At 61.4% G+C, this 56,439-nt stretch carries 56 protein-coding genes (1 of these 56 only partly in view); 32 read left to right on the top strand and 24 right to left on the bottom strand.

Translation table 11 applies throughout. The features are described 5' to 3' along the window. The 10 genes from JQF37_RS19280 to pilG form a co-directional block, all read right to left on the bottom strand. Window positions 1-73: the 5' end (the start) of a biotin-independent malonate decarboxylase subunit beta gene (locus JQF37_RS19280; protein ID WP_130206635.1), read on the bottom strand. The gene continues 779 nt to the left of window position 1, outside the view; the window shows 73 of its 852 coding nt (coding positions 1-73); its start codon is at window positions 71-73; the stop codon falls past the left edge of the window. Next, window positions 66-365 carry a malonate decarboxylase subunit delta gene (locus tag JQF37_RS19275; RefSeq protein WP_130206637.1) on the bottom strand — a complete coding sequence of 100 codons (300 nt, stop codon included), beginning with the start codon at window positions 363-365 and terminating at the stop codon, window positions 66-68. Before JQF37_RS19275 ends, JQF37_RS19280 begins: the two co-directional genes overlap by 8 nt. Then, on the bottom strand, window positions 365-1,240 hold the full coding sequence (locus tag JQF37_RS19270; protein ID WP_130206639.1) for a triphosphoribosyl-dephospho-CoA synthase: 876 nt from the start codon (window positions 1,238-1,240) through the stop codon (window positions 365-367). The genes JQF37_RS19275 and JQF37_RS19270 overlap by 1 nt, the downstream gene beginning before the upstream one ends. After that, window positions 1,240-2,910, bottom strand: coding sequence for a malonate decarboxylase subunit alpha (gene mdcA, locus JQF37_RS19265; RefSeq protein WP_130206641.1), 1,671 nt, complete (start codon window positions 2,908-2,910; stop codon window positions 1,240-1,242). The genes JQF37_RS19270 and mdcA overlap by 1 nt, the downstream gene beginning before the upstream one ends. Before the next feature lie 398 nt (window positions 2,911-3,308). Further along, window positions 3,309-3,776, bottom strand: a complete 468-nt coding sequence (locus tag JQF37_RS19260) for a chemotaxis protein CheW (RefSeq protein WP_130206643.1) — start codon at window positions 3,774-3,776, stop codon at window positions 3,309-3,311. Further along, complete coding sequence (locus tag JQF37_RS19255) at window positions 3,769-9,777, bottom strand: Hpt domain-containing protein (RefSeq protein ID WP_130206645.1); 6,009 nt, start codon at window positions 9,775-9,777, stop codon at window positions 3,769-3,771. The genes JQF37_RS19260 and JQF37_RS19255 overlap by 8 nt, the downstream gene beginning before the upstream one ends. A 49-nt stretch (window positions 9,778-9,826) precedes the next feature. After that, a complete protein-coding gene (locus tag JQF37_RS19250) occupies window positions 9,827-11,887 on the bottom strand; it encodes a methyl-accepting chemotaxis protein (protein ID WP_130206647.1) in 2,061 nt (686 codons plus the stop codon). A 137-nt stretch (window positions 11,888-12,024) separates the two neighbouring features. Then, window positions 12,025-12,564 carry a chemotaxis protein CheW gene (locus JQF37_RS19245; protein WP_130206651.1) on the bottom strand — a complete coding sequence of 180 codons (540 nt, stop codon included), beginning with the start codon at window positions 12,562-12,564 and terminating at the stop codon, window positions 12,025-12,027. Window positions 12,565-12,574: 10 nt separating this feature from the next. Continuing rightward, window positions 12,575-12,940, bottom strand: a complete 366-nt coding sequence (pilH, locus tag JQF37_RS19240; protein WP_047539122.1) for a twitching motility response regulator PilH — start codon at window positions 12,938-12,940, stop codon at window positions 12,575-12,577. A 57-nt stretch (window positions 12,941-12,997) separates the two neighbouring features. Then, window positions 12,998-13,402 (bottom strand): twitching motility response regulator PilG, encoded by a 405-nt coding sequence (gene pilG, locus JQF37_RS19235; protein ID WP_090326068.1) that lies wholly within the window; start codon window positions 13,400-13,402, stop codon window positions 12,998-13,000. 284 nt (window positions 13,403-13,686) lie between these two features. On the opposite strand from pilG, the gene gshB reads away from it, so the two are divergent. The 7 genes from gshB to JQF37_RS19200 all read left to right on the top strand — a co-directional run bounded on the left by gshB (window position 13,687) and on the right by JQF37_RS19200 (window position 19,761). Next, window positions 13,687-14,658 carry a glutathione synthase gene (gene gshB, locus JQF37_RS19230; protein WP_130206653.1) on the top strand — a complete coding sequence of 324 codons (972 nt, stop codon included), beginning with the start codon at window positions 13,687-13,689 and terminating at the stop codon, window positions 14,656-14,658. Between the two features lie 96 nt (window positions 14,659-14,754). After that, a complete protein-coding gene (locus tag JQF37_RS19225; protein WP_130206655.1) occupies window positions 14,755-15,654 on the top strand; it encodes an energy transducer TonB in 900 nt (299 codons plus the stop codon). 199 nt (window positions 15,655-15,853) lie between these two features. Further along, window positions 15,854-16,426 (top strand): YqgE/AlgH family protein, encoded by a 573-nt coding sequence (locus JQF37_RS19220; protein WP_130206657.1) that lies wholly within the window; start codon window positions 15,854-15,856, stop codon window positions 16,424-16,426. After that, complete coding sequence (ruvX, locus tag JQF37_RS19215) at window positions 16,426-16,863, top strand: Holliday junction resolvase RuvX (protein ID WP_130206659.1); 438 nt, start codon at window positions 16,426-16,428, stop codon at window positions 16,861-16,863. The genes JQF37_RS19220 and ruvX overlap by 1 nt, the downstream gene beginning before the upstream one ends. Before the next feature lie 94 nt (window positions 16,864-16,957). Then, window positions 16,958-17,461, top strand: coding sequence for a bifunctional pyr operon transcriptional regulator/uracil phosphoribosyltransferase PyrR (gene pyrR, locus JQF37_RS19210; RefSeq protein ID WP_047534509.1), 504 nt, complete (start codon window positions 16,958-16,960; stop codon window positions 17,459-17,461). A gap of 27 nt (window positions 17,462-17,488) precedes the next feature. After that, window positions 17,489-18,493 (top strand): aspartate carbamoyltransferase catalytic subunit, encoded by a 1,005-nt coding sequence (locus JQF37_RS19205; protein WP_047534513.1) that lies wholly within the window; start codon window positions 17,489-17,491, stop codon window positions 18,491-18,493. Further along, entirely contained in the window at window positions 18,490-19,761 is a 1,272-nt protein-coding gene (locus JQF37_RS19200; RefSeq protein WP_130206661.1) for a dihydroorotase, read from the top strand. Before JQF37_RS19205 ends, JQF37_RS19200 begins: the two co-directional genes overlap by 4 nt. A 95-nt stretch (window positions 19,762-19,856) precedes the next feature. Here JQF37_RS19200 and JQF37_RS19195 read toward each other — a convergent pair whose 3' ends face one another. Next, window positions 19,857-20,288 carry a TM2 domain-containing protein gene (locus JQF37_RS19195; RefSeq protein ID WP_130206663.1) on the bottom strand — a complete coding sequence of 144 codons (432 nt, stop codon included), beginning with the start codon at window positions 20,286-20,288 and terminating at the stop codon, window positions 19,857-19,859. Window positions 20,289-20,538: 250 nt separating this feature from the next. On the opposite strand from JQF37_RS19195, the gene JQF37_RS19190 reads away from it, so the two are divergent. Continuing rightward, window positions 20,539-21,159 carry a C40 family peptidase gene (locus JQF37_RS19190; RefSeq protein WP_130206665.1) on the top strand — a complete coding sequence of 207 codons (621 nt, stop codon included), beginning with the start codon at window positions 20,539-20,541 and terminating at the stop codon, window positions 21,157-21,159. A gap of 130 nt (window positions 21,160-21,289) precedes the next feature. Here the strand turns inward: JQF37_RS19190 and JQF37_RS19185 are convergent, their stop codons facing one another. Further along, a complete protein-coding gene (locus JQF37_RS19185; protein ID WP_130206667.1) occupies window positions 21,290-22,324 on the bottom strand; it encodes a type IV pilus twitching motility protein PilT in 1,035 nt (344 codons plus the stop codon). 57 nt (window positions 22,325-22,381) lie between these two features. Here JQF37_RS19185 and JQF37_RS19180 point away from each other — a divergent pair, with 57 nt between their 5' ends. From JQF37_RS19180 to JQF37_RS19140, 9 genes are all read left to right on the top strand, one after another. Then, the gene (locus JQF37_RS19180; protein WP_103402805.1) at window positions 22,382-23,068 is read left to right on the top strand and encodes a YggS family pyridoxal phosphate-dependent enzyme; all 687 of its coding nucleotides are present in this window, start codon (window positions 22,382-22,384) and stop codon (window positions 23,066-23,068) included. Window positions 23,069-23,102: 34 nt separating this feature from the next. Then, window positions 23,103-23,921, top strand: a complete 819-nt coding sequence (proC, locus tag JQF37_RS19175; protein ID WP_204149753.1) for a pyrroline-5-carboxylate reductase — start codon at window positions 23,103-23,105, stop codon at window positions 23,919-23,921. 24 nt (window positions 23,922-23,945) lie between these two features. Next, window positions 23,946-24,533, top strand: coding sequence for a YggT family protein (locus JQF37_RS19170; RefSeq protein WP_130206671.1), 588 nt, complete (start codon window positions 23,946-23,948; stop codon window positions 24,531-24,533). A gap of 206 nt (window positions 24,534-24,739) precedes the next feature. Beyond that, window positions 24,740-25,879, top strand: a complete 1,140-nt coding sequence (locus JQF37_RS19165) for a homoserine O-acetyltransferase (protein WP_130206673.1) — start codon at window positions 24,740-24,742, stop codon at window positions 25,877-25,879. 7 nt (window positions 25,880-25,886) lie between these two features. Next, window positions 25,887-26,507, top strand: coding sequence for a methionine biosynthesis protein MetW (gene metW / locus JQF37_RS19160; RefSeq protein ID WP_047534534.1), 621 nt, complete (start codon window positions 25,887-25,889; stop codon window positions 26,505-26,507). A gap of 26 nt (window positions 26,508-26,533) precedes the next feature. Continuing rightward, window positions 26,534-26,968 carry a DUF4426 domain-containing protein gene (locus JQF37_RS19155; protein WP_130206675.1) on the top strand — a complete coding sequence of 145 codons (435 nt, stop codon included), beginning with the start codon at window positions 26,534-26,536 and terminating at the stop codon, window positions 26,966-26,968. Continuing rightward, window positions 26,965-27,561, top strand: coding sequence for an RdgB/HAM1 family non-canonical purine NTP pyrophosphatase (gene rdgB / locus JQF37_RS19150; RefSeq protein ID WP_130206677.1), 597 nt, complete (start codon window positions 26,965-26,967; stop codon window positions 27,559-27,561). The genes JQF37_RS19155 and rdgB overlap by 4 nt, the downstream gene beginning before the upstream one ends. Continuing rightward, window positions 27,558-28,763 carry a radical SAM family heme chaperone HemW gene (hemW, locus tag JQF37_RS19145; protein ID WP_130206679.1) on the top strand — a complete coding sequence of 402 codons (1,206 nt, stop codon included), beginning with the start codon at window positions 27,558-27,560 and terminating at the stop codon, window positions 28,761-28,763. The genes rdgB and hemW overlap by 4 nt, the downstream gene beginning before the upstream one ends. Before the next feature lie 9 nt (window positions 28,764-28,772). After that, window positions 28,773-29,096 carry a DUF3392 domain-containing protein gene (locus JQF37_RS19140; RefSeq protein ID WP_130206681.1) on the top strand — a complete coding sequence of 108 codons (324 nt, stop codon included), beginning with the start codon at window positions 28,773-28,775 and terminating at the stop codon, window positions 29,094-29,096. A gap of 117 nt (window positions 29,097-29,213) precedes the next feature. On the opposite strand, the gene trmB is transcribed toward JQF37_RS19140, so the two are convergent. The 4 genes from trmB to JQF37_RS19120 all read right to left on the bottom strand — a co-directional run bounded on the left by trmB (window position 29,214) and on the right by JQF37_RS19120 (window position 31,456). Further along, a complete protein-coding gene (trmB, locus tag JQF37_RS19135) occupies window positions 29,214-29,939 on the bottom strand; it encodes a tRNA (guanosine(46)-N7)-methyltransferase TrmB (RefSeq protein ID WP_090326115.1) in 726 nt (241 codons plus the stop codon). A 9-nt stretch (window positions 29,940-29,948) separates the two neighbouring features. Beyond that, window positions 29,949-30,743, bottom strand: coding sequence for a thiazole synthase (locus JQF37_RS19130; RefSeq protein ID WP_103402814.1), 795 nt, complete (start codon window positions 30,741-30,743; stop codon window positions 29,949-29,951). 60 nt (window positions 30,744-30,803) lie between these two features. Next, a complete protein-coding gene (gene thiS, locus JQF37_RS19125) occupies window positions 30,804-31,004 on the bottom strand; it encodes a sulfur carrier protein ThiS (protein WP_007953386.1) in 201 nt (66 codons plus the stop codon). Between the two features lie 71 nt (window positions 31,005-31,075). Continuing rightward, window positions 31,076-31,456: a DUF423 domain-containing protein gene (locus JQF37_RS19120; RefSeq protein WP_047534549.1), complete on the bottom strand. Its 381-nt coding sequence runs from the start codon at window positions 31,454-31,456 to the stop codon at window positions 31,076-31,078. A gap of 74 nt (window positions 31,457-31,530) precedes the next feature. On the opposite strand from JQF37_RS19120, the gene mtgA reads away from it, so the two are divergent. Next, window positions 31,531-32,253: a monofunctional biosynthetic peptidoglycan transglycosylase gene (gene mtgA, locus JQF37_RS19115; protein ID WP_047534552.1), complete on the top strand. Its 723-nt coding sequence runs from the start codon at window positions 31,531-31,533 to the stop codon at window positions 32,251-32,253. Window positions 32,254-32,431: 178 nt separating this feature from the next. On the opposite strand, the gene rpoH is transcribed toward mtgA, so the two are convergent. The 4 genes from rpoH to ftsY all read right to left on the bottom strand — a co-directional run bounded on the left by rpoH (window position 32,432) and on the right by ftsY (window position 36,484). Further along, window positions 32,432-33,286 (bottom strand): RNA polymerase sigma factor RpoH, encoded by an 855-nt coding sequence (gene rpoH / locus JQF37_RS19110; protein ID WP_047534555.1) that lies wholly within the window; start codon window positions 33,284-33,286, stop codon window positions 32,432-32,434. 113 nt (window positions 33,287-33,399) lie between these two features. Beyond that, on the bottom strand, window positions 33,400-34,422 hold the full coding sequence (ftsX, locus tag JQF37_RS19105) for a permease-like cell division protein FtsX (RefSeq protein WP_047534558.1): 1,023 nt from the start codon (window positions 34,420-34,422) through the stop codon (window positions 33,400-33,402). Continuing rightward, entirely contained in the window at window positions 34,419-35,090 is a 672-nt protein-coding gene (gene ftsE / locus JQF37_RS19100; protein WP_003229148.1) for a cell division ATP-binding protein FtsE, read from the bottom strand. Before ftsE ends, ftsX begins: the two co-directional genes overlap by 4 nt. Then, on the bottom strand, window positions 35,087-36,484 hold the full coding sequence (gene ftsY, locus JQF37_RS19095) for a signal recognition particle-docking protein FtsY (RefSeq protein ID WP_130206683.1): 1,398 nt from the start codon (window positions 36,482-36,484) through the stop codon (window positions 35,087-35,089). The genes ftsE and ftsY overlap by 4 nt, the downstream gene beginning before the upstream one ends. A 344-nt stretch (window positions 36,485-36,828) precedes the next feature. Here ftsY and JQF37_RS19090 point away from each other — a divergent pair, with 344 nt between their 5' ends. From JQF37_RS19090 to JQF37_RS19070, 5 genes are all read left to right on the top strand, one after another. Continuing rightward, on the top strand, window positions 36,829-38,184 hold the full coding sequence (locus JQF37_RS19090) for a pitrilysin family protein (RefSeq protein ID WP_130206685.1): 1,356 nt from the start codon (window positions 36,829-36,831) through the stop codon (window positions 38,182-38,184). Further along, window positions 38,177-39,667, top strand: coding sequence for a pitrilysin family protein (locus JQF37_RS19085; protein WP_130206687.1), 1,491 nt, complete (start codon window positions 38,177-38,179; stop codon window positions 39,665-39,667). Before JQF37_RS19090 ends, JQF37_RS19085 begins: the two co-directional genes overlap by 8 nt. Then, complete coding sequence (rsmD, locus tag JQF37_RS19080; protein ID WP_130206689.1) at window positions 39,667-40,281, top strand: 16S rRNA (guanine(966)-N(2))-methyltransferase RsmD; 615 nt, start codon at window positions 39,667-39,669, stop codon at window positions 40,279-40,281. The genes JQF37_RS19085 and rsmD overlap by 1 nt, the downstream gene beginning before the upstream one ends. A 63-nt stretch (window positions 40,282-40,344) precedes the next feature. Further along, on the top strand, window positions 40,345-41,343 hold the full coding sequence (locus tag JQF37_RS19075; RefSeq protein ID WP_130206692.1) for a hydrolase: 999 nt from the start codon (window positions 40,345-40,347) through the stop codon (window positions 41,341-41,343). 3 nt (window positions 41,344-41,346) lie between these two features. Then, window positions 41,347-42,177, top strand: a complete 831-nt coding sequence (locus JQF37_RS19070) for an AraC family transcriptional regulator (protein WP_130206694.1) — start codon at window positions 41,347-41,349, stop codon at window positions 42,175-42,177. A 60-nt stretch (window positions 42,178-42,237) separates the two neighbouring features. On the opposite strand, the gene JQF37_RS19065 is transcribed toward JQF37_RS19070, so the two are convergent. Both JQF37_RS19065 and JQF37_RS19060 read right to left on the bottom strand, forming a co-directional pair. After that, window positions 42,238-43,092, bottom strand: a complete 855-nt coding sequence (locus tag JQF37_RS19065; protein WP_130206696.1) for a sulfurtransferase — start codon at window positions 43,090-43,092, stop codon at window positions 42,238-42,240. A gap of 50 nt (window positions 43,093-43,142) precedes the next feature. Beyond that, on the bottom strand, window positions 43,143-43,811 hold the full coding sequence (locus JQF37_RS19060) for a TetR/AcrR family transcriptional regulator (protein ID WP_047534581.1): 669 nt from the start codon (window positions 43,809-43,811) through the stop codon (window positions 43,143-43,145). Window positions 43,812-43,957: 146 nt separating this feature from the next. Here JQF37_RS19060 and JQF37_RS19055 point away from each other — a divergent pair, with 146 nt between their 5' ends. From JQF37_RS19055 to JQF37_RS19035, 5 genes are all read left to right on the top strand, one after another. After that, window positions 43,958-45,388 (top strand): coniferyl aldehyde dehydrogenase, encoded by a 1,431-nt coding sequence (locus tag JQF37_RS19055; protein WP_130206698.1) that lies wholly within the window; start codon window positions 43,958-43,960, stop codon window positions 45,386-45,388. Window positions 45,389-45,416: 28 nt separating this feature from the next. Continuing rightward, window positions 45,417-45,962 carry a twin-arginine translocation pathway signal protein gene (locus JQF37_RS19050; protein WP_130206700.1) on the top strand — a complete coding sequence of 182 codons (546 nt, stop codon included), beginning with the start codon at window positions 45,417-45,419 and terminating at the stop codon, window positions 45,960-45,962. 120 nt (window positions 45,963-46,082) lie between these two features. Then, window positions 46,083-47,678 carry a GMC family oxidoreductase gene (locus JQF37_RS19045; RefSeq protein WP_130206702.1) on the top strand — a complete coding sequence of 532 codons (1,596 nt, stop codon included), beginning with the start codon at window positions 46,083-46,085 and terminating at the stop codon, window positions 47,676-47,678. 115 nt (window positions 47,679-47,793) lie between these two features. Beyond that, window positions 47,794-48,273, top strand: a complete 480-nt coding sequence (gene coaD / locus JQF37_RS19040; protein WP_007939322.1) for a pantetheine-phosphate adenylyltransferase — start codon at window positions 47,794-47,796, stop codon at window positions 48,271-48,273. A 206-nt stretch (window positions 48,274-48,479) separates the two neighbouring features. Then, entirely contained in the window at window positions 48,480-48,731 is a 252-nt protein-coding gene (locus JQF37_RS19035) for a YfhL family 4Fe-4S dicluster ferredoxin (protein ID WP_003176712.1), read from the top strand. 195 nt (window positions 48,732-48,926) lie between these two features. Here the strand turns inward: JQF37_RS19035 and mutM are convergent, their stop codons facing one another. Continuing rightward, window positions 48,927-49,739: a bifunctional DNA-formamidopyrimidine glycosylase/DNA-(apurinic or apyrimidinic site) lyase gene (gene mutM, locus JQF37_RS19030; RefSeq protein WP_130206706.1), complete on the bottom strand. Its 813-nt coding sequence runs from the start codon at window positions 49,737-49,739 to the stop codon at window positions 48,927-48,929. Window positions 49,740-49,783: 44 nt separating this feature from the next. After that, window positions 49,784-50,599 carry an HDOD domain-containing protein gene (locus tag JQF37_RS19025; protein WP_189340380.1) on the bottom strand — a complete coding sequence of 272 codons (816 nt, stop codon included), beginning with the start codon at window positions 50,597-50,599 and terminating at the stop codon, window positions 49,784-49,786. 226 nt (window positions 50,600-50,825) lie between these two features. Between JQF37_RS19025 and JQF37_RS19020 the strand changes: the two genes are divergently transcribed. The 4 genes from JQF37_RS19020 (at window position 50,826) to ilvD (ending at window position 56,206) form a co-directional block, all read left to right on the top strand. After that, entirely contained in the window at window positions 50,826-52,022 is a 1,197-nt protein-coding gene (locus JQF37_RS19020) for a class I SAM-dependent rRNA methyltransferase (RefSeq protein ID WP_090326160.1), read from the top strand. Window positions 52,023-52,222: 200 nt separating this feature from the next. Beyond that, window positions 52,223-52,681, top strand: coding sequence for a transposase (locus JQF37_RS19015; protein ID WP_130206710.1), 459 nt, complete (start codon window positions 52,223-52,225; stop codon window positions 52,679-52,681). A gap of 221 nt (window positions 52,682-52,902) precedes the next feature. Continuing rightward, window positions 52,903-54,105 carry an MFS transporter gene (locus JQF37_RS19010; protein WP_130206712.1) on the top strand — a complete coding sequence of 401 codons (1,203 nt, stop codon included), beginning with the start codon at window positions 52,903-52,905 and terminating at the stop codon, window positions 54,103-54,105. 259 nt (window positions 54,106-54,364) lie between these two features. Then, window positions 54,365-56,206: a dihydroxy-acid dehydratase gene (gene ilvD / locus JQF37_RS19005; RefSeq protein WP_130206713.1), complete on the top strand. Its 1,842-nt coding sequence runs from the start codon at window positions 54,365-54,367 to the stop codon at window positions 56,204-56,206. The last annotated feature ends 233 nt before the right edge of the window (window positions 56,207-56,439 follow it).

The raw sequence follows: 56,439 nt of genomic DNA, 5'->3' as shown, positions 1-56,439 counted from the left end.
AGGCTTTCGCCCGTTGGCGGGCGCCGAGTTCGACGAAGCTGTGCTTGTGCAGCAGATCTGCGCTGTCAGTCATGGCCGATCTCCTCGAAGCCCTGCTCCAGGCGCAAACGCACCACGCCGGGGGTGGCGCCGAAATCGTGAATGTCGATGTCCATCGCCGGAGGGGTCTGCCCGTCGAACATCCGTGCAAACAGGTGCCGCCAGCGTTGTTCGCTGCCATTGACCGAGGTCTGCACGGTGATGGTCAGCTTGCCGGCCTGACCCGGCTCGATCAGCACTTCCAGATCGCCCGAGCCGACACAGCCCACCAGTGTGCGGCCGCGTGGCGGCTGCCCGGCGGGGAATTCAAAGGATAAGGTTTCCATCAAAAAGCTCCCTGATTAATGCCGTCGCGGGATTCGATGCGGTCGATGAACAGGCAGGCTGCGAGCAGATCGGCAGCACCACCGGGCGAGGCATTCAGCGCGATTAATTGTTGGTCCAGCTCGTGCAAGCGACGGCGACCGGCGAGGCTGGCACTGCCGCCCGCGTCGAGCACCGCCTGGGCGCCACACTGCATGGTGTGCAGGCCTTGTTCGCCCGCGCGGTAGAGCACGCAGGTGTCGGCCAGTCGGGTCATGATCGCCAGCAGTGCATCGAGCCGGGCGTTCTGTTCGCCATGGCCGGCGGCGCGGCTGCGCTTGAGTTGCGGCAGTGCGCGTTGGGTGACGGCCGGGAAGCCCAACTGCGCTTCTTCCCGGGCACCGCGAGCGCCGTAGCGCTGGGCGACCTGGGCACCATGGCTCAAAGGCCTTGGCGCATGGCGGTCGTCGAGCAAGGCCAGGCGTGCGGCGCGCAAAGCGATGGAACCTGCGGCAGTGGATTCAGGCTCCAGCGCGGCAGCCGCGACCAACAGGCCCAACGCCCAGATGGCCCCGCGATGGGTATTCACGCCGTGGGTGGTGGCGAGCATCGCTTGCTCACCTTCTCGGCCGATCAGCCCGATGACCTCACGCAGGGGCAAACCGATCTCGCCGATCTCGATGGCGACTTCAGCCATTTCCTTGAATGCCGGCCACAATGCCAGTGCCGAGGCGTGCATCAGCCCCAGGTGCAAATCGGTATGGGCGCCGCTGCCGCGTCGGTCCACCAGCGCCGGTTTCGGCGACAGGTCCGCTTCGTCGATCAGCGCGTCCACCGCCAGGTCCGCCAGCCGGTCAGCCAGGGTCAGGGTTTTCGCTTGCAGGTTGAATGCGTGCATTACCAGCTCCTGAATTTGGCGGGCGGGTTGTAGAGACCACCGGACCACTCGACCAGATCGGCCACGCTTTTGGCGGCGAGCAATTCGCGGGTGGCGTCGGTGCGGCGGATACCCAGGTCTTCGGGCAAGGCGATCAGCCCTTCACGGCGCATGCGCGCCGTGTCTTTGGGGTTATGACGCAGGCCGATAGCGGTCACCCCGGCGACGGCGGCAATCATCGCCCGGCGCTCTTCCAGCGAGCGCGCCTTGTACAGGTAGGCGATGCCTTCTTCGGTGAGCAGATGGGTGACGTCGTCGCCGTAGATCATGATCGGCGCCAATGGCATGCCGCTTTTCTTCGCCACGTCGATCGCATCGAGGGTTTCGACGAAGGTCGGCTTGCCGCCCTCCTGGAAGGTCTCGACCATCTGCACCACGAGTTTTTTGCCGCGTTCGAGCATCGGTTCAGGCGCGTCGCTGTGGCGCATGTCGAGCCAGGCCGGCGTACCGTGGCGCCGACCACGCGGATCGTGGCCCATGTTCGGCGCCCCACCGAAACCGGCCAGGCGTCCACGGGTCACGGTTGAAGAATGGCCGTCGCCATCGACTTGCAGGGTGGCGCCGATAAACAGGTCCACCGCGTATTGCCCGGCGAGCTGGCTGAACATGCGGTTGGAGCGCATGGAACCGTCACGCCCGGTGAAGAACACGTCAGGCCGGGCGGCGATGTAGTTTTCCATGCCCAGTTCGGTGCCGAAGCAATGCACGCTTTCGACCCAACCGCTTTCAATCGCCGGGATCAGCGTCGGGTGCGGATTGAGTGTCCAGTTGCGGCAGATCTTGCCCTTCAATCCAAGGGATTCGCCGTAGGTCGGCAGGATCAGCTCGATGGCGGCAGTGTTGAAACCGATGCCGTGATTGAGCGACTGAACGTTGTGTTTTTCGTAGATGCCGCGAATCGCCATCATTGCCATCAGCACGTGCACAGGCTTGATGTGCCGGGGGTCGCGGGTGAACAGCGGTTCGATGTAGAACGGCTTGTCGGCCACCACCACGAAGTCGACCCAGGACGCGGGAATGTCGACGCGGGGCAACTCGCTGACGTCGTCCACCAACTGGTTGACCTGGACGATGACGATGCCGTCGCTGAACGCGGCCGGCTCGATCAGGGCCGGGGTGTCTTCGGTACTTGCCCCGGTGTAGATGTTGCCGGCGCGGTCGGCCATGAACCCGGCCGAGAGCACGACATTGGGAATCAGGTCCACCACCAGCCGCGCATAGAGTTCGATGTAGGTGTGGATCGCGCCGATTTCCAGCAGGCCGTCTTCGAGCAACTGGCTGATGCGCAAGCTTTGCGCGCCGGCGAAGGCGAAGTCGAGTTTGCTGGCGATGCCGCGTTCGAACAGGTCCAGATGCTCGGCGCGCCCGACGCTGGGCATGATCATGTGCAAATCATGCAGCTTGCCGGGATCGGCCTTGACCAAGGAGCGAGAGAGAAAATCCGCCTGCTTCTGGTTGTTGCCCTCCAGCACCACACGGTCGCCGGGCAGAATCAACGCCTCCAGCGCCGCCACGATCTTGTCGGTGGGCAACACCACACCGTCGGCAAGACCCCGCACCAGTTCGAGACGCCGCTGCTTTTCGCTGCGCCGCCGCGTCCATCGCGAGTCGGGGGATATTGTTGTTGTCATGACCACTCCACGGGTTCGCTGTCGTGGGGTCACCTTAGGAGCGTTGGGTGGGGGGTATCAATCAAGCAGCGTGGTGGATTGTTACGGTCAGGTTAATGGTCCAGGAGCGTTGCGTTCTCAGGGCTGACGACTTCGCGGGCAAGCCCGCTCCCACAGGTATCGTGGTTGCCAGCGATGTTGGGCAATACACGGACACTGTGGGAGCCGGCTTGCCGGCGATGGGGCCGTCAAAACGTTTCGAGGCGTACTGCGCCGTTGTTGGTCCGGGTGGCGCAGAAAGCGCTTCGGCCTTCAGTCCACCGCTACGTAACAGGTTTTCCAGATTCTCGTTGCTGCCCATCCTTGGACTCCAAAAGGGTTTCCACATCAGCAACCAATAAGTCCCAGAAAGGGAACCTTCAAACCAACCCCGCCCCCACCAACAACTCTTCCAACGCCAGCAAATCCGGAACCCTGGCCACTTGATCACCCACTTGCACCGCTGCTTTTTCCAGCGAGCACAGCGGCACGTCGACATAGCTCAATTGACTGTCGAGCTTGTACGAGCGGGGAATGCCCTGGACCAGCATGGCGATGAATTTCAGCTCGGGGCGGCCGCCGAGGGCGTTGAGGATGACGATTCGTGCGCGCTCACCGATGATGATTTTACTGCCGCACGCCGACTCGAAACTGAGCAGCGGGATTTGCCGGTTGCGCCACGGTACTCGCCCCAGATACCAGGGCGGCGTGTCGAGGTCGAATGCCGCGGGCTGGTAGTCGATCAGTTCGGCGACCGCGACGTTGGGCAGGATCAGGTTGCGGTCGGCCAGTGGCAGCAAGAGGCCGGTGAGGTGGCTGGTGCGCTGGTCGATCAGCCGCTCAAGCATGGGTTTTGCTCCATAGGGCGATGCTTTCGAGCAGTACCGACTCCTGGTACGGCTTGCCGAGGTAGTCGTTGACGCCGATGGCCATGGCGCGGTCGCGGTGTTTCTGCCCGGTGCGCGAGGTGATCATGATGATCGGCAGGTGCTTCAAACGCTCGTCGCTGCGCACCAGCGTTGCCACTTCGAAACCGTCCATGCGCGGCATTTCGATGTCGAGCAGCAATACGTCGGGCATGTGTTCTTCAAGCAGCAGCATGGCGTCGACCCCGTCCTTGGCCGTCAGCACGTTCATGCCGTGGCGTTCGAGCAAGCGGCTGGTGACCTTGCGCACGGTGACCGAGTCATCGACCACCATGATCAGCAACGGCCGTTGCGGCTCGCTCTCGGTATCGGGATTCGCCGGACGCTGTGGCACATGGGCTTGCAGGGCGCGGATCGGCGCCAGCAAATCCAGGATCAGCACCACCCGGCCATCCCCCAGGATCGTCGCGCCGGACACGCCCTTCACGGCCGCGAACTGCGGGCCGAGGCTCTTGACCACGATCTCGCGAGTGCCGGCCATGGCATCGACCAGCACCGCGATGTGCCGTTCGTTGCACTGCACCAGCAGCACCGGCAGCGGCAGGTTCTGGCCCAGCAGTTTTGGCCGTGGACTGGTTTTCAGCAGTTCGCCCAGGTAGCACAGTTCATAGCGCTGCCCGGCGTATTCATAGGTCGGCGGGTCGAGGCGGAAATGCCCTTCGAGCTCGTTGGGCAGCACACGGACGATGCCATCGATGGTGTTCAGCGGGATCGCGTACTGATCCTCGCCACATTGCACCATCAGCGCGCGGTTGACCGACACCGTGAACGGCAGGCGAATGCGGAAGTGCACGCCCTGCCCCCGTACGGAATCGATGCTCATGCTGCCGCCCAGTTGCCGGACTTCTTCATGCACGACATCCATGCCGACGCCCCGCCCGGAAATCTGGGTGATTTTCTCGGCCGTGGAGAACCCTGGCTGGAGGATGAATTGCAGCACGTCGCGGTCGCTGATCTCGCTGTTCGGGTCGAGCAAACCGCGCTTGATCGCCTTGCGCCGCACCGCCTCCAGGGGCACGCCGGCACCGTCGTCGCGAATATCGAAAATGATGTCGCCGCCCTCGCGCAACAGATCGAGGGTGATCCGTCCCTGTGCCGGTTTACCCGCCGCTATTCGCGCCTCGGCAGATTCCAGGCCATGGTCCACGGCGTTGCGCAGCATGTGCTCAAGCGGCGCGGCCATGCGTTCGAGCACGTTGCGATCCATCTCGCCTTCAGCATTTTCGACGATGAACTCGACGTCCTTGCCCAACTCTTCGGACACCTGACGAACGATGCGCTTCAAGCGCGGCAGCATCCGCTCGAACGGCACCATGCGCGTATGCATCAGGCCTTCCTGCAGTTCGGTGTTGATGCGGCCTTGCTGTTGCAGCAGGTTTTCCGCGTCCTGGTTGCGCCGGTCGAGGGTTTCCTTGAGGTCGAGCAGGTCGGAGGCCGATTCGAACAGCGCCCGCGACAGTTGCTGCAATTGCGAGTGACGGTCCATCTCCAGCGGATCGAATTCCTCGTAACCCAGCCGTTCGGCGTCGACTTGCTGGCGACTGAGGATCCGGCCCTGGGTTTCGATATCGAGTCGACGCAGTTGATCGCGCATCCGCTCGATGGTGGTTTCCATCTCGTTCAGGGTGATTTGCGCATCGCTGACCTGCTGCTCGATGCGGCCGCGAAAGATCGATGTCTCGCCGGCCAGGTTGACCAGGTCATCGAGCAGTTCCGCCGAAACCTTGACCATGTCGGCCCCGGCATCGGGCTGCTGCGGGGCTTCGTTTTTTGCGGTGACGGGCAGCGAGATTGGCGCTGGCGCTTCAGGCAGCGTCGGGTGGCTGAAGTTCTTGATCGCGTCGATCAGCCGATCGGCCGGCGGCAAGGGTTCGCCGGCGCGGGTCGCGTCGAGCATTTGCGCCAGACGGTCATGGCTGCGTTGCAGCAGCTCGAACAACGCTGACGTGGGTTTCAGCACCCCGGTGGATAAACCTTCGTAGAGAAACTCCAGCTCATGGGCCAAATCGCCGATCGGGGCGATTTCCACCATACGGGCGCCGCCCTTGAGCGTGTGCAGGTCGCGCAGCAGGGTTTCCACTTCCTGACGATTCGACGGCTCGGCCTGCCAGCGCACCAGCGCCGCACCGGAGCTTTCGATGATGTCGAAACCTTCTTCGAGGAAGATGTCCAGCAGCTCGCTGTCGTGATGGGCCGAGTCATGGCTGGCCGCAGGTTCGATCACATCGGCGTGGCCCGTTTGCCCTTGGCGCAACACGCGGATCGCTTCGATCAACTCGCTCGAGTCGCCCAAGGGCTGGTGCTGTTGCAGTTGCTCAAGCAATTGCGCCAACCGCTCATGGCTGCGTTGCAGCAAATCGGTCAACCCGACGCTGTAGCTGTAACGACGGTCGACCAGGCCTTCGTAGAGGTTTTCCAGTTCATGGGCCAGGTCACCGACCGGCTCGACCTCGGCCATGCGCGCACCGCCCTTGAGGGTGTGCATGTCCCTTTGCAAGGACGACAGCGGCGCGACGTTCTGCGGCTCGCCCAACCAGCGCTGCAAGGCCTGGCCGGCGCTTTCGAGGATATCCACGGCCTCTTCGAGGAAGATCGAAACGATCTCGTCGTCCAGCTCACGTTCCTTTGCAGGAGCGAGCCTGCTCGCGATGGACTCACAGGCGCCGCGTCTATCCTGCGATAACGCGTCATCGTTGACGTCCTTCGCGAGCAGGCTCGCTCCCACAGGGGGCAGGCTGTTTTCGAGTTCGGCGGTGGCATCGGACAGTTCGCGGATGCTCAGGGTGCGGCTGCCGTCGCTACGGATCAGGCCCATGGCCGACGGGTCGAGGCTCTGATCGAGCAGGCCGTGCAAGGCGCGAATCCGTTCCGGGCGCGGACTGACTTCCTGGCCGGCAGCCAGTTCATCAAGCATGTTGATCAGCGCTTCGTGGGCACTTTGCGCTTCCTGGAAAAACGCCTCGCTGACCGCCAGGCTGCTTTCTTCCACCGCACCGTAAAGGTCGAGCAAGGCTTCGCATAGCTCATCGACAGGATGCAGATCGGCCAGGTGCGCACCTTCGCCGAGGGTGGTCAATTCATCCAGCAACGCACTGAGTTCCTGGCGTTCGCCAGGGTGTTGCTGCCAGCGTTGCAACAGGCTTTCGGCGTCCAGCAGGATGTCCATGCCCTGGGCCAGAAAGTTGTTGATCAACTGCGGATCGCGCTTGATGCGCAGCCCTGTGCTCGAGGTGTTCGACAGGCTGGCCAGACGTTCGGCCAACACTGCCTGGGTGCGTTGGATCAAGGCCGCAGCGTCAGGGATCTCGGCCAACGGGTCCATCTTCAGTTGGCGCAAGCCGAGGCGGAACAAACCTTCGGCTTCCAGCAGCAATTCCACTTCGTCCAGATCCAGGGCGATCTGGTGGGCCTTGTATTCCCGGGCCAGTTGATCCAGCGGCGCGGCCAGCTCGGCAATCGGCAACACCCCGGCCATCGACGCGCTGCCCTTGAGGGTGTGCAAGGCGCGTTGCAGCTCATCGCTGGCCTGCAGCGGCACGTGTTCGGCAGCCTGATCCAGGAAGCGGTTGAGGCTGTTCAAATGGGTTTCGGCTTCTTTGCGGAAGATCTCCAGCAGCAAGGGATCAAGGGCCGCGACGTCCTGGGTATCTTCATCGGCGGCCCATTCCTCGCCCTTGGCCAGGGCATGGGCGCGGGCAGCCAATTGGTCGACGTCGTTGCGCTGGCGTTGTGCACCGGCGGCAAATTCGGCCACCAGTTCCGGCAGCAGCGCCACCACTTCAGCCAACAGTTGTTGCACCGCAGCGCCCGGTACGACGCTGTGCTCCAGCACGCGGTTGAGCAGGTTTTCCACGGCCCAGGCCAGTTCGCCGAGCACCAGCGCACGGACCATTCGACCACTGCCCTTCAGCGTATGGAACGCGCGACGCACTTCCCCCAGGGCTGACGGGTCATTGGGGGCGGCCGACCAGCGCGGCACGTATTCCCGAAGGATTTGCAGCACCTCATCGGCCTCTTCAAGGAACACTTCGCGCAGTTCGTCATCCACCGGCTCTTCACCGGCAGGCGGCGGCAACAGGCTGCCCGGCGTGGTCAGGGCGGGCGGGTTCAGCGCCGACACCGGGCTGGCCATCACATCCGCCAGGGTCTGGACGATGGCCGGGCCGTCCAGTTCCTGCATCTGCTGCATGACCTGCGCTTCGCTCGGGCTCAACACATCCTCGAGCACCGGCACATGCTGTTCGCTGGGGAAGAAACCGAGTGACGCCAGGCTTTTTTCGGCGATATCGAGCAATGACTCACCAGGCGCTTCCGGGTCATCGTTAAGGCGCTCCAGGTAGTATTCGAGGCTGGCGATAACGTCGGCCAGGCTGTCCAGTTCCTGCCAGTCGGGCTGGCCAGGATCGAGCAGCAGGTGCTCGCGGATGAAGTGATTGCAGGTTTCGATCAGGCTGGCCGCGCGGCTCAAGGGAATCATCGCCAGCGCACCGCGAACCTGGGTCAACAGGGCCGGCAGCGCCTGTAAATGCTGACGGTCCCAGTCGGCGTCGATGTAGTCGACGATCATGTCCTTGGCCTGCTGCAGGCAAATGCGCGCTTCCTTGATCACGATCTGGTGAATCTGCGTCAGGTCGGTGGTCGGCAGACGGCTTTCTTCCTGACTCTCCGGCTCCACGGTGCCGACCATGCCGGCCAGCGTCGCTTCGACATAGAGCAAGGCCCCGGCCACATCCATGAGAATCGCGTCATCGGGCGCACGCTGGCCCTGGGCGAGACTCAGCACCACCGCCAATTGGTCAATGATGACCTTGCGCGGCTGACCGAAACCCAGCACCGCCAGGGTGTCGGCGATTTGCCGCAGCGGCGCCAACAGGCTGTCGAGATCCGAGGCGTGTTGACGGTCGCTGCGCACGAACAGGTCCAGGCGCTCCTTGACCCGCACCAGCTCCTCGCAGAGCGCCGCCAGTACCGAACGCATGGCGTCGCGGTCGGGACCGGCCAGCCGTGCGCGTTCTTCATCGACCATCGCGCTGTCAGGCAGCGCATCGTCCAGTCCGTAGCGATCTTTCATGGTCAGCATCTGCCCGGTGGGGTGTTCGGCTTTGGCAATGTAAAACAGCAAACTCTTGAGCAGCTCCGGCGGCGCCGGTTGATTGATCGCGGACATGCCCTGTTCGAGCAGACGCTTGAGCTCCTTGTCGGCGTCCTTGAACAGGCTGCGCAAGGCGGGGCTGTTGGCAATCGCACCGCCGCGCATGCCTTCGACCAGCGCCGAAGCGACCTGCCACAACGGGCTCAAGGGTGCGGTACCGCACAGGCTTTCGAGACGACTGAATACCTTGGCCAGATAACCGAGGTTAGTCTCGTCATCCTGCTCACGGAGCAAGCCAACCAGGGCCATCTGCAACATTTGCCGCAATTTGCGCAGCACGCCCGGCAGCTCCGCCGGTTCCAGCAGCGCCAGCGATTCCTCATCCAGGGGCGGCAGATCGGGCAGCTGCGGGCTGAACAGACTGGTTTCCGACAACAGGCCTTCACCACGGGCGCTGCGCAGGTCGTTGATCAGCGGCAGCACCACCAGCGGCAAGTCGCGACGCGCGCCCTGGACCCGGTCGAGGTAAATCGGCAATTGCCCCAAGGCTTGCATCAACAGGTGCAGCGCCTCGTCACGGTGGCTGACGCGGCCTTGTTGCATGGCGCACACAAGCTGCTCCATCTCTTCGGCGAGCAGGGCCGCGCCGTAGAATTCGACCATCTGCAAACTGCCGTGAACCTGATGGATGCACGCCAGGCAATCACTCAACGCGTGCGTCGCCTGCGGATCATCCAGCAGGGTTTCGATGGCGTGATGAGCCTGCTTCAGCGTTTCGGCAATCTCGCCTTTGACCCATTCGAGGGCCACATAGTCGTGCCGATCACCCATAACCACTCCAGTTACCACTTCAGTCAAAATGCCAACGCCCGAAGGCGGTTCAAGCGTTGTCCGTCGCCTGCGCCTGGGCGGCCGGCAAGGTGAAACCGGACACCGACCGCCGCAACTGGCTGGCCATTTTCGCCAGGTTGCCGATGCTCTCGGCGGTGGCGGTGGAACCTGACGAGGTCTGCGTCGTGATTTGCTGGATCACATTCATCGTCAGGGAAATCTGACCGGCAGACGACGTCTGTTGTTGTGCGGCGTTAGAGATACTCTGGATCAGCGCCGCCAGCGTCTTGGAAACCCCTTCGATTTCTTCCAGGGCCACACCGGCATCCTGCGCCAGCCGCGCACCTCGCACCACTTCGGTGGTGGTCTGCTCCATGGAAATCACGGCTTCATTGGTGTCGGTCTGAATCGCCCGCACCAGGGTTTCGATCTGCCGGGTCGCCGCAGATGAACGCTCGGCCAGACGTTGCACTTCATCGGCGACCACCGCGAAGCCGCGCCCGGCATCACCGGCCATGGACGCCTGGATTGCCGCATTGAGCGCGAGGATGTTGGTTTGATCGGCAATGTCATCGATCAGGCTGACAATGTCGCCGATTTCCTGTGAAGACTCGCCAAGACGCTTGATTCGCTTGGCGGTGTCCTGAATTTGTTCGCGGATGTTGTCCATGCCGTGGATGGTGTTGTGCACCACCTCGTTGCCCTTGTTGGCGATTTCCACCGAACGCTCGGCCACCGCCGAAGATTCGGCGGCGTTGGCCGACACTTGATCGATGGACTCGGCCATCTCGTTGATGGCGGTAGACGCTTCGGCGATCTGCTGCGCCTGATGCTCCGACGCTTGCGCCAGATGCATCGCGGTGGCCTGGGTTTCCTGCACGGCGGCCGCGACCTGGCCGGCCGTCAGGTTGATGGTCGCCACCAGGTCGCGCAGTTGGTCCACGGAATAGTTGATCGAGTCGGCGATGGTGCCGGTGAAATCTTCGGTGACCGATGCCGTGACCGTCAGGTCGCCATCGGCCAGGTCCTCGATCTCGTCGAGCAGACGCATGATCGCGTTCTGGTTGCGCTCGTTTTTCTCGGCGGTTTCCCGCAGTTGGCGATTGGTTTCACGCACCATCACCAAACCGATGAGGATGATCGAGGTTAACGCCAACAAACCCAGTACGTAACCGCCAATGGTATCGGTGGTGCGCCCACCCGCCAGGTTTTCGAAACCGCTGGCCAGGTGCGAGGCTTCATCGAGCAGGGTTTGCGACAGGCTGAAAATGTTGGTGGCCGATTCGCGCACCTTGAGCAGTTCGGGCGAGGTTTCGAGGATTTCGTCCACTGAGCCGGAGACGAACTCGAACAGCTCGGAAATCTCGGTCAGTCGCGCGCGCGCATCGCGGTCTTCGACCTGGCTGATCCTCTGCGACACGTTACCCTGAAGCATGCCGTTGAGCACCAGACCGAAACGCGCCGCGTCACGACCGAAAGCATCGGCGGCCTGCTGCGAGTTTTCGTCGCCGGACAATACCGTGTTCACCGCGCCGAGAATCCGTTCAGCCAGCAGCGATTGACGCTGGGCCATCGCCACCTGCCCCGCCGGGGCGCCGCGTTGCAGCAGGATCTCCACCACTTTTTCGTATTCGACCTGCAACTGCGGCACGGTTTCGGCGAGGGTGGCGGCCACCTGATGCAACGACAACACGGTCTGCTCGCTGGAAAGAATGGCGTCGGTGTTCTTCAGCAGGCGTTCCCAATCCAGTTGCACGGCACGCATTTCCGGGCGCACGGTAGCCGGCGCTGGCGGCAGGCCGGTCGCCGGGTCGCCTTTCTTCAGATAGCCCCAGCGCTGGGCAAAATCATTGCGCGCATCGCTGAGCAGCTTGAATGCCGCGGCCTTGCCGGCGGCGGCCTCGGTGGCGTTTTTGGCAATGCGCTGGGACAGCACGCGCAATTCGCCAGCGTGGCCGATGTACTGCTTATCGTAGGTGGCCTGGGTGTTGAGATACGCGAAGTTGGCGAACAGCAGCATGATGAAGATGATCAGTGCGATGAACAGCACGATGATCTGCGACCGACTGCGCGACCCTTCCACTGGCTTGCCTGTTTTTGCTTTTATCATCGGTCACCAACACCCTTTAAAGCTTGCCGAAGTACCTGTGGGAGCGAGCGTGCTCGCGATAGCGGTGGATCAATCGATAGCAATGCTGGCTGTGGGTCCGTCATCGCGAGCAAGCTCGCTCCCACAAGGGTCCACGTTTATACCGCGACGTTCATGAATCCCTGGGATCGCGCCAACGCAAACGGGCTGAACACCCGCCAATGCTGCTCGCCCTGAAAACAGCCTTCGACGAACGCCGCCATCGGCCCCTGCAATTCGTCAGCGGGTACGGCCTCCAGGCTGTCCCGAGCGAAGTGCTGGAGGCCGAAGACTTCGTCGACCATCAAGCCGGCAAACACATCTTCGTGCTCCACCACCAATACCCGTCGCTGTCTTCGCGCGGTCGACAGCTCGTAACCAAAAAAGCCACACAGGTCCATGATCGGCAATAACCGCCCGCGCAAGTTGGCCACGCCCTTGACCCAGGGCTTGACCCCGGGCAGTTGCGTGAAGCGCGGCTCGTGCAGCACTTCGCCGACTTCGCCCATGGGCGCGACATACCAGTGTTCACCCACGCGAAAACCGATGCCACTCCAGCTGTCCTGCCGGGGCGGCTGGGACGGCAAGTCCGCGGCCAGCAGACGACAACGCTGGTCGATCTGCAGCAGAAGCTCGAAGGCGGTCAGTGACTCGCTCATGGCTGGACGATCAACCGGGCAATACGTTGTTCAGGGTCTTGATCAGGGTTTCTTCGTCGACGGGTTTGGTCAGGTAGTCCCTGGCCCCTTGGCGCGTGCCCCAGACCTTGTCGGTTTCCTGATCCTTGGTGGTGATGATGATCACCGGGATATGCCCGGTTTCAGGGTCCTTGGTCAACTGACGGGTCGCCTGAAACCCGTTGAGGCCGGGCATGACGATGTCCATCAACACTGCGTCGGGCTTTTCCTGGCGCGCCAGGGCCACGCCGTCGGCGCCGTTTTCGGCTTTCAATACTTCATGACCGTGCTTTTCCAGCATGCCGGTCAGTTTGTACATTTCAGTCGGCGAATCATCGACGATCAGGATACGTGCCATGGTCTTCCCCATTCTTGTCGACGCCAGGCCCGTTGGCCGAGCGTCACTGTAGGTGTCTTACTGCGGCAAAACGGCGGCAAAGCCCGGAACATGGGCCTGGATCGCGTTCAGCAGTTCTTCCTTGCTGAAAGGCTTGGTCAAAAACTGGTCGGAGCCGACGATACGCCCCTTGGCCTTGTCGAACAGCCCGTCCTTGGACGACAACATAATCACTGGCGTGGACTTGAACGCTGGGTTGTTCTTGATCAAAGCGCAGGTCTGATAGCCATCCAGACGCGGCATCATGATGTCGACAAAGATGATGCCGGGGTGATTGTCGGCAATCTTGGCCAGGGCATCGAAACCGTCGATGGCGGTGATCACTTCACAGCCCACGTTTTTCAACAGCGTTTCGGCGGTGCGACGAATCGTCTTCGAGTCGTCGATCACCATGACCTTCAAGGCGCTGGAATGCTGTTCCATAAATGCTCTGCCGTCGCCTTTGCGAATCAAATTGTCCATTTCCGGTAACCGGAGGGCTCGAAACCCTTGATGTTCAAGGGCCAGTACCACTTGGCAGCCTTTTTAGCACAGTCTCCAACACCAATCTATCGGCCAGCCTTCGCGGTGGTTTTTCCTTGACCGGGAACACACTCAGCGCCACTCTGACGCCACTTTTATACGGTCTCTTGGACTGATTTTTTGTGGGAGCGAGCCGGCTCCTACAGGGATCGACATAGGCCTCACCCACTTTCGAGGAAACACCCATGAGCGTTCGCGTCGGGATTGTCATGGACCCTATTGCCAGCATTTCCTATAAAAAGGATAGCTCGCTGGCCATGCTGCTGGCCGCGCAGAAGCGCGGCTGGGAACTGTTCTATATGGAACAGCGCGACCTGTACCAGGCCGAAGGCCAGGCGCGGGCGCGGATGCGTCCGCTGAAGGTCTTCGCCAATCCTGAAAAATGGTTCGAGCTGGAAGCCGAGCAAGACGCACTGCTCAGTGATCTGGACGTGATCCTGATGCGCAAGGATCCTCCGTTCGACATGGAGTTCGTCTACTCCACGTACCTGCTGGAGCAGGCCGAGCGTGCTGGCGTGCTGGTGGTCAACAAGCCGCAGAGCCTGCGTGACTGCAACGAAAAACTGTTCGCCACGCTGTTCCCGCAGTGCACGCCGCCGACCATCGTCAGCCGTCGCCCGGATGTGCTGCGCGAATTCGCCGACCACCACGGCGACGTGATCCTCAAGCCGCTGGACGGCATGGGCGGCTCATCGATTTTCCGCCACACCGCGGGCCACCCGAACCTGTCGGTGATCCTCGAGACCCTGACCCTGCACGGTCAGCAGCAGATCATGATCCAGGGCTACCTGCCCGCCATCATCGATGGTGACAAACGTATCCTGATGATCGACGGCGAACCGGTGGACTACTGCCTGGCGCGCATTCCCGCCAAGGGCGAAACCCGTGGCAACCTGGCCGCCGGTGGCCGTGGCGAAGCGCGCCCGCTGACCGAGAAAGATCGCTGGATCGCCGCGCAAGTCGGCCCGACCCTGCGCGAAAAGGGCCTGCTGTTCGTAGGTCTGGACGTCATTGGCGAGCACCTGACGGAAATCAACGTCACCAGCCCGACCTGCATTCGCGAGATCGATAATGCGTTCGGTACCGACATTGGCGGCCTGCTGATGGAGGCTATCGACAAGAAGCTGCAAGCCGCAGGCAACAAGCCAAAGGCTTGATACAGCTTGTCGCTCGACACTTGAAGCTTGAAGCTAAAAACCAACATTGCGTTATCATGCCCAGCCCACGAAAACGCGATGTTGGTTTTTTGCCCCATGACCCTCCCGTCCGATCTGCCCGCCGAACTCGCCCACCGTGGCGTGCGCCCGGCTGATCGCCTCGGTTTTACCCTGTTTCTTGCGGCGCTGATTCACCTGGCCTTGCTGCTGGGCGTCGGCTTCACGATGGTCGAGCCCAAGCAAATCAGCAAAACCCTGGAAATCACCCTCGCCACGTTCAAAAGCGAAAAGAAGCCTGAGAAAGCCGATTTCCTCGCCCAGGAAAATCAACAAGGCAGCGGCACCCTGGATAAAAAGGCGATCCCCAAGACCACCGAGGTCGCGCCGTTCCAGGACAACAAGGTTCAGAAAGTCACGCCACCGCCAGCGGCCAAGCCTGAAGTGCGGGAGGCCCCGCCCAAGGCGGCGGTGACCACCGTCGCGCCGAAGCCGAAAAAAGCCGCAGCCAAGACCGAAGAACCCAAGACCGACACCAAACCAACCGTGGCCGCGCCGACGTTTGACACTGAACAGTTGTCCAGCGACATCGCCAGCCTGGAAGCGGAACTGGCCAATGAACAACAGTTGTACGCCAAGCGCCCGCGCATCCACCGCCTGAGCGCCGCCTCGACCATGAAAGACAAGGGCGCCTGGTACAAGGAAGATTGGCGCAAGAAAATCGAGCGCATCGGCAACCTCAATTACCCCGAAGAAGCCCGGCGCCAACAGATTTACGGCAGTTTGCGCCTGATGGTGTCGATCAACCGTGACGGCTCGCTGTATGAGGTGCTGGTGCTGGAGTCCTCCGGGCAACCGTTGCTGGATCAGGCGGCACAGCGCATCGTGCGCCTGGCCGCGCCCTTCGCTCCGTTTACCGGGGATCTGTCGGATATTGACCGGCTGGAAATCATTCGCACCTGGAAGTTTGCCCGAGGGGACAGACTCTCAAGCAACTGACCTCGCGTAGCCTTGTGGGAGCGAGCCTGCTCGCGATGGTCGTCAACGATAACGCTGGAAGATTGAGACCACGCGGTGTTCTCAGGGTTATCGCGAGCAGGCTCGCTCCTGCAGGGATTGTGTCGCCAACAGCAATTTGCGGCATTTCCTGCGCATCCCCAGCTTGTCAGTTTGCCCCTCCAACGCCACACTAGCGCTCATGAAAAACGTCAGCCCCAGCTACCTCAAGCATCAATTCCTGATCGCCATGCCGCACATGGTCGACCCGAACTTTGCGCACACCTTGACCTACATCGTCGAGCACACGGCCAACGGTGCCATGGGGCTGGTGGTCAACCGTCCGCAAGACCTGAATCTGGCCGATATCCTCGAGCAATTGCGCCCGGATATCGAACCACCCGCACTCTGCCAGCATGTGCCGATTTTCATCGGCGGCCCGGTGCAGACCGATCGCGGGTTTGTCCTGCATCCTTCGGGGCAGAGCTATCAGGCGACCGTTGATCTGGAAGGCGATTTATCCCTGTCGACCTCCCAGGACGTACTGTTCGCCATCGCCGACGGCGTCGGCCCGGCGAAAAGCCTGATCGCCCTCGGTTATGCCGGCTGGGAAGCCGGGCAACTGGAAGCCGAACTGGCGCAGAACGCCTGGCTGACCTGCCCGTTCGACGCTGACGTCCTGTTCAACACCAGCAGTGAATTGCGCCTGGAAGCCGCCGCCAAGCACTTGGGCATCAACCTCAGCCTGCTCACCAGCCAGGCGGGGCACGCCTGATGGCCCTGCGGCTGATCCTCGGATTCGACTACGGCACCAAACAGATCGGCGTTGCGGTAGGCCAGGTGATTACCGGCCAGGCCCGCGAGCTGTGCACCCTGAAAGCGCAGAATGGCATTCCCGACTGGGATCAGGTCGAAGCCCTGATCAAGGAATGGAAACCCGACGCCGTGGTGGTTGGCCTGCCGCTGAACATGGACGGCACGCCCAGCGACATGTGCGCCCGCGCGGAAAAGTTCGCCCGTCGCCTGAATGGCCGCTTCAACCTGCCCTTCTATACCCACGACGAACGCCTGACCACGTTCGAAGCCAAGGGCGAACGCCGTGATCGTGGCGGCCAGAAAGGCAGTTACCGCGACAACCCGGTCGATGCCATCGCCGCCGCCCTGCTGCTGCAAGGCTGGCTCGACGAAAACAGCGCTTTGTTCGAATCCTGATGCACCCAATCCTGAAGAGTCGCCATGCGGCTCTTTTAGTAACAACCCGAGCCAACCCAAGCACAACCCGACTCGGGCCCAAGAAGGAGCAACCATGAGCCTGCCCAATCCCACCGAACTGATCAGCCAGATGGCGATCCGTCTCAAGGCACACCTGGAACACCGTGGCATCAGCGAACCGCGTTACATCGGCATTCGTACCGGCGGCGTCTGGGTCGCCCAGGCCCTGCTCAAAGAGCTGGGCAGCCATGAGCCCCTCGGCACGCTCGACGTTTCCTTCTACCGCGACGACTTCAGCCAGAACGGCCTGCACCCGCAAGTGCGTCCCTCTGCCCTGCCGTTCGAAATCGAAGGCCAGCACCTGGTGCTGATCGACGACGTACTGATGAGCGGCCGGACCATCCGCGCGGCCATGAACGAACTCTTCGACTACGGGCGTCCGGCCAGTGTGACGCTGGTGTGCCTGCTGGACCTGGACGCCGGCGAACTGCCGATCCGCCCGAACGTGGTGGGTGCAACACTGTCACTCGCCGCCCACGAGCGCGTGAAGCTGTCCGGCCCGGAGCTCAAGCTCGAAGTGCAAGACCTCGCCCTTTAATTCGCCCTATTGAGAGTCCCCCTTGCGATGACGCCTCTAGAAACCAAGCGCCCGCTGCAGCTCAATGATCAGGGCCAGCTGCGCCACTTCCTCTCGCTCGACGGTTTGCGCCGCGAGCTGCTGACGGAAATCCTCGACACCGCCGACTCGTTCCTCGAAGTCGGCGCCCGCGCGGTGAAGAAGGTCCCGCTGCTGCGCGGCAAGACCGTGTGCAACGTGTTCTTCGAGAACTCCACCCGCACCCGCACCACCTTCGAACTGGCGGCCCAGCGCCTGTCGGCGGACGTGATCACCCTGAACGTGTCCACGTCGTCGGCGAGCAAGGGTGAAACCCTGCTCGACACCTTGCGCAACCTGGAAGCCATGGCGGCCGACATGTTCGTCGTGCGTCACGGTGACTCCGGCGCCGCGCACTTCATCGCCGAACACGTGTGCCCGCAGGTGGCGATCATCAACGGCGGCGACGGCCGTCACGCCCACCCGACCCAAGGCATGCTCGACATGCTCACCATCCGCCGGCACAAGGGCGGCTTCGAGAACCTCTCGGTGGCCATCGTCGGCGACATCCTGCACTCGCGGGTGGCCCGGTCGAACATGCTGGCGCTGAAAACCCTGGGCTGCCCGGACATCCGCGTGATCGCCCCGAAAACCCTGCTGCCGATCGGTATCGAGCAATACGGCGTGAAGGTCTACACCGACCTGGCCGAAGGCCTGAAAGACGTCGACGTGGTGATCATGTTGCGTCTACAGCGCGAACGCATGACCGGTGGCCTGCTGCCGAGCGAAGGCGAGTTCTACCGCCTGTTCGGCCTGACCACTGCGCGCCTGGCCGGCGCCAAGCCCGATGCCATCGTGATGCACCCGGGGCCGATCAACCGTGGCGTGGAGATTGAGTCGGCGGTGGCCGACGGCCCGCACTCGGTGATCCTCAATCAGGTGACCTACGGCATCGCCATTCGTATGGCCGTTTTGTCCATGGCCATGAGCGGGCAGACTGCCCAGCGCCAATTCGAGCAGGAGAACGCCCAGTGAAGCTCAGCATTCTCGGTGCCCGCGTGATCGATCCAGCCAGCGGCCTGGATCAAGTTACCGACATCCACATTGAAGCCTGCAAGATCGTCGCCATTGGCGCCGCACCGGCCGGTTTCGTCGCCGTCGACACCCTCGACGCGAAAGGCCTGGTGGCCGCCCCTGGCCTGGTCGACCTCAATGTTGCCCTGCGTGAACCGGGCTACAGCCGTAAAGGCTCGATCGTCAGCGAAACCCGCGCGGCCGCGGCCGGTGGCGTGACCAGCCTGTGCTGCCCGCCAAAAACCAAACCGGTGCTGGACACCTCGGCGGTGGCCGAACTGATCCTCGACCGCGCCCGCGAGGCCGGCAACACCAAAGTCTTCCCGATCGGCGCCCTGAGCAAAGGCCTGGACGGCGAACAGCTGGCAGAGCTGGTCGCGTTGCGCGATGCCGGTTGCGTGGCCTTCGGCAACGGCCTGGAGAGCTTCCGCAACACCCGCACCCTGTGCCGGGCGCTGGAGTACGCGGCAACCTTCGACCTGACGGTGATTTTCAACTCCCAGGACCATGATCTGGCCGAAGGCGGTTTGGCCCACGAAGGCCCGACCGCGAGTTTCCTCGGCTTGCCGGGCATTCCGGAAACCGCCGAGACCGTGGCCCTGGCCCGGGACCTGCTCCTGGTCGAGCAAACCGGCGTGCGCGCGCACTTCAGCCAGCTCACCAGCGCTCGCGGCGTAGCCCTGATCGCCCAGGCCCAGGCCCGTGGCCTGAAGGTCACTGCGGATGTCGCCCTGTACCAGTTGATCCTGACGGACGAAGCGTTGATCGACTTCAACAGTCTGTATCACGTCCAGCCGCCGCTACGCACCCGCGCTGACCGCGAGGGTCTGCGTGCGGCAGTGAAGTCGGGCGTGATTTCGGCGATTTCCAGCCACCACCAACCCCACGAGCGCGACGCCAAACTGGCGCCGTTCGGTGCCACCGAGCCCGGCATCAGCAGCGTCGAACTGCTGCTGCCATTGGCGATGACGCTGGTGGAAGACGGTTTGCTGGACTTGCCGACCCTGCTGGCGCGCCTTGGCGCCGGTCCTGCCGAGGCCTTGCGCCTGCCGGCCGGCAAACTGGCGGTGGGTGGCGCGGCGGATATCGTGTTGTTCGACCCTGCGGCTTCGACCGTGGCCGGGGAAACCTGGCTGTCCAAAGGCGAGAATTGCCCGTTCATCGGGCACAGCCTGCCGGGTCTGGTGCGTTACACCCTGGTGGATGGACGGATCAGTCACCAAGCGTAAGACCGTGTCATCCCAATCGCTAGCAGGGCTAGCTCCCACAGGGGATTTGTGAGGTTCACAGACCCCCTGTGGGAGCTAGCCCTGCTAGCGATGGCTTACTGAAAGGCACCTCGGCTCTGCGCGTTACGCAGCGAAACCTGATCATTCAGCGTCCAGAAGTCATACAGCACTCCCACGAAGAACAGTCCGCCCGTCAGCAGGTAGATCAACCCGCTGATCCATTTCCCCTGGTACATCCGGTGCACACCGAACACCCCGAGAAACGTCAGCAGAATCCACGCGACGTTGTATTCGATCGGGCCGGCGGTGAACCGCAGGTCGGCTTCACGGTCCATTGACGGGATCAGGAACAGGTCGATCAACCAGCCAATCCCCAACAAACCGAAGGTGAAGAACCAGATCGTCCCCGTGACCGGTTTGCCGTAATAAAAGCGGTGAGCGCCGGTGAAACCGAAAATCCACAACAGATAACCAATCACTTTGCTGTGGGTATCTTGGTGGGGAACGGGTTGTTGATAGGTGTTCATGGATGACCTCGATTCACACGATAGATAAATATTCTTGAATTCTTTGTGACTTTTTTACGAGCACCCGACGTATGGCAAGTGGTACGTTGTCTCCCGTCAAAGCCTTATAGCACCTGACTTCTGTCCGACAATGGCGTCTTTTTGCCGCTTATTTAGTTCCGTTGACCCCCAGGTTGAATCGACCAACGGCCTCGGAAGGGACAAAAAAGCTGTTATAAAGTTGCGCGCTAACCCATACGAGCCCTGCCTAATGCGTCCATTTATAAAGACATGGCTAACCATTTGCCTATTATTGCCACTGGCCGCCCACGCCACCAATCGTGAGCAACGTCTTCCGAACGTCAATGGTTACACGCCGAAATCCCATGCTTCTGCTCCTTCGAACAAAAGCAAAAAATCAGTCAAACACGCTCCACAGCTGGCCAGCAACAAAAAAGGCCTGGTTCCGCCGATGGCGAACAAGGAAAGCAGCAACGTGCTGAGCCGTGCGGTCAATGTCCTCGGTACGCCGTACCGTTGGGGCGGCAGCAGCCCGAGCAAAGGCTTCGACTGCAGCGGTCTGGTGAAATACGCGTTCAACGACGCCACGTTTGACCTGCCACGCACCTCCAATGCCATGGCCAGCGGTCACGGCGAGAAGGTCAATCGCAACGACCTGAAGCCAGGCGACCTGATTTTCTTCAACATCAAGAGCCGTCGAGTCAATCACGTTGCCATCTACCTGGGCAACGACCGCTTCATCCACGCACCACGTCGTGGCAAGTCGGTGACCATCGACACACTGAAGAAGCCGTACTGGGAAAACCACTACGCCGTTGCCAAACGGGTTCTGCCGAAAGATCAGAACGCGATGCGGGTTGTTCAGCGCTGATTACATCCGCTGGAACCTGCTTCGAATGTAACGACCTCTTCGCGAGCACGCTCGCTCCCACATTGGAATGCAGTCCCCTGTGAGAGCGAACTTGCTCGCGAAGCCTCCTGTAAAGCGCCACAGCTCCCCCTCAGAAATTATCCGGTGACCGCGCCTTCTCCCGCGCATGATCGCGGCTGACCAGGCCCTTGGCGACCAAGTCCTTCAGCCCCATGTCCAACGTCTGCATGCCCAGCGACCCGCCCGCCTGAATCGACGAATACATCTGCGCCACCTTGTCTTCGCGGATCAGGTTCCGGATCGCCGACGTGCCAAGCATGATCTCGTGGGCCGCCATACGCCCGCCGCCAATCTTCTTGACCAGGGTTTGGGAAACCACTGCCAGCAACGACTCGGACAACATCGAGCGCACCATCGACTTCTCATCCCCCGGAAACACGTCGATGATCCGGTCGATGGTCTTCGCCGCCGAGGTGGTATGCAGCGTGCCAAACACCAGATGACCGGTCTCGGCGGCCGTCAACGCCAGGCGAATGGTCTCCAGGTCGCGCATCTCGCCCACCAGAATGACATCCGGGTCTTCGCGCAGGGCTGAACGCAAGGCTGCGGGGAAGCTGCGGGTGTCGCGATGGACTTCGCGTTGATTGATCAGGCATTTGCGCGATTCGTGGACGAACTCGACAGGGTCTTCGATGGTGAGGATATGGTGGTGACGATGGTTGTTCAGGTAATCGATCATCGCCGCCAGCGTCGTGGACTTGCCGGAGCCGGTCGGGCCGGTGACCAGCACCAGGCCACGGGGAGCGTCGGTCATTTTGCGAAACACATCGCCCATGCCCAACTCCTCCATGCTCAAGACCCTGGAGGGGATGGTGCGAAACACGGCGCCAGCACCACGACTCTGGTTGAACGCATTGACCCGAAAACGCGCGACGCCAGGCAAATCAAAGGAAAAGTCGGTTTCCAGGTGCTTCTCGAAGTCCACCCGCTGGGTGTCGTTCATGATGTCGTAGATCAGCGCCTGCACTTCCTTGTGATCCAGGGGCGGCAGGTTGATGCGCCGCACATCGCCGTCGACACGAATCATTGGCGGCAGGCCCGCAGACAGATGCAGGTCGGATGCTCCTTGTTTGGCGCTGAACGCCAGCAGCTCAGTGATATCCATAGCACGCCTCAATTCCAGTAGAATGCCGCCAACCTCAGACCCGCTGGCGCCCCTTGAATGTCCACGATAGCAGACAACATTGCACTGGTTAGTTCGCGCATCCGCGCCGCCGCCCTCGCCGCCAACCGGGACGAACACAGCGTCCAGCTGCTGGCCGTGAGCAAGACCAAACCCGCACAAGCCCTGCGCGAAGCCTATGCCGCCGGCCTGCGCGACTTTGGCGAAAACTACTTGCAGGAAGCCCTGGGCAAGCAGCTCGAATTGGCCGACCTGCCCTTGATCTGGCACTTCATCGGCCCCATTCAATCGAACAAGACTCGCGCAATCGCCGAGCACTTCGCCTGGGTGCATTCCGTGGATCGCCTGAAAATCGCACAACGCTTGTCGGAACAGCGACCTGCCGATCTGCCACCGCTGAACATCTGCATCCAGGTCAACGTCAGCGGTGAGGCCAGCAAATCCGGCTGCACCCCGGCCGACCTGCCGGCCCTGGCCAATGCCATCAGCGCCCTGCCTCGCCTCAAGTTGCGCGGATTGATGGCGATTCCCGAGCCGACTGAAGATCGCGCCGCCCAGGATGCCGCCTTTGCTGCCGTGCAGAATCTGCAAGCCAGCCTGAATCTGCCGCTCGACACACTCTCCATGGGCATGAGCCACGATCTCGAATCGGCCATCGCTCAAGGCGCCACCTGGGTCCGCATTGGTACGGCCCTGTTTGGCGCTCGCGACTATTCACAGCCTTGATCCATGGCTTACACACTTTTTATAAGGACCTGACATGAGCAAGACGCGTATTGCCTTTATCGGTGCCGGCAACATGGCCGCCAGTCTGATCGGCGGCCTGCGGGCCAAAGGCCTGGACGCCGCGCAGATCCGCGCCAGCGATCCGGGTGAAGAAACCCGCGCCCGCGTGAGCGCCGAACACGGCATCGAAACCTTTGCCGACAACGCACAGGCCATCGACGGTGCCGATGTGGTCGTGCTGGCGGTCAAGCCTCAGGCGATGAAAGCGGTCTGCGAAGCGATCCGTCCAAGCCTGAAGCCTGAGCAACTGGTGGTTTCGATTGCCGCCGGCATCACCTGCGCCAGCATGAATAGCTGGCTCGGCGCCCAACCGATCGTGCGCTGCATGCCCAACACCCCGGCACTCCTGCGCCAGGGCGTGAGCGGCTTGTTCGCCACCGCCCAGGTAACCGCCGAACAACGCCAACAGGCGCAAGAGCTGCTGTCGGCCGTCGGTATCGCCCTGTGGCTGGACGAGGAGCAGCAACTGGACGCGGTCACCGCGGTATCCGGTTCCGGCCCGGCGTATTTCTTCCTGCTGATCGAAGCCATGACCGCCGCGGGCGTGAAACTCGGCCTGCCAGCCGACATCGCCGCTCAACTGACCCTGCAAACCGCACTGGGCGCGGCTCACATGGCGGTCTCCAGCGACGTCGACGCCGCTGAACTGCGTCGCCGCGTCACCTCGCCGGCGGGCACCACGGAAGCGGCGATCAAGTCGTTCCAGGCCGGTGGCTTCGAAGCGCTGGTAGAAAAAGCATTGGGCGCCGCCGCGCACCGCTCGGCCGAAATGGCTGAGCAACTCGGTCGCTAATCAGCTCTTACAAAGGAATCAATGATGCTCGGACTCAATGACGCTGCCATTTTCGTGATTCAAACCCTGGGCAGCCTGTATCTGCTGGTGGTGCTGTTGCGCTTTATCCTGCAACTGGTGCGGGCGAACTTCTACAACCCGCTCTGCCAGTTCGCCGTGAAGGCCACTCAACCGTTGCTCAAGCCACTGCGCCGGGTCATCCCGAGCATGTTCGGGCTGGACATGTCGTCGCTGGTGCTGGCGCTGATCGTGCAAATGGTGCTGTTCGCCGTCATCCTGCTGCTCAGCGGCTACAAGGTGGACGTGCTGTTCCTGGCGCCATGGGGTTTGATCGGCATTTTCGCGCTGTTTCTGAAAATCCTGTTCTGGGCGATGATCATCAGCGTGATCCTGTCCTGGGTCGCTCCGGGCAGCCATAACCCTGGCGCAGAGCTGGTGCAGCAGATCACTGAACCGGTACTCGCGCCGTTCCGCCGGATCATTCCGAACCTGGGCGGCCTCGACATCTCGCCCATCTTCGCCTTTATCGCGCTGCAATTGCTGCAGAGCTGGCTGATTCCGCGCCTGGCGTACTACGCCCTGATGCCAAAAGAGCTGTTCGGGCTGATCTGATACCGATGCGGCGGCCCGGTTGAGCGAGTCATCGCTCATCGCGGGCTAGCCCCGCTGACCACATTGGAATCTGTACTCCTGTGGGAGCGTGGCTTGCCCGCGATGGCCGCACCTCGGCCGTTCAGGAAAAATCAGGCCCGCCCTTTGCTTGCCGCTAACCCCACTGGTCTTTAGACTTACGCCTCATTTCAACGAGAGCAGGGTCGATGCCAGCTGCCTTCCCCCCCGATTCTGTTGGTCTGGTGACGCCGCAAATGGCGCACTTCAGCGACCCCCTGGCGTTGGCCTGCGGTCGTTCGCTACCAGCCTATGACCTGATTTACGAGACCTACGGCACGCTGAACGCCACGGCGAGCAACGCCGTGCTGATCTGTCACGCCTTGTCCGGGCACCACCACGCGGCCGGCTATCACAGCCCCGACGACCGCAAACCCGGTTGGTGGGACAGCTGCATAGGCCCCGGCAAGCCCATCGACACCAACAAGTTCTTTGTGGTCAGCCTGAACAACCTCGGTGGCTGCAACGGCTCCACAGGCCCAAGCAGTATCAATCCCGAGAGCGGCAAGCCGTTTGGCGCCGACTTTCCGGTGCTGACCGTGGAAGACTGGGTGCACAGCCAGGCGCGCCTCGCCGATGTGCTCGGCATCGGCCAATGGGCGGCCGTCATCGGCGGCAGCCTGGGCGGCATGCAGGCCCTGCAGTGGACCATCACTTACCCGGACCGCGTGCGGCACTGCCTGGCCATCGCCTCGGCACCGAAGCTGTCGGCGCAGAACATCGCCTTCAACGAAGTGGCACGCCAGGCGATCCTCACCGACCCGGACTTCCATGGCGGTTCGTTCCAGGAACACGGCGTGATCCCCAAGCGCGGGCTGATGCTGGCGCGGATGGTCGGGCACATTACCTACCTGTCCGACGATTCCATGGGCGAGAAATTCGGTCGCGGCCTGAAAAGCGAGAAGCTCAACTACGACTTCCACAGCGTCGAGTTCCAGGTCGAAAGCTACCTGCGCTACCAGGGGGAGGAGTTCTCCGGGCGGTTCGACGCCAACACGTACCTGCTGATGACCAAGGCCCTGGACTACTTCGACCCGGCCGCCAATTTCGATGATGACCTGGCCAAGACCTTCGCCGGTGCCACCGCCAGGTTCTGTGTGATGTCGTTCACCACCGACTGGCGCTTCTCCCCTGCCCGCTCGCGGGAACTGGTGGACGCGCTGATGGCCGCGCGCAAGGACGTCTGCTACCTGGAGATCGACGCACCGCAGGGCCACGACGCCTTCCTGATTCCGATCCCGCGCTACTTGCAGGCGTTCGGCAATTACATGAACCGCATAACGTTGTGAGATAGCCATGAGAGCTGATCTGGAAATCATCCAGGAATGGATCCCCGCCGGTAGCCGCGTGCTCGACCTCGGTTGCGGCGATGGCGAGCTGCTGACCTGGCTGCGCGACAACAAGCAGGTCACCGGCTATGGCCTGGAAAACGACGCGGACAACATCGCCGAATGCGTGGCCAAGGGCATCAATGTCATCGAACAGGACCTGGACAAGGGCCTGGGCAACTTTGCCAGCAACAGCTTCGACGTCGTGGTCATGACCCAGGCGCTGCAGGCGGTGCATTACCCGGACAAGATCCTCGACGAAATGCTGCGGGTCGGTCGCCAGTGCATCATCACCTTCCCCAACTTCGGTCACTGGCGCTGCCGCTGGTACCTGGCCAGCAAGGGACGGATGCCGGTTTCCGAGTTTCTGCCGTACACCTGGTACAACACGCCGAACATCCACTTCTGCACTTTCGAAGACTTTGAAGCCTTGTGTCGCGAACGTGAAGCCAAGGTCATTGATCGGCTTGCCGTGGATCAACAGCATCGGCACGGGTGGGCCAGTAAGCTATGGCCTAATCTGTTAGGTGAGATCGGTATCTACCGCGTCAGCAGCCCGGGGCTTGCAGACCATAAGGTCGCGGTCTGAATCACCCACATTCCGAGGAGAAAATCATGGGTCGTCTAGCGCTGTTTCTACTCACCGCCTGCCTGAGCGTCACGGCCATGGCCGCCGACGTCATCAAGAGCGAGCGCCAGGAAACCTTTGGCGACGTGACGGTGCACTACAACACCTTCAACTCCACGTACCTGACGCCGGACATCGCCAAGTCGGCCGAACTCATTCGCAGCAAGAATCAGGGCGTGATCAATATTTCGGTGCTCAAGGACGGCAAGCCGCTGGTGGCGCAAGTCACCGGCACGGTCAAAGACCTGACCAGCCAGAGCGTGCCCTTGAGCTTCAAGCAGATCACCGAGCAGGGCGCCATTTACTACATCGCTCAGTATCCTGTGCCTCAACAGGAAACCCGCACCTTCGAGATCAAGGTGCAGACCGGTGACAAAATCAACACCATCAATTTCAACCAAGAGCTCTTCCCCGGCGAATGATCAACTTCACGCAACTCGTACTGGCCAGCCACAACGCCGGCAAACTCAAGGAACTCCAGGCCATGCTCGGCGACTCGGTGCAACTGCGCTCGATCGGCGAGTTCAGCCAGGTCGAGCCTGAAGAAACCGGCCTGTCGTTCGTCGAGAACGCCATTCTCAAGGCCCGAAACGCCGCGCGCATTTCCGGCCTGCCGGCGCTGGCCGACGATTCCGGGTTGGCGGTGGATTTCCTCGGTGGCGCGCCGGGCATCTACTCGGCGCGGTATGCCGATGGCAAGGGCGATGCGGCGAACAACGCCAAACTGCTGGACGTCCTCAAGGACGTGCCCGAGGCCGAGCGTGGCGCACAGTTCGTCTGCGTGCTGGCCCTGGTGAGACATGCCGAAGACCCGCTGCCGATTCTCTGTGAGGGCCTGTGGCACGGCCGCATCCTGACTGAGGCCAGCGGCGAGCACGGCTTTGGCTACGACCCGCTGTTCTGGGTGCCGGAGCGCGATTGCTCCAGCGCCGAGCTGAGCCCGGGCGACAAGAACCGGATCAGTCACCGCGCCCGCGCAATGGATCTGCTGCGCCAGCGTCTGGGCCTGAAATGACCCACGACCGCTCCGCGTCGCCGCTGATTTTCGGCGGTGCCGCGCAATCGCCTCGGGCGGCCCTGCCGGTACTGCCGCCCCTGGCGCTGTACATCCACATCCCGTGGTGTGTGCGCAAATGCCCTTATTGCGACTTCAACTCCCATACCGCCAGCCCGGTGCTGCCGGAAGAAGAGTACGTCGACGCCTTGCTGGCCGACCTTGATCAGGACCTGCACGCTGTCTATGGCCGCGAGTTGAGCTCGATTTTCTTCGGTGGCGGCACGCCAAGCCTGTTCAGCGCTGCCGCGTTGGGCCGACTGCTCAAAGGCGTGGAACAACGCATCCCCTTTGCCCACGACATCGAAATCACCCTGGAAGCCAACCCCGGCACCTTCGAGCAAGAGAAATTCGTTGCCTACAGGGCGCTCGGCATCAATCGCCTGTCGATCGGTATCCAGAGCTTCCAGCAGGCAAAGCTCGAGGCACTGGGGCGGATTCACAACGGCGACGAAGCGGTGCGAGCCGCCGGCATGGCGCGCCAGGCCGGGTTCGACAACTTCAATCTGGACCTGATGCACGGTCTGCCGGATCAGTCCCTGGAGGACGCCCTGAGCGACCTGCGCCAGGCCATCGCCCTGAAGCCGACCCACCTTTCCTGGTATCAGCTGACCCTGGAGCCGAACACCGTGTTCTGGAACCAGCCGCCGACGCTGCCGGAAGACGATACGTTGTGGGACATTCAGGAAGCCGGCCAGGCACTGTTGGCCGAACACGGTTACACGCAGTACGAGGTCTCGGCCTACGCCCAACCGGGCCGCCCGGCACGGCATAACCTCAATTACTGGAGTTTCGGCGACTTCATTGGCATCGGCGCCGGTGCCCACGGCAAGCTCAGCCACCCGGACGGGCGCATCGTGCGCACCTGGAAGACTCGCCTGCCGAAGGACTACCTCAACCCGGCCAAAAGCTTCCAGGCAGGCGAGAAAGCCCTGACCAACGACGAAATGCCGTTCGAGTTCCTGATGAATGCCCTGCGCCTGACCGAAGGGGTCGAATCGCGGCTGTATCCGGAACGCACCGGACTGTCCCTGGAAAGCCTGGCCGAAGCTCGTCGCGAAGCCGAACAAAGTGGCCTGTTGCAGGTCGAACCGACACGTCTGGCGGCTACCGAGCGCGGACAGCTATTCCTCAACGACTTGCTGCAGAAGTTTCTGACATAAGGAAATCGAATGGATCTGGTACTCGACCTGCTCGCCACCGTTTCTCGCTGGAGCCGCAGCAATCTCTCGGAAATCGCCCTGGCCCTGGTGGGCTGTCTGCTGGTGCTGTTCGGCGCGGATTTCAAGGGCTGGGTCGACCAACGACTGGGCAGCATCGCTGGCGCCTTGCGCGTGCCGCTGATGGCCCTGCTGTGCATGATCGGCAGCGGCGCCGCCCTGATCTACGCCACGCCGTGGATCGTTCGGGGCTTGAGCCAATTCAACAACTACAGCCTGGCGCCGGTGTTGCTGGTGGTGCTGGTGCTCATCGGCGTCGTCGCTGACCGCCGCTAACTTTCGGCTGTACATAAAACAACTGTGGGAGCGAGCCTGCTCGCGATGAGGGGCTGACATTCAACCTCTTCGTCGACAGTCAGACCGCTATCGCGAGCAGGCTCGCTCCCACAGGTTTTACGCCAGTTTTTCGAACTTCAGATCCCACACGCCATGCCCAAGACGTTCGCCACGGCGTTCGAACTTGGTGATCGGCCGCTCGGCCGGGCGCGGTACGCACTTGCCGTCTTCGGCCAGGTTGCGATAACCCGGCGCGACGTTCATCACTTCCAGCATGTATTCAGCGTACGGTTCCCAGTCGGTAGCCATATGCAGAATGCCGCCGACCTTCAACTTGCTGCGTACCAGCTCGGCGAACGACGCCTGAACGATGCGACGCTTGTGATGACGGCTCTTGTGCCACGGGTCCGGGAAAAACAGCATCAGGCGATCGAGGCTGTTGTCGGCCACGCAACGGTTGAGCACTTCGATGGCATCGCAATCGTAGACCCGCAGGTTGGTCAAACCCTGGGTCAGCACGCCGTTGAGCAACGCACCAACGCCCGGACGGTGTACTTCGACGCCGATGAAATCCTGCTCCGGAGAAGCCGCCGCCATTTCCAGCAGCGAATGGCCCATGCCGAAACCGATTTCCAGCGAGCGCGGTGCCGAGCGACCGAACACCTGGTCGAAGTCCACCGGCGCGTCGGCCAGGGGCAGCACGAACAGCGGTGCGCCCTGCTCCAGGCCACGTTGCTGGCCTTCGGTCATGCGCCCGGCACGCATCACGAAACTCTTGATGCGGCGGTGTTGGCGCTCGTCGCCTTCTTCCGTCTGGATAGGCGTGTCGTTCGATTCAGTCATCAATGGCTCTTACTTGATCAGACCATCCAGCGGCGAAGAGGCGCTGGCATAGAGTTTTTTCGGCATGCGGCCAGCGAGGTAAGCCAAACGGCCCGCAACGATGGCGTGTTTCATGGCTTCCGCCATCATGATCGGCTGTTGGGCGTGGGCGATCGCCGAGTTCATCAGCACGGCGTCACAACCCAGCTCCATGGAGATGGTCGCGTCGGAAGCGGTACCGACCCCGGCATCCACCAGCACCGGGATTTTGGCTTCTTCAAGGATGATCTGCAGGTTGTACGGGTTGCAGATCCCCAGGCCCGAACCGATCAGACCGGCCAGCGGCATCACCGCGATGCAGCCGATTTCCGCCAGTTGCCGGGCGATGATCGGGTCGTCACTGGTGTAGACCATCACGTCGAAGCCTTCCTTGACCAGCGATTCGGCGGCCTTGAGGGTTTCGATCACGTTGGGGAACAGGGTTTTCTGGTCCGCCAGCACTTCCAGCTTCACCAGGTTGTGGCCATCGAGCAGCTCACGGGCCAGGCGGCAGGTGCGCACGGCCTCGACTGCGTCGTAGCAACCGGCGGTGTTCGGCAGAAAGGTGTAGCGATCCGGCGACAGGAAATCCAGCAGGTTCGGCTCGCCCTCGTTCTGGCCGAGGTTGGTACGACGCACGGCGAAAGTGACGATCTCGGCACCCGAGGCCTCGATGGCCAGGCGGGTTTCTTCCATGTCACGGTATTTGCCGGTACCCACCAGCAAACGCGACTGGTAAGTACGACCGGCCAGGACGAAAGGCTTGTCGCTACGAACGATGCTCATGGGAAATCCTCTGTAGGAGTGAGGGTCTTGCAGAATTTTCGGCTCATGCAGGCCAGACGGCTAGCCGCCGCCGATGGCATGCACGACTTCGACGTTGTCGCCGTCGTTGAGCGTGGTATCGGCATGCTGACTGCGCGGAACGATATCCAGATTGAGTTCCACCGCCACCCGGCGTCCGGTCAGGTCCAGACGGGTCAGCAGGGCCGCAACGGTTTCACCGTCGGGCAGTTCAAAGGATTCGCCGTTCAACTGAATGCGCATGCCGGATGCCGCCATCATTTTTAGGGGCTGGCATTCTAGCCCGATCGTGACCTAAAGGTCAGCAACAAGCGTCAAGCGGTAAGCTGCAAGCGCCAGGCGGCAAGGCCCAGGCAAAACCAGCCAACCAGGAATGCCAGGCCGCCAAAAGGCGTGATGATGCCAAGCTTGCTGAAGCCGGTCAGGGTCAGCACATACAGGCTGCCGGAGAACAGCAGGATGCCGATGGCAAAGGACGCACCGGCCCAGGTGATCAGCCGACCGGGAATCTGCGTGGCCAGCAGCGCCACACCCAGCAATGCCAGGGTATGCACCAGCTGATAGGTGACGCCAGTGTGGAAAATGGCCAGGTACTCGGCACTCAGGCGATTTTTCAGACCGTGGGCGGCGAACGCGCCAAGGCCGACACCGGTGAAACCGAAAAAAGCGGCCAGCATCAGAAAGCCACGCAGCATGAAGAACTCCAGTCAGACGCAATCAACAGGGTCTGTATAATGGCCCGCTCAACGGGTTCGGCCAAGCCATCTCTATGCTGCGTATATATTTCCGTCGTTTCACGAAGGCCGTGCTCTGGTTCATGGGCGGCAGCGTATTGCTGGTGCTGATCTTTCGCGTAGTGCCGCCACCGGGCACGGCATTGATGGTCGAACGCAAGATTGAATCGTGGTTCAACGGCGAGCCCATTGACCTGCAACGCACCTGGAAGCCCTGGGATGAAATCTCGGACGACCTGAAAGTCGCGGTAATCGCCGGGGAAGATCAGAAATTCCCGGAGCACTGGGGCTTTGACTTCGGGGCGATCCAGGCCGCACTGGCCCATAACGAGCTCGGCGGCACGGTTCGCGGCGCCAGCACCCTGAGCCAGCAGGTTTCGAAAAACCTGTTCCTGTGGTCAGGTCGCAGCTGGTTGCGCAAAGGCCTGGAGGCCTGGTTTACCGGACTGATCGAAGTGTTCTGGCCCAAGCAGCGGATTCTTGAGGTGTATCTCAACAGCGTCGAGTGGGATGACGGGGTATTTGGTGCCGAGGCCGCTGCACGACATCACTTTGGCATCAGCGCGAAAAACCTCAGCCGCCAGCAATCGAGTCTATTGGCCGCTGTGCTGCCAAACCCGCGCGTGTGGAGCGCCAGCCATCCGACTTCGTACGTTTCGCGGCGTGCGGGGTGGATACGGCAGCAGATGAGCCAGTTGGGGGGGGACAGTTATTTGATTGGACTGAACGATTCCCGCCGGGCGCCGTGGTCTCAGTAACACTGCGTATCCCCTGTGGGAGTGAGCCTGCTTGCGATGAGATCATCACATTAAACATTGATGTCGTCTGATTCGACGCCATCGCGAGCAGACTCGCTCCCACATTGGGGATGTGTGAGGCCAGAAACAAAAACGCCCCGATCAATGATCGGGGCGTTTTTTATTGCCTGCTTGCCGGTTACGCGGCAATCGACAACTTGAGTTTGTTCATCGCGCTCTTCTCGAGCTGACGAATACGCTCGGCCGATACGTTGTACTTCTGCGCCAGATCGTGCAGCGTGGCTTTTTCTTCTGCCAGCCAACGCTGATAGAGGATGTCCCGGCTGCGGTCGTCCAGCACTTCCAGCGCTTCGTGCAGATTGTGATTGGAGTTGTCGCTCCAGTCGGCATCTTCCAGTTGACGGGCCGGGTCGTACCGGTGGTCTTCCAGGTAGTTGGCCGGCGACTGGAAAGCACTGTCGTCGTCAGCTTCGGCAGCCGGGTCGAAGGCCATGTCATGGCCGGTCAGGCGACTTTCCATCTCGCGCACTTCCCGCGGCTCTACGCCGAGGCTTTCCGCCACGCGATGGACTTCCTCGTTGTTCAACCAGGCCAGGCGTTTCTTCTGACTGCGCAGGTTGAAGAACAGCTTGCGCTGGGCCTTGGTGGTCGCGACCTTCACGATCCGCCAGTTGCGCAGGATGAATTCGTGGATTTCCGCCTTGATCCAGTGCACGGCAAAGGACACCAGGCGCACGCCCATTTCCGGGTTGAAGCGCTTCACGGCCTTCATCAGGCCGACGTTACCTTCCTGGATCAGGTCAGCCTGAGCCAGACCGTAGCCGGAATAGCTACGGGCGATATGAACGACAAAACGCAGGTGGGCGAGCACCATCTGCCGAGCCGCCTCAAGATCCTGCTCATAGTAGAGACTCTCGGCCAGTTCACGCTCCTGCTCCGGCGTCAGCAACGGAATGCTGTTCACCGTGTGCACATAGGCCTCCAGGTTCGCACCCGGGACCAGAGCATATGCAGGTTGCAAAGAATTGGTCATACGAAAAAACCTCCGACTTACATAACTCGTGCAGTTAAGCACTGCGAAAATTGACCAGAAACCGTAGAACAAGTTCCCATAAACGCTGAAAGGTCAATACGAGCAAAATGATACTACTTAGGCGCAAGCTCCCTCAGGTGGCGTGCGACCGCAATCCATGCACCGATATACCCCAACAGCACAGCGCCAAGCAAGAGCGACAGACCGTCGGCAACCGGCACTCCGGCCAGCGCGAAATTACTGCCGTACAAACCGGCCAGTCCGACTACCGCGTCATTCAGCCAGTCAAGGCCAAACGCCAATACGCCCCAGGAAAAAATCCCCGCACCGAAACCATAAAGCGCGCCCATATAAAGAAAGGGCCTGCGCACATAGCTGTCAGTGCCGCCGACCAGTTTAATCACTTCTATCTCTGTGCGGCGGTTTTCAATATGAAGACGAATGGTATTGCCTATCACCAAAAGTAATGCAGAAACCAGAAGCACGGTCAGACCGAAGACAAAACGGTCGCCCAGCTTGAGAATGGCTGCCAGACGCTCCACCCAGACTAAATCAAGCTGCGCCTGCTGTACCTTCGGCAGATCGGAAAGTTTTTGTCTTAATGCTTCAAGTGTCGGCTTATCGACTTCTTTCGGCGTCACCAGGACCACGCCGGGTAGCGGGTTTTCCGGCAACTCCTTGAGGGCGTCGCCCAGGCCGGACTGCTGTTGGAACTCTTCCAGCGCCTGATCCCGGCCTACATATTCGGCATCGGCCACGCCCGGCATGCCCTTGATCTGCGCGCGTAGCGCCTCGCCCTCAGCCGGGCTGGCCTCGAGCTGCAAGTACAGCGAAATCTGCGCAGCACGCTGCCAGGAACCACCCAGACGTTCAACGTTACTTAGCAAAAGTGACAGGCCCATGGGCAAACTCAGGGCCACCGCCATCACCATGCAGGTGAAAAAGCTGCCGATGGGCTGCTTACCCAGTCGGCGCAGGCTGTCCAGCAGGCTGGCGCGATGGCTTTCGATCCAGGCGCGAAACAGCGTCGCAAAGTCCGGGCCATCATCGTCGTCGCCTTTTTTCTTGGTCGGTTGCGGATCGGCGGCCTTCGGCGCCACGCGTTCTGAAACCTTCGGACTGCGAGTTGCACTCATACGCCGGCCTCCCCGTCGCCGATCAATCGACCGCGTTGCAGGGTCAGCATGCGGTGGCGCATGCGCGCGATCAGTGCCAGGTCGTGACTGGCGATCAATACGCTGGTGCCCAAACGGTTGATGTCTTCGAACACGCCCATGATTTCCGCCGCCAGCCGCGGGTCGAGGTTACCGGTCGGTTCGTCCGCCAGCAGCAAAGCCGGACGGTGAACGATGGCGCGGGCAATGCCGACGCGTTGTTGCTGGCCGGTGGAGAGGTCGCCGGGGTACAGATCGGTCTTGTCCGACAGCGCCACGCGCTCCAGGGCCGAATCCACACGCTTGGCGATTTCCGCCTTGGACAGGCCAAGAATCTGCAACGGCAGCGCGACGTTGTTGAACACCGTGCGATCAAACAACAGTTGATGGTTCTGGAACACCACGCCGATCTGCCGGCGCAGGAATGGAATCTGTGCGTTGCTGATGGTGCTCAGGTCTTGCCCGGCCAGCAGCAACTTGCCGCTGGTGGGTCGCTCCATGGCCAGCAGCAGGCGCAACAACGTACTTTTACCGGCACCGGAATGACCGGTTACAAACAAAAATTCACCGCGACGCACTCGAAAGCTCAGCTCATGCAAGCCGACGTGACCGTTCGGGTAGCGTTTACCGACCTGTTCGAAACGAATCATGAACGCTCCCGCTCGGCAAACAGCGCCTGGACAAAGGGTTCAGCTTCAAAAGTGCGCAAATCGTCGATGCCTTCACCGACACCGATGTAGCGGATCGGCAGACCGAACTGCTTGGCCAGGGCAAAAATCACCCCACCCTTGGCGGTTCCGTCGAGTTTGGTCAGTGCCAAGCCAGTCAGCTCGACGGTCTGGTTGAACTGCTTGGCCTGGTTGATGGCGTTCTGGCCGGTGCCGGCGTCGAGCACCAGCAACACTTCGTGCGGTGCATCGGCGTCGAGCTTGCCGATCACCCGGCGAACTTTTTTCAGCTCTTCCATCAGGTTGTCTTTGGTGTGCAGACGACCGGCCGTGTCGGCGATCAACACATCAATGCCACGGGCCTTGGCGGCCTGCACGGCGTCGAAGATCACCGAAGCCGAGTCGGCGCCGGTGTGCTGGGCAATCACCGGGATCTTGTTGCGCTCACCCCAGACCTGCAATTGCTCGACCGCTGCGGCACGGAAGGTGTCACCGGCAGCGAGCATGACTTTCTTGCCTTCCAGCTGCAGTTTCTTCGCCAGCTTGCCGATGGTGGTGGTCTTGCCGGCACCGTTGACGCCAACGACCAGAATCACGAACGGCTTGTTTTGCGAGGTGATTTTCAGCGGTTGCTCGACGGGCTTGAGCATGGCCGCCAGTTCGGCTTGCAGGGACTTGTACAAGGCATCGGAATCAGCCAGCTCCTTGCGCGCGACCTTCTGGGTCAAGCGCTGAATGATCACCGAAGTGGCTTCGACCCCGACGTCGGCGGTCAGCAGACGGGTTTCGAGATCATCGAGCAGCTCATCGTCGATGGCTTTCTTGCCCAGAAACAGGCTGGCCATGCCTTCGCCGATGCTGGCGCTGGTCTTGGACAGGCCTTGCTTGAGGCGGGCGAAGAAACCGGCCTTGGTTTCTTCGGTGCGGACTGGCTCGACCGGCACGACGGCAGGTGCAGGCTCTGGCGCTTTGACAACCGGCGCGGCAACCACCGGCTCAATCACTGGCGCCCGAACCGGCTCTTGCGCCACTGGCGTGTGCACAGGAATCGGCGGCGTCACATGGGGCGCCTGCTCATCTTCGACCAAGGCCACCGGCTCTTCCGCCACCGGCAACGTCAGCCAGGGCTGAGCGACCGGGGCCTGTGGCAATTCGGTCGGGGCTTCGTCAACAGGCGCGGCAACCGGTTGCAGCACCGGCTCGGCGATGGGCACCACAACGGGCGCAGTCTCTGCTTCTGGCGCTGGCGTTGGTTCAGGAATTGGCTGTGGCTGTTCGACGGCGGGTTCCTGCGGCTTTTTGCGCAGCCATCCGAACAGGCTTTTCTTTTCGCCAGCCGCAGCTGGGGTCTTCTTGTCGTCGTTGGAACCAAACATGGGGGACGGCTATCTCACGGTAGCGACGCGCCAACGGGCGCCCCGGCAAATAAATATTCGATGCAGAACAGACTGCGATTGACCCAGCTTGTTCACGCGCAACATTTTGTCGAGGTGCTCATCGGCACCTCAAGAAATCGACTTCTCATAGGACTAAAGCAGCAAAATCGGCGAAAAAGCGGAATTCAGTTGATAAATATCCACCTTCCGTCGTAAACCCAATCAACCTGATCAAGCATAAAGGCCTGATAGGCGTGGCCGCCGCTAAAACGGATCAGTATCCTAGCACCTCCTCGCCCGCCTAGGCTAAGACCAAGCGGACAGCCCCAAAGGTTTAAAAACGAATGAATGCTCTAGCCCGCCGCGCTGCTGGCCTGCTGCTCAGCACAGTTTGCCTGCCCCTTTCGGCCCTGGCCGCCGACCCGCAACCCACCCACGAATTCACCCTCGACAATGGTCTGAAGGTCGTCGTGCGCGAAGATCATCGCGCGCCGGTGGTGGTTTCACAGGTCTGGTACAAGGTCGGCTCCAGCTACGAGACTCCGGGTCAGACCGGGTTGTCCCACGCCCTGGAACACATGATGTTCAAGGGCAGCGAGAAAGTCGGTCCCGGCGAAGCCTCACTGATCCTGCGTGACCTCGGCGCCGAGGAGAACGCCTTCACCAGCGACGACTTCACCGCTTATTACCAGGTACTGGCCCGCGATCGCCTGGGCGTGGCCTTCGAACTGGAAGCCGACCGCATGGCCAGCCTGCGTCTGCCGCCCGATGAGTTCGCCCGGGAAATCGAAGTCATTAAAGAAGAACGTCGCCTGCGCACCGACGACAAACCGATGTCCAAGGCCTACGAGCGCTTCAAGGCCATGGCTTACCCGGCCAGCGGCTATCACACGCCCACCATCGGCTGGATGGCGGATCTGGACCGCATGAAGGTCCAAGAGCTGCGCCACTGGTATGAGTCCTGGTACGTGCCGAACAACGCCACGCTGGTAGTGGTCGGCGATGTGACCCCGGATGAAGTCAAAGCCCTGGCCCAGCGTTACTTCGGCCCGATCGCCAAACGCGACGTGCCGCCGGCGAAGATTCCGCTGGAACTGGCCGAGCCCGGCGAGCGCCAGATCACCCTGCACGTGAAGACCCAACTGCCCAGCCTGATGCTGGCATTCAACGTACCGAGCATTGCCACCGCCGAAGACAAACGCTCGGTGAATGCCTTGCGCCTGATTTCCGCCCTGCTCGACGGTGGCTATAGCGCACGCATCCCGACCCAACTGGAGCGTGGCGAAGAGCTGGTGTCCGGCGCTTCGTCGAGCTACGACGCCTACACCCGTGGCGACAGTCTGTTCACGCTGTCGGCAACCCCCAACAGCCAGAAAAACAAAACCATCGAGCAGGCGGAAGCCGGTTTGTGGAAGCTGCTCGAACAGTTGAAAACCACCGCGCCGTCCAGCGAAGAACTCGAGCGCGTGCGGGCACAGGTCATCGCCGGCCTGGTTTACGAGCGTGACTCGATCACCAGTCAGGCTACCGCCATCGGCCAACTCGAAACCGTCGGCCTGTCCTGGAAATTGATGGACACCGAACTCGCCGAACTGGAAAGCGTGACCCCGCAAGACATCCAGAAAGCCGCCAAGCTGTATTTCACCCGCGAACGTCTCAGCGTCGCCCATGTTCTGCCAGAGGAGACGACTCATGAGTGAGCGTAAAAAATCGCGCCGGGCCCTGCTGGGCCTGATCGCTGCCATGTTGATCGGCTCTGCCGCGTTCTATTTCGCCAAGACTGATGATTCCATTGCCAGTGAGGCGCTGGATAAAGCCAAGGCCAGCCAGAAACTGCAATCGCTGACCGAGCTCAACGGCAAGGCGCCGAGCCATCGCAAACTCGATGTCCAGAGCTGGAACACCGCCGAAGGCGCCAAAGTGTTGTTTGTCGAGGCCCGTGAGCTGCCGATGTTCGACATGCGCCTGATCTTTGCCGCCGGCAGCAGCCAGGATGGCGATGCCCCCGGTCTGGCCACGCTGACCAACGCCATGCTCAACGAAGGCGTCGCCGGCAAAGACGTCAGCGCGATTGCCCAGGGTTTCGAAGGCCTGGGCGCCGATTTCGGCAACGGGGCCTACAAAGACATGGCGGTCGCCTCCCTGCGCAGCCTCAGCGCCGCAGACAAACGCGAGCCGGCCCTGAAGCTATTCGCTGAAGTCGTTGGCAAGCCGACGTTCCCCGCTGATTCCTTTACCCGCATCAAGAACCAGTTGCTCGCCGGTTTCGAATACCAGAAACAGAACCCCGGCAAACTGGCCAGCGTCGAATTGATGAATCGCCTGTATGGCGATCACCCGTACGCGCACTCCAGCGACGGCACGGCGAACACCATTCCGGCCATCACCCTGGAGCAACTGCGCGCGTTCCACCAGAAAGCCTATGCCGCCGGGAACGTAGTGATCGCACTGGTGGGCGATTTGTCCCGCACTGAAGCCGAAGCCATTGCGGCACAGGTTTCCGCGGCCCTGCCCAAAGGCCCGGCTTTGCCGAAAATCGCGCAACCGGCCGAACCCAAGGCCAGCGTCGGCCACATCGAGTTTCCGTCCAAGCAGACCAACCTGATGATCGCGCAACTGGGCATCGACCGTGACGATCCGGACTACGCGGCCCTGTCCATGGGTAACCAGATCCTCGGCGGTGGCGGTTTCGGCACTCGCCTGATGAGCGAAGTCCGCGAGAAGCGTGGCCTGTCTTACGGCGTGTATTCGGGCTTCACCCCGATGCAGGCGCGCGGCCCGTTCATGATCAACCTGCAGACCCGCGCCGAGATGAGCGAAGGCACCCTGAAGCTGGTGCAGGACGTGCTGGCCGATTACCTTAAAACCGGCCCGACCGAAAAAGAACTCGACGACGCCAAGCGCGAACTGTCCGGCAGCTTCCCGCTGTCGACCGCCAGCAACGCGGACATTGTCGGCCAACTGGGCGCCATCGGCTTCTATAACCTGCCGCTGAGTCATCTGGAGGACTTCATGCAACAGTCGCAGAACCTGACTGTCGAGCAAGTCCGCGCCGCATTGAACAAACACCTGAGCACGGACAAAATGGTCATCGTCAGCGCTGGCCCGACCGTGCCACAAAAGCCGTTACCGGCCCCTACTGATAAACCTGCCGAGCAACCGCTCGGGGTTCCGGAGCATTAATGGCCACTTCCCGTCCTAAAAAACCGGTTCACAACGTGCATAACGGCGTGAACCAACTGCGCATCATCGGCGGCGAATGGCGCAGCCGAAAGCTGAGCTTCCCTGACGCTCCGGGCCTGCGCCCGACGCCGGACCGGGTGCGCGAAACCCTGTTCAACTGGCTGGCACCCTACGTCCCTGGCGCCAAGGTGCTCGACCCGTTCACCGGCAGTGGCGCGCTGTTTCTCGAAGCCTTGTCCCGTGGCGCAGCCATGGGCCAGGCGCTGGACGCCAGCAGCCTCGCGGTGTCCAGCCTCAAGGAGCATCTGGGTACGCTGCGCTGCACCACCGGCCAGGTACAGACCGCCGATGCCCTGCGCTACCTGGAAACCCAGCCAGCGGTTGCCTACGACCTGGTATTCCTCGACCCGCCGTTCAACCAGAACCTGTTGCCCGCCGTTTGCACGCTGCTTGAAGAGCGTCAGTGGCTGGCAGACGACGCCTGGGTCTATACCGAAAGCGAAAGCGCACCCTCGACCCTGGGCCTGCCAGGCAACTGGCGCCTGCACCGGGAGCAAAAGTCCGGGCGGGTCTATTATTCGTTGTGGCAACGTATGGCAGAGATTGCCGGCTAATCGATCGGCCTGAACAAGGTGCGTGCCTCCTTCAAGGCACGCGCCGCTGCTTCGAGAACAATCGTGTCCCATCCGTCAGAACGCTTCATCCCTGCCTTCGGCCTCGGCAACCCGCACTTGCAAACCTTGTGGGGACCGCTGTGGCGCAAAACCACACACATCGAGCGCGAGCGTGAACGCCTGTGGCTCGAGGATGGCGACTTCCTCGACCTCGACTGGCACGGCCCGCACAGCGTCGACGCCCCCCTGGTACTGGTGTTGCACGGACTGACCGGTTCGTCGAATTCGCCTTACGTGGCCGGGATTCAAAAAGCGCTGGGCGACCGGGGCTGGGCCAGCGTCGCGCTGAACTGGCGCGGCTGCTCTGGCGAACCCAACCTGCTGCCGCGCAGCTACCATTCCGGTGCCAGTGAAGACCTCGCCGAAACCATCAGGCATCTGCGGGCCAAACGCCCTCTCGCTCCGCTGTATGCCGTCGGTTATTCCCTGGGCGGCAATGTGTTGCTCAAGCATCTGGGCGAAACCGGTAGCGCCAGCGGCCTGCTCGGCGCGGTGGCGGTGTCGGTGCCGTTTCGCCTGGACCAGTGCGCCGACCGCATCGGCCAGGGTTTTTCCAAGGTTTATCAGGCGCACTTCATGCGCGAAATGCTGGCCTACATCAAGAACAAGCAGCGGCAGTTCCAGCACGACGGGCGCGAGGATGGCCTGGCAGCGCTCGCCGCGCTGGGCTCGCTGGAAAACATGCGCACATTCTGGGATTTCGATGGCCGGGTGACCGCACCGCTCAATGGCTTCACCGATGCCGAGGACTACTATCGCCGTGCATCGAGCCGCTACTTCCTGGGCGAAATCCGCACGCCAACCTTGCTCATTCAGGCAGCCGATGACCCCTTCGTGTTTTCCCACAGCCTGCCCCAGGCACAAGAGTTATCGGCCTGCACGCAATTCGAGTTGCAGGCCAAGGGTGGGCACGTCGGATTTGTCGACGGTTCGTTCCGGCAACCGGGGTACTACCTGGAACGGCGTATCCCACAGTGGCTGGCCACCCTGGCTCGCGAGTAGACCGTGAATAACCCTCAGGGCGAATCCATCCACTTCTGGCAGACCGCGCCACTGGCCGGGGTCGAGTTGTTGTCTGCGCGATACATCGAACACCGTTTCGCCCCTCATGTGCACGACGGCTACGTGATCGGCATGATCATGGCGGGCGCCCAGCGCTACCGGTATCGCGGCACCGAACATCTGGCAGGCAGCGGTACGCTGGTATTGATCAACCCGGACGAACTGCACACGGGCCACAAGGGTACGGAGGACGGCTGGCTGTACCGGGCGTTTTATCCCGATAGCGGGCAGATCCTGTCGCTGCTGGCCGAACTCGAATTGCCCACCCGTCACCTGCCGGCGTTCGGCGCCACGCTGTACCGCGATCCGGATCTGGTGAATGGCTTCTGCCAATTGCACCGCTTGCTGGAAAGCCCATCCACCGCACTGCAACAACAGACCGCCTGGCGTGAACTGATGCTTTCATTGCTGCAGCGTCACGCAGCGGTTCCGGATGCCGGAAAACCGGGCAAGGAACACCGGGCGGTGACATTGGCCAAGGACTTGCTGCAAACGCAATTGGCGGCACCGCCCTCGCTGGAAGAACTGGCTGCGGCGGTGAACCTGTCGCCCTTTCACTTTGCCCGGGTGTTCCGCCGCGCCACCGGCATGCCGCCGCACACATGGCTGATGCAACAACGCATCGCCCGGGCACGGGCACTGTTGCAGGACGGTTGTTTGCCGCTGGAAGTCGCGACGCAATTGGGGTTTGCCGACCAGAGTCATCTGAGTCGGCAATTCAAGCAGGTGTATGGGGTGGGGCCAGGGGCGTATCGCAGTGCGCGCCTGTCTTGAAATCTGAAATTCACCCTGCCCCTGTGGGAGCGAGCTCTCTCCCACAAGGATTTGCGATGACTATTCGCCTTTGGCGACGCCGCGATCAGGCTCGTTGATCCACTCGCTCCACGACCCGGCATACAACGAGCCCAATGGATAACCCGCCAGGCACAGCGCAAACAGGTTGTGGCAAGCCGTCACACCGGACCCGCAATACGCCACCAGCTCCGTCGGCGAACGGTCTTGCAGCTTCGCCGCAAAACGCTGCTTGAGCTGATCGGCCGGCAGGAAACGCCCATCGCTGCCCAGGTTGTCGGTGAACGCCGCACACTGCGCGCCGGGGATGTGCCCGGCAATCGGATCGATCGGCTCCACTTCGCCCTTGAAGCGCGGCAAGGCGCGGGCATCGAGCAAGGTCAGCGCGGGTTGGCCCAGGCGTTTGTGCAGCTGTTCAGCGCTGAGCAATAGTGAGGCGTCAGGGCTCCCGGCAAAGGTGCCGCGAGTGACGGACGGCGCATCCAGACTCAACGGCAACCCTGCGGCGTGCCAGGCTTTGAGCCCACCATCGAGGATTAACACACCCTCACGCTTGCCCAGCCACGCCAGCAGCCACCAGGCCCGCGCCGCATAGGCACCCGGACCGTCGTCATACAAAACCACTTCGCTGGCGGCATTGATGCCCCAGGCTTGCAGACGCTCGATCAGGGCGGCCGGCTCAGGCAATGGATGACGCCCGGTCACACCCTTGACCACTTTGCCGCTGAGATCGCGCTCGAGATCGGCGAAGCTCGACCCGGCAATGTGTCCTTCGGCATAGCTACGCTGACCGTAATCCGGGTCTTCGAGGGCAAAACGACAATCCAGAATCACCAACCCCGGCTGGTCCTTCTTCAGGTCCAGCGCTTGCGGGCTGATCAGTTGCGCAATGGGCATAACGGGCTCCTGTGAGGTTGTCGAATGACGATCCTACTGCACTTTGCGCTTCACAGCTCTTCCAGCGCCTGGGCCAACGGCACATAAAACTCCTCGAACAAGGCGTTGACCGCATCACGCGCCTGATCCGTGACGAAGCCGGCCTCCAGCACCAGCACTTGATAGACCCCGCGCTTGATCGCTTGCTCGCTCAGGTGACTGGAGTTTTCCCGCGTGGTGCACAGAAAGCGCACCCAGGACGTGAGGATGATCCAGGCATTGAGGGTCAGGGATTCGATCTGCACCCGATCCATCTTCAGGATGCCCGCCTCGACGAAGCCTTCGTAGATGTGCGTGCCCTGGATCAGGCAGCGCTGGGAAAAGCGCCGATAGCGCCCGGCCAGGTCTGCATCGCTGTCGAGCAAGTGTTCGAGGTCGCGATGCAAAAACCGGTAGCGCCACATCGCCGACAGCAGCTCCTTGAGGTAGAAGCGCTTGTCTTCCACCGTGGCGGCGCGGCCCTGGGGCGGGCGCAGGAAACTGTCCACCAGGCTTTCGTACTCACTGAACAGCACGGCGATGATCGCCTGCTTGTTGGGGAAGTGGTAGTACAGGTTGCCCGGAGAAATCTCCATGTGAGCAGCGATGTGATTGGTGCTGATGCTGCGCTCGCCCTGTTGATTGAACAGCTCCAGGCTGTTCTGCACGATGCGCTCGCTGGTTTTGATCCTTGGGGCCATGGCTTGAGCTTTAATTCAGAGTGCGTTGACGAGCATCTTACGACCTAACCGGACAGGGATAAAACAAAGCTGCGGCAGGATGCCATTTGACTTTCTAGAGCATAGACTCTAAAACGAGCCTCATTACAATAAATCCGGAGCCGACCATGACCGCTGGAATTTCCTACCTGCAAGACCAGCAGCAGCCTCTGGAAGAACTCCACAACCTCTTCAACGCGCAGCGCGCCGCCTACGCCGCCAACCCGATGCCACCCGCGGCCCAGCGCCAGCAGTGGCTCAAGGCATTGCGCGACCTGTTGAGCGCTGAACGCGAACCCCTGATTGATGCCATCAGCCAGGACTTCAGCCACCGCAGCCCCGATGAAACCCTGCTCGCCGAATTGATGCCCAGCCTGCATGGTATTCATTACGCCAGCCGCCACCTCAAAGGCTGGATGCGAGCGTCGCGCCGCAAGGTCGGCGTGGCCTTCCAGCCTGCCTCGGCCAAAGTGGTTTACCAGCCGCTGGGCGTGGTCGGGGTGATCGTGCCGTGGAACTACCCGTTGTACCTGGCCATCGGGCCTCTGGTCGGCGCGTTGGCGGCGGGCAATCGGGTGATGCTCAAGCTCAGCGAGTCCACGCCTGCCACCGGCTTGCTGCTCAAGGACCTGCTGGGACGAATCTTTCCCGACGACCTGGTCTGCGTGGTACTGGGCGAGGCCGATATCGGGGTCGCGTTTTCACGACTGCGTTTCGATCATTTGTTGTTCACCGGCGCCACCAGCATCGGTAAACACGTGATGCGGGCCGCTGCGGAGAACCTGACGCCCGTTACCCTCGAATTGGGAGGCAAATCCCCCGCCATCGTGTCCAACGACGTGCCCCTCAAGGACGCCGCCGAACGCATCGCTTTCGGCAAGACCCTCAACGCCGGGCAAACCTGCGTGGCGCCAGACTACGTGCTGGTGCCCGAAGACCGCGTCGGTTCTTTCGTCGAAGCCTATCGCCAGGCGGTTCGCGGGTTTTTTCCGACCCTGGCCAACAACCCGGACTACACCGCGATCATCAATGATCGCCAACTGGCGCGACTCAATGGCTATATCAGCGATGCCACCAGCAAAGGCGCGCTGCTGGTACCGCTGTTCGAACAGGGCCAGGGACGCCGTATGGGCCACAGTTTGCTGCTCAACGTCAGCGACGACATGACGGTGATGCAGGACGAAATCTTTGGTCCGCTGCTGCCGATCGTGCCGTACAAGGATCTGGATCAGGCGTTTGCCTACATCAACCAGCGCCCTCGCCCACTGGCGCTGTACTACTTCGGCTATGACAAACGCGAGCAAAACCGCGTGCTTCATGAAACCCATTCCGGCGGCGTGTGCCTGAACGACACCCTGCTGCACGTTGCCCAGGACGACATGCCCTTCGGCGGCATTGGCGCCTCGGGCATGGGGCATTACCACGGCCACGAAGGTTTCCTGACCTTCAGCAAGGCCAAGGGTGTGCTGATCAAACAGCGGTTCAACGCGGCGAAACTGATCTACCCGCCGTACGGAAAATCCATTCAGAAACTGATCCAGAAGCTGTTCATCCGCTAACGATCGTCACCGTCGGGTAATAACAACAATGAGCCCAAGCCTGTCCGATACACCCGCGCTGTCACGGCGCGGCCTGCTCAAGTTCAGCCTCGGCGCCAGCGCCTTTCTTGCCATGGCCGGATTGGGAGCCAGCCTGAGCGGGTGCTCGTCGAGCATCCCGGCCAGCGGATTTTCGTCTTTGCGCAGTGGCGACCTGCTGTTTCTGCGGGCACTGGTGCCGGTCATGCTCGAGGGTGCCGTGGCCGTCGAACGGATGCCCGACGCCGTCGAAGGCACCCTGAAAAGCCTGGATTACAACCTTGATCACCTGTCGCCGGAAATGCTCAAGCTGACCCGGCAACTGTTCGACGTGCTGGGCATGGCCGTGACCCGCGGACCACTGACCGGCATCTGGGGCAGTTGGGAAAACGCCAGCGGCGCTGAGATCCGGCATTTCCTCGATCGCTGGGAGAACAGCGCCTTGGGCCTGTTGCGCATGGGGCACAGCTCGTTACTGCAACTGGTGATGATGGCCTGGTACGGCCGCAAGGAATCCTGGGCCCATTGCGGGTATCCAGGACCGCCAACGGTTTGAAATCGAGTCGACCCTATCGCGGGCAGGCTCGCTCCCACAGAGGATCGCGTACCCCTTTGCTCGCGAAGACGGCCTCATGAACACCGCTGATCCAAACCATAACAACAAGAGAACCCGAAGATGCCCGTACCCGATCCGTTCCGCGAAGGCATGGCCCGTGGCTGGAAAACCTACAACGGCTCGCAACTGACCCAGGACCTGAGCCTCGAAGCGGATGTGGCGATCATTGGCAGTGGCGCCGGCGGTGGAACCACGGCCGAAATCCTCAGCGCAGCCGGTTACAAAGTACTGCTGATCGAGGAGGGTCCGCTCAAGACCAGCAGCGACTTCAAGCTGCTTGAAGACCAGGCCTACGCCAGCCTCTATCAGGAAGGCATCGGCCGCATGAGCAAGGACGGTGCGATCACCATCCTCCAGGGCCGCGCGGTGGGCGGCACCACGCTAATCAATTGGACCTCCAGCTTCCGCACCCCGGAGCCGACCCTGGAACACTGGGCCAGGGAGCACAACGTCAAGGGCCACTCGCCGGCTGAAATGGCGCCGTGGTTCGAGAAAATGGAACAGCGCCTGGGGGTCGCCCCGTGGAGGGTTCCGCCCAATGCCAACAACGATGTGATCCGCAAGGGCTGCGAGAAACTCGGCTACAGCTGGCATGTGATCCCGCGCAACGTGCGCGGCTGCTGGAACCTCGGCTACTGCGGCATGGGCTGCCCGACCAACGCCAAGCAATCGATGATGGTCACGACCATTCCGGCCACGCTGGAAAAGGGTGGCGAGTTGCTGTACCTGGCCCGCGCTGAAAAGCTCATTCTGGCGGGCGACAAGGTCACTGGCCTGCAATGCATGGCGATGGACGAGCGCTGTGTCGAACCCACAGGGCGCCGCATCACGGTCAAGGCGCGGCATTACGTACTGGCGGGCGGCGGAATCAACAGCCCGGCGCTGTTGCTGCGCTCCGACGCGCCTGATCCGCACAAACGGCTGGGCAAACGGACTTTCCTGCATGTGGTGAACATGTCCGCCGGGCTGTTTGATGAGGTGATCAATCCGTTTTACGGGGCACCGCAGTCGATTTACTCCGACCATTTCCAATGGCTGGACGGCACCACTGGCAGGATGGCCTACAAACTGGAAGTCCCGCCGCTGCACCCCGCATTGGCAACCACGCTGCTCGGCGGTTTTGGCCAGGAAAACGCGCAGCACATGGCCAACCTTCCCCACACTCACGCCATGCTCGCGTTGCTGCGGGACGGTTTTCACCCGGATAGCCCCGGCGGTGCCGTCGAGTTGCGCGGTGATGGCACGCCGGTGCTCGATTACCAGATGACGCCTTATGTGTGGGAAGGCTTGCGCCGTGCGTTCCACAGCATGGCCGAGATTCAGTTCGCCGGTGGCGCCAAGGCGGTGATGCCAATGCACGCCGATGCCCGTTATGTGAAAACCCTGGGCGAAGCGCGCATGCTGATCGATGGCTTGAGCCTGGAGCTGTACCGCACCCGGCTGGGCAGCGCCCATGTAATGGGCGGTTGTGCCATGGGCGAAGACCCGAAAACCGCTGTGACCGACAGCCTCGGTCGACATCATCAACTGGCCAATCTGTCGATACACGACGGCTCGCTATTCCCCACCAGCATTGGCGCAAACCCGCAGTTGTCGGTCTACGGGCTGACCGCGCAACTGGCGACTTCCCTGTCCGAACGTTTGAAAAACTCATGAAAACGACGAATATTCCCATCGTCTATAGTGCTTCCTTACCCAACAGGCGACTTGGCCGACCGGTTAGGCTGCGATACCATCCGACTCCCCAACGCACTCCCGCCAGGACGACGCGATGAACCGAGTGTTGTACCCAGGTACCTTCGACCCTATTACCAAGGGCCATGGCGATCTGGTCGAACGCGCCTCGCGCCTGTTCGACCACGTGATCATTGCCGTCGCCGCCAGCCCGAAGAAAAACCCGTTGTTTCCTCTGGAACAGCGCGTGGAGCTGGCCCGCGAGGTCACCAAACATCTGCCGAACGTTGAAGTCGTCGGCTTCTCGACACTGCTGGCGCACTTTGCCAAAGAGCAGAATGCCAACGTGTTCCTGCGTGGTCTGCGCGCGGTGTCGGATTTCGAGTACGAATTCCAGCTGGCCAACATGAACCGTCAGCTGGCTCCGGATGTGGAGAGTCTGTTCCTCACCCCGTCCGAGCGTTATTCGTTCATTTCCTCGACGCTGGTCCGTGAAATTGCAGCCCTTGGCGGCGATATCACCAAGTTCGTGCACCCTGTGGTGGCGGACGCCCTGACCGAACGCTTCAAGAAATAACCCCCGCACACTGCAGGGGCGAGCCTGCTTGCGATGGACGTCAACGATAACGCGGGAAACCTGACACCCCGCGGCGTTCTCGGGTTCATCGCCAGCAGGCTGGCTCCTGCAGTACGTCGCACCTGCGTGCAACGCAGGCGCCAATGCGGCACAATTACGCGCATTGATTTATTGCGCCCGGGCCTGCCGCCCTGGCTGGAGTTAGCATGTCCCTGATCATCACCGACGATTGCATCAACTGCGACGTCTGCGAACCTGAGTGCCCGAACGCCGCCATTTCCCAAGGCGAAGAGATCTACGTGATCGACCCGAACCTGTGCACCCAGTGCGTCGGCCACTACGACGAACCTCAGTGCCAGCAGGTCTGCCCGGTCGATTGCATTCCGCTGGACGAAGCCCATCCGGAAACTCAAGAGCAGTTGATGGAGAAGTACCGGAAAATCACCGGCAAGGCTTGAGTCTTTCGATATCTGTTCAAACGCCATCGCGGGCAGGCCCGCTCCCACACGGATCGCTTAAACCCTGTGGGAGCGGGCTTGCCCGCGATGACGTCATCAGATGCACCTAATATCCGACTGAATAACTCCCGCCGCTCAACCCTCTCCCCAACTCCGGCTGGACAGACAGAACCCTGCCTATAGACCGCAGGCGTGTCAGCGCTGACAGCGTGGGCAAAAGACGCTGGCGCGCTGCCCGAGCTTCACTTCCCGCAGCTCTGTCCCACAGACTTTGCACGGTTCAGCGCCACGGCCGTACACGAACAGTTCCTGCTGGAAGTAGCCCGGCTGACCATCACCACCGATAAAGTCCCGCAACGTGGTGCCTCCGCGCTCGATGGCAGCGGCCAGGATGCGTTTGATTTCGATCGCCAGCTTCAGATACCGCGCCCGGGAAATGCTTTTGGCCTCGCGACGGGGGTCGATCCCGGCGGCGAACAGCGCTTCGGTCGCGTAGATGTTGCCGACGCCCACCACCACCGCGTTATCCATGATGAACGGCTTGACCGCCATCGAACGCCCGCGGGATTGCTGGAACAACCGCTCGCCATCGAACAGGTCGGTCAGTGGCTCTGGCCCGAGGCGAATCAACAATTCGTGGTTGAGCGGGTCGAGGCTCCACAGCATCGCACCAAACCGTCGCGGGTCGGTGTAACGCAGGGCCAGGCCCGATTCGAGCTCGATATCCACGTGTTCATGCTTGGCCGCCGGCGTGCCGACCCCCACCAGACGCAGATTGCCCGACATGCCCAGATGACTGATCAACGTACCGACTTCGGCATTGATCAGCAGGTACTTGGCGCGCCGTTCAACCAGCACGATACGCTGCCCGGACAACCGCACATCGAGGTCTTCGGGAATTGGCCAGCGCAGCCGACGATCGCGCACGATTACCCGACTGACACGCTGGCCTTCCAGGTGCGGTGCAATGCCGCGACGAGTGGTTTCGACTTCTGGCAGTTCAGGCATGGTGTTCTCGAATCGGGCGCTCGAAAAAGAAGAAGGTCCGACACTCAGCGGTGAGTGCCGAGATCGCGAATGGTCTGCTTGAGGGTTTCGAAGTCGTAGTCCGACAGACCGACGTAATCGAGCACCAGATGCCCGATGCTGTTCCATTCGTGGTCTTCGGTCTGGTTGCCCAGCACGCGGTAGGACGCACAAATGTGCTCCGCCATTTTCAGGATCGCCAACAGGTTTTTCAACGTGCTGTTGCGCGACGATTCATCGCTGAAGATCGCCAGGGCATTGTGATGGTTGGCAATCGCGGCCGTCACATGTTCCGGCAGGCGCCAGGACTTGGCCGTGTAGTAACCGACCACCGCGTGATTGGTGTTGAACGCTTTGTTCTCGGTATCCACCACCCGGCACTCGGGGCCGGCATTGGCATAGGCCTGTTCCAGAACGCTCATGTAGTCGGGGAAACGCTGGAGCATCAGCGGTACGCCACAGTCGTGGAACAAGCCCAGGGCATAGGCTTCATCGCCAGCCTGGGTGCCGGTGCGCTTGGCCAGGGTCAGGCAAGTCATCGCCACGTCCTGGGCCGTATCCCAGAAACGGTTCAAGGTGACGATGGTTTCATCGTTCATCTCACCCTTGATCGACTGGGCGTTGATCAGGTTGATGATCGAACGGCTGCCCAGCAGGTTCACCGCGCGCTGGATCGAGGCGATCTTGTTCGTCAGGCCGTAATAAGGCGAGTTGACGATTTTCAACAGGGAGCCCGAGAGACCTGGGTCCTGGGAAATCAGCTTCGCGATCACCTCCAGATCCGGGTCCGGCATGTACTGCTCCATCTGCAAATCCACCATGATCTGCGGTTGAGCGGGCACGCTAATGCCTTGCAGGGACTGTTGGATCTGTTCGGGAGTCAGCTCTTGGGACATAAGTACACACTCTGGGCCAGGCGCAGATTCTAGCGTCTAAAAGCGGGATTCGACATGACAAATCGACAGACATGGCGTTATCGCGAGCGGACAGCCCTCGCCGCATGTCTACCGCTGAACCTGCATACGTCTCAACACGCTATACTCCCGCTCTTTTTTCTGGAGCGACGTCATGTCCCTGCCTAGCCTGCGCCTCAAAGCCAACGCCGACCGTCGTCTGCGCAACGGTCATTTGTGGGTCTATAGCAACGAAATCGATGTAGCGGCGACCCCTTTGCACGGTTTCAAGGCCGGCGATCAGGCGATCCTCGAAGCCGCAGGTGGCAAGCCCCTGGGTATCGTGGCCATGAGCCCGAACAACCTGATCTGCGCCCGCCTGCTGTCGCGCGACATCAAGCTGCCGCTGGACAAGTCGCTGCTGGTGCATCGCCTGAACGTCGCCCTGTCGCTGCGTGATCGCCTGTTCGACAAACCTTTCTATCGCCTGGTCTACGGCGACTCCGACCTGCTGCCAGGTCTGGTGGTCGATCGTTTCGGCGACATCCTGGTCGTGCAGATCGCCTCGGCGACCATGGAAGCCCATAAAGACGACGTGATCGCGGCCCTGACCCAAGTGCTCAAGCCAAGCGGCATTCTGTTCAAGAACGACTCCGCTGCCCGTGATGCCGAAGGCCTCAATCGCTATGTCGAAACCGTCTTCGGCCTGGTGCCGGAGTGGGTTGCACTGGAAGAGAACGGCGTGAAATTCGAAGCGCCGGTCATCCAGGGCCAGAAAACCGGCTGGTTCTACGACCACCGCATGAACCGCGCACGCCTGGCGCCTTATGCCAAAGGCAAACGCGTACTGGACCTCTACAGCTACATCGGCGGCTGGGGCGTTCAGGCTGCTGCCTTCGGTGCCAGCGAAGTGTTCTGCGTCGATGCCTCGGCCTTCGCCCTCGACGGCGTCGAGCGCAACGCCGCGCTGAACGGCTTTGCCGAGAAAATGACCTGCATCGAAGGCGACGTCTTCGAAGCCCTGAAAGAGCTGAAAGCCAGCGAAGAACGTTTCGACGTGATCGTGGCCGACCCGCCGGCGTTCATCAAACGCAAGAAAGACATGAAGAACGGCGAAGGCGCCTACCGTCGCCTGAACGAGCAAGCCATGCGCCTGCTCACCAAGGACGGCATCCTGGTCAGCGCTTCGTGCTCGATGCATTTGCCTGAAGATGACCTGCAGAACATCCTGCTGACCAGCGCCCGTCACCTGGATCGCAACATCCAGATGCTCGAGCGCGGCGGCCAGGGCCCGGATCACCCGGTACACCCGGCCATCGCCGAAACCCGTTACATCAAGAGCATCACCTGCCGCCTGCTGCCAAACAGCTAACACCCCCCTGTAGGAGCGAGCCTGCTCGCGAAAAACGCAAAGACAACGCGGATAGCCAGACACACCGCGTTATCGTTGACGTTCATCGCGAGCAGGCTCGCTCCTACAGGTGCAGGACATATCCTGATCCACTGTCGATACGACAACCTCCCGCCCCACGCCTACCGTTTTCTCTTCCCACCATTGAAGAGGACAACGGAATGTCCAACACGCCAAAAGCCCATCGATTACGCACAGGTCGACACTCGCAATCCTGTCGCCTCTATCACCTGACCGCTGTCACCCATGAACGACAACCTCTCTTCCAGGATTGGCGCACGGGCCGATTGTTGGTGCACGAATTCAGAAGGGCTCAGGAAGCCGGCCATGCCACGTCTATAGCCTGGGTGATCATGCCGGATCACTTCCACTGGTTGATTGAACTGCACAACGGTGACTTGCCGAAGCTGGTGCAAGCCACCAAATCTCGCTGCACACGCCTCATCAATCAGAAACGGGATCTATATGCTCCTGTATGGCAAAAGGGCTACTTCGACCGAGCCCTGCGTCGTGAGGAAGATCTGAAAGCCATGGCTCGATACATCATCGCCAACCCGCTTCGCGCAGGGCTTGTCGACCGTGTCGGCAATTATCCACTCTGGGACGCCATCTGGCTCTGACGCACAATTCACTGTAGGAGCGAGCCCTGCTCGCGATGAACTCAATGACACCGCGGGGTATCAGATTCCCCGCGTTATCGTTGACCACCATCGTCGGAACGCCGCCCGGAGCAGGCTCGCTCCTACAACAAATTCAGAAAGGGCCCACGCCCTGCCGCATTGACTTGCGTCTTCATCAAATCAATTCTCGTCCACCCCTCACGGAACGAGCGCGTTGATGAATGCCGCACGCCAATGACGCCAACGAAAAGCCGTTAATCGTCCTGCTGCTGATGACCATGACCCTGCTGGGCGTATTCCCGCTGGACGTGGTTCTCCCCTCCTTTCCAGACCTGTCAGCCTCCTTCCGGATTTCGCCTTCCGAGGCGGCCCTGTCTGTCAGTCTGTTCGCCGTCAGCCTGGCGTTCTCCGTGATGCTGGTTGGCCCACTATCGGACATGTGGGGCCGCAAGAAGCTGTTGTTGGGCGGTATCGCCATCGCGGCCATTGGCGCGGCGGGATGCGCGGTTTCCAGTGAATACCGTTGGTTCCTGGGTTTTCGCGTGGTCCAGGCAATCGGCTGCGGGGCATTCTCGCTGTCACAGGCACTGGTGCAGGATTTGTTCGCGGGCCAGGAAAGGCAGCGACTGAGGATCTGGATGGTGACCGCCAGTGGCGTATTCATTTCGATTTCGCCGTTGCTCGGGACCTGGCTGCAATTGCAGCTTGGCTGGCAAGGCAGCTTTTATGTGTTTGTCGCACTGGCCGTTTCAGCAGGGTCAAGCGCCTGCTGGCTGCTCAAGGAGCCCCCAGCTATCCGCACCGCATCGCGCGGGGGATTTTTCAGTGCCTACTGGCATGTGTGCTCGAATGCACGCTTCATGGCTTACTGGCTGATTTCGGCGCTGGCCTTCGCCTGCCATTTTTCGTTCATCGTGACGTCACCCATTATTTTCATGGAGCTCCTGGCCCTCTCACCCTATGAATACGCCTGGACGCTGCTGCTGTACGGCGTTGCGTACGTAAGCGGCGGCGCAGTCGCCAACGTCTTGCACAAACGCCTGCGAGGCCATACGCAGATCGTTGTTGGCCTGGGGCTGATCGCGGTTTCGGGTGTGCTGATGCTGTGGCTGATTCACCACTTCGGCCTGTCTGTCGCTGCGGTACTGGTGTCCATGCTGATCTGCACGATCGGGACCACCATCACCAGGCCAGTCGTCAATAACAGGGCGATGAGCATCCACCCGCAATACGCCGGAACCTCGACTTCGGTCGGCGCCGTGCTGATCTTCATGGGCGGCGGCGTCACCAGCGTGGTGATCAATCTCATGTCCGGGGACCTGACCACGACACTGGCCATTGTTTTTCTGACATTGAGTCTTGCGGGCCTTGGCCTGAACGCACTGATCAACCACAAGAATCAAAGGGCGCTGGACGGTGTATGACACCTGCCGGTCGTCATCCCGCACGTGCCGTATATGCCGGATCAACGCTTCACGGCATTCCCTCCAGCCACCAGCCGTGTAGAATCGCGACATTCATCGCCAGTCATCCCCCGGCGGGTTTATGAGCTCAAGCTGAAGCGCGCGGCGATCCCGCAAAGTTTTCGGCAACTTCCGGACACACGGCCATTTCTGGGTGTTCCAGACGTCAATAGAAGCTCACTTCCCTTTTGATACCTGATTTAGCCGCCCGGAGTGCTTCATGCCTGATTATCGTTCGAAAACATCCACCCACGGCCGCAACATGGCCGGCGCCCGCGCACTGTGGCGCGCAACAGGGATGAAAGATGCCGACTTCAAAAAGCCGATCATCGCCATCGCCAACTCGTTCACCCAGTTCGTACCGGGCCACGTGCACCTGAAGGATCTGGGCCAACTGGTCGCCCGCGAAATCGAACGCGCCGGCGGTGTGGCAAAAGAATTCAACACCATTGCCGTCGATGACGGTATCGCCATGGGCCACGACGGCATGCTGTATTCGCTGCCGAGCCGCGAGATCATCGCCGACTCCGTGGAATACATGGTCAACGCCCACTGCGCCGACGCGATCGTCTGCATCTCCAACTGCGACAAGATCACCCCTGGCATGCTGATGGCCGCCCTGCGCCTGAACATCCCGGTGATCTTCGTTTCCGGCGGCCCGATGGAAGCCGGCAAGACCAAACTCGCCTCCCACGGACTCGACCTGGTCGACGCCATGGTGATCGCCGCCGACTCCAGCGCTTCTGACGAGAAAGTCGCCGAGTACGAGCGCAGCGCCTGCCCGACCTGCGGTTCGTGCTCCGGCATGTTCACCGCCAACTCGATGAACTGCCTGGTCGAAGCACTGGGCCTGGCACTGCCGGGCAACGGTTCGACCCTGGCCACCCACAGTGACCGCGAGCAATTGTTCCTGCAGGCCGGCCGCACCATCGTCGAGCTGTGCAAGCGTTACTACGGCGAGAACGACGAGTCGGTATTGCCGCGCAACATCGCCAACTTCAAGGCGTTCGAAAACGCCATGACCCTGGACATCGCCATGGGCGGTTCCACCAACACCATCCTGCACTTGCTGGCCGCTGCCCAGGAAGCCGAGATCGATTTCGACCTGCGCGACATCGACCGTCTGTCCCGTCACGTGCCGCAACTGTGCAAGGTCGCGCCGAACATCCAGAAGTACCACATGGAAGACGTGCACCGTGCCGGCGGGATTTTCAGCATCCTCGGCTCGCTGGCCCGTGGCGGCCTGCTGCACACCAACCTGCCGACCGTGCACAGCCGCAGCATGGAAGAAGCCATCGCCAAGTGGGACATCACCCAGACCACCGACGAAGCCGTGCATCACTTCTTCAAGGCCGGTCCGGCAGGCATCCCGACCCAGACCGCGTTCAGCCAGTCGACCCGCTGGGAAACCCTGGACGACGACCGTGAAAACGGCTGCATCCGCAGTGTCGAGCACGCCTACTCGAAAGAGGGCGGCCTGGCCGTGCTGTACGGAAACATCGCCCTCGATGGCTGCGTGGTGAAAACCGCAGGCGTGGACGAGTCGATCCACGTCTTCGAAGGCAATGCGAAGATCTTCGAAAGCCAGGACAGCGCCGTACGCGGCATCCTCGCCGACGAAGTGAAGGAAGGCGACATCGTCATCATTCGCTACGAAGGCCCGAAAGGCGGCCCGGGCATGCAGGAAATGCTGTACCCGACGTCCTACCTGAAATCCAAAGGCCTGGGCAAAGCCTGTGCCCTGCTCACCGACGGCCGTTTCTCCGGCGGCACCTCGGGCCTGTCCATCGGTCACGCGTCGCCTGAAGCGGCTGCCGGTGGCGCCATCGGCCTGGTGCAGGACGGCGACAAAGTGCTGATCGACATTCCGAACCGCTCGATCAACCTGTTGATCAGCGACGAAGAACTGGCCGCGCGCCGGGTCGAGCAGGACAAGAAAGGCTGGAAACCGGTGGAAGTGCGCCCACGTAAAGTGACCACGGCCCTGAAAGCCTATGCCCTGCTGGCCACCAGCGCCGACAAGGGTGCTGTGCGTAACAAGGCGATGCTCGACGGGCTGTAAGGCTTAACCGTCGAACAAAAAAATACCCCGCCAAGTGCGGGGTATTTTTTTGGACAACATCCGGTCAACTGTAGGAGCGAGCCTGCTCGCGAAAAACCTGAGAGCACCGCGGGGTATCAGGCTTCCAGCGTTATCGTTGACGACCATCGCGAGCAGGCTCGCTCCTATGTATGGACTCGCCCCCACTTTCAACCCGCTTTTGAACACTGCTACCCGGTTGCATCTATGTATAA

The sequence above is a fragment of the Pseudomonas sp. MIL9 genome (genome assembly GCF_016887925.1).
In the GTDB taxonomy this organism is placed as follows: domain Bacteria; phylum Pseudomonadota; class Gammaproteobacteria; order Pseudomonadales; family Pseudomonadaceae; genus Aquipseudomonas; species Aquipseudomonas mohnii.
The sequence above is the reverse complement of the archived record's forward strand: the minus strand, read 5'-3'. Positions and strand labels throughout refer to the sequence as shown.

Coding starts and splice junctions, on each gene's coding strand:
- JQF37_RS19205 (WP_047534513.1), top strand. CDS start 17,489: ATGACGCCTCTAGAAACCAAGCGCCCGCTGCAGCTCAATGATCAGGGC.
- JQF37_RS19220 (WP_130206657.1), top strand. CDS start 15,854: ATGAAAAACGTCAGCCCCAGCTACCTCAAGCATCAATTCCTGATCGCC.
- JQF37_RS19155 (WP_130206675.1), top strand. CDS start 26,534: ATGGGTCGTCTAGCGCTGTTTCTACTCACCGCCTGCCTGAGCGTCACG.
- JQF37_RS19020 (WP_090326160.1), top strand. CDS start 50,826: ATGTCCCTGCCTAGCCTGCGCCTCAAAGCCAACGCCGACCGTCGTCTG.
- JQF37_RS19045 (WP_130206702.1), top strand. CDS start 46,083: ATGCCCGTACCCGATCCGTTCCGCGAAGGCATGGCCCGTGGCTGGAAA.
- pyrR (WP_047534509.1), top strand. CDS start 16,958: ATGAGCCTGCCCAATCCCACCGAACTGATCAGCCAGATGGCGATCCGT.
- JQF37_RS19180 (WP_103402805.1), top strand. CDS start 22,382: ATGTCCACGATAGCAGACAACATTGCACTGGTTAGTTCGCGCATCCGC.
- JQF37_RS19190 (WP_130206665.1), top strand. CDS start 20,539: ATGCGTCCATTTATAAAGACATGGCTAACCATTTGCCTATTATTGCCA.
- trmB (WP_090326115.1), bottom strand. CDS start 29,939: ATGACTGAATCGAACGACACGCCTATCCAGACGGAAGAAGGCGACGAG.
- JQF37_RS19085 (WP_130206687.1), top strand. CDS start 38,177: ATGAGTGAGCGTAAAAAATCGCGCCGGGCCCTGCTGGGCCTGATCGCT.
- mutM (WP_130206706.1), bottom strand. CDS start 49,739: ATGCCTGAACTGCCAGAAGTCGAAACCACTCGTCGCGGCATTGCACCG.
- JQF37_RS19225 (WP_130206655.1), top strand. CDS start 14,755: ATGACCCTCCCGTCCGATCTGCCCGCCGAACTCGCCCACCGTGGCGTG.
- JQF37_RS19010 (WP_130206712.1), top strand. CDS start 52,903: ATGCCGCACGCCAATGACGCCAACGAAAAGCCGTTAATCGTCCTGCTG.
- ftsE (WP_003229148.1), bottom strand. CDS start 35,090: ATGATTCGTTTCGAACAGGTCGGTAAACGCTACCCGAACGGTCACGTC.
- JQF37_RS19165 (WP_130206673.1), top strand. CDS start 24,740: ATGCCAGCTGCCTTCCCCCCCGATTCTGTTGGTCTGGTGACGCCGCAA.
- JQF37_RS19255 (WP_130206645.1), bottom strand. CDS start 9,777: ATGGGTGATCGGCACGACTATGTGGCCCTCGAATGGGTCAAAGGCGAG.
- JQF37_RS19090 (WP_130206685.1), top strand. CDS start 36,829: ATGAATGCTCTAGCCCGCCGCGCTGCTGGCCTGCTGCTCAGCACAGTT.
- JQF37_RS19035 (WP_003176712.1), top strand. CDS start 48,480: ATGTCCCTGATCATCACCGACGATTGCATCAACTGCGACGTCTGCGAA.
- JQF37_RS19065 (WP_130206696.1), bottom strand. CDS start 43,092: ATGCCCATTGCGCAACTGATCAGCCCGCAAGCGCTGGACCTGAAGAAG.
- thiS (WP_007953386.1), bottom strand. CDS start 31,004: ATGCGCATTCAGTTGAACGGCGAATCCTTTGAACTGCCCGACGGTGAA.
- JQF37_RS19140 (WP_130206681.1), top strand. CDS start 28,773: ATGGATCTGGTACTCGACCTGCTCGCCACCGTTTCTCGCTGGAGCCGC.
- rpoH (WP_047534555.1), bottom strand. CDS start 33,286: ATGACCAATTCTTTGCAACCTGCATATGCTCTGGTCCCGGGTGCGAAC.
- JQF37_RS19120 (WP_047534549.1), bottom strand. CDS start 31,456: ATGCTGCGTGGCTTTCTGATGCTGGCCGCTTTTTTCGGTTTCACCGGT.
- JQF37_RS19015 (WP_130206710.1), top strand. CDS start 52,223: ATGTCCAACACGCCAAAAGCCCATCGATTACGCACAGGTCGACACTCG.
- JQF37_RS19060 (WP_047534581.1), bottom strand. CDS start 43,811: ATGGCCCCAAGGATCAAAACCAGCGAGCGCATCGTGCAGAACAGCCTG.
- gshB (WP_130206653.1), top strand. CDS start 13,687: ATGAGCGTTCGCGTCGGGATTGTCATGGACCCTATTGCCAGCATTTCC.
- JQF37_RS19055 (WP_130206698.1), top strand. CDS start 43,958: ATGACCGCTGGAATTTCCTACCTGCAAGACCAGCAGCAGCCTCTGGAA.
- ruvX (WP_130206659.1), top strand. CDS start 16,426: ATGGCCCTGCGGCTGATCCTCGGATTCGACTACGGCACCAAACAGATC.
- JQF37_RS19245 (WP_130206651.1), bottom strand. CDS start 12,564: ATGAGCGAGTCACTGACCGCCTTCGAGCTTCTGCTGCAGATCGACCAG.
- metW (WP_047534534.1), top strand. CDS start 25,887: ATGAGAGCTGATCTGGAAATCATCCAGGAATGGATCCCCGCCGGTAGC.
- hemW (WP_130206679.1), top strand. CDS start 27,558: ATGACCCACGACCGCTCCGCGTCGCCGCTGATTTTCGGCGGTGCCGCG.
- ftsY (WP_130206683.1), bottom strand. CDS start 36,484: ATGTTTGGTTCCAACGACGACAAGAAGACCCCAGCTGCGGCTGGCGAA.
- JQF37_RS19185 (WP_130206667.1), bottom strand. CDS start 22,324: ATGGATATCACTGAGCTGCTGGCGTTCAGCGCCAAACAAGGAGCATCC.
- rdgB (WP_130206677.1), top strand. CDS start 26,965: ATGATCAACTTCACGCAACTCGTACTGGCCAGCCACAACGCCGGCAAA.
- JQF37_RS19195 (WP_130206663.1), bottom strand. CDS start 20,288: ATGAACACCTATCAACAACCCGTTCCCCACCAAGATACCCACAGCAAA.
- mdcA (WP_130206641.1), bottom strand. CDS start 2,910: ATGACAACAACAATATCCCCCGACTCGCGATGGACGCGGCGGCGCAGC.
- ilvD (WP_130206713.1), top strand. CDS start 54,365: ATGCCTGATTATCGTTCGAAAACATCCACCCACGGCCGCAACATGGCC.
- JQF37_RS19270 (WP_130206639.1), bottom strand. CDS start 1,240: ATGCACGCATTCAACCTGCAAGCGAAAACCCTGACCCTGGCTGACCGG.
- pilH (WP_047539122.1), bottom strand. CDS start 12,940: ATGGCACGTATCCTGATCGTCGATGATTCGCCGACTGAAATGTACAAA.
- ftsX (WP_047534558.1), bottom strand. CDS start 34,422: ATGAGTGCAACTCGCAGTCCGAAGGTTTCAGAACGCGTGGCGCCGAAG.
- JQF37_RS19250 (WP_130206647.1), bottom strand. CDS start 11,887: ATGATAAAAGCAAAAACAGGCAAGCCAGTGGAAGGGTCGCGCAGTCGG.
- mtgA (WP_047534552.1), top strand. CDS start 31,531: ATGCTGCGTATATATTTCCGTCGTTTCACGAAGGCCGTGCTCTGGTTC.
- JQF37_RS19260 (WP_130206643.1), bottom strand. CDS start 3,776: ATGCTTGAGCGGCTGATCGACCAGCGCACCAGCCACCTCACCGGCCTC.
- coaD (WP_007939322.1), top strand. CDS start 47,794: ATGAACCGAGTGTTGTACCCAGGTACCTTCGACCCTATTACCAAGGGC.
- rsmD (WP_130206689.1), top strand. CDS start 39,667: ATGGCCACTTCCCGTCCTAAAAAACCGGTTCACAACGTGCATAACGGC.
- JQF37_RS19130 (WP_103402814.1), bottom strand. CDS start 30,743: ATGAGCATCGTTCGTAGCGACAAGCCTTTCGTCCTGGCCGGTCGTACT.
- JQF37_RS19170 (WP_130206671.1), top strand. CDS start 23,946: ATGCTCGGACTCAATGACGCTGCCATTTTCGTGATTCAAACCCTGGGC.
- JQF37_RS19275 (WP_130206637.1), bottom strand. CDS start 365: ATGGAAACCTTATCCTTTGAATTCCCCGCCGGGCAGCCGCCACGCGGC.
- pilG (WP_090326068.1), bottom strand. CDS start 13,402: ATGGAACAGCATTCCAGCGCCTTGAAGGTCATGGTGATCGACGACTCG.
- proC (WP_204149753.1), top strand. CDS start 23,103: ATGAGCAAGACGCGTATTGCCTTTATCGGTGCCGGCAACATGGCCGCC.
- JQF37_RS19050 (WP_130206700.1), top strand. CDS start 45,417: ATGAGCCCAAGCCTGTCCGATACACCCGCGCTGTCACGGCGCGGCCTG.